This is a genomic window from Streptomyces sp. NPDC050548 (genome assembly GCF_044457385.1).
In the GTDB taxonomy this organism is placed as follows: Bacteria; Actinomycetota; Actinomycetes; order Streptomycetales; family Streptomycetaceae; genus Streptomyces.
The window spans coordinates 78875-133554 of sequence record NZ_JBITGV010000019.1 but is presented as its reverse complement, the minus strand read 5'-3'; the positions used below and the strand labels follow the sequence as shown (position 1 = coordinate 133554).

Below are 54680 nucleotides of genomic sequence, written 5' to 3'. Positions count from 1 at the left end.
CTCCTGGCAGCGCTCCAGCCACGCCACCCACGCCGTCGTACCGGTGACCCAACTGATCCCCAAGCCGTCCGCCCTGAGCTGGGAGGTGGCCGGCGCCCTCTACGTCGTCGGCTGCACCGCGTGGGCCGCCGTGGACGCGGTGGCCCCCAAGCCCGGCGAGACCGTCGCCGTCTCGGCCGCCGCCGGCGGAGTGGGCACCGTCACGGTCCAACTCCTCGTCGCACGCGGCGTGAACGTCCTCGGCATCGCCTCACCCGCCAACGCCGACTGGCTCACCGCCCACGGCGCGACCCCGGTCCCGTACGGCGACGGACTCGCCGAGGCCCTCACCGCGGCGGCACCCGACGGGATCGACGCCTTCATCGACCTGTTCGGACCGGATTACGTCCAACTCGCCGTCGATCTCGGCATCCCCCGGGACCGGGTCGAGACGATCATCTCCTTCCAGAAGGCGCAGGAACTCGGTACCAGGAGCGCGGGCAGCGAAGGCGCCTCCACCCGCGAGGTCCTCACCGAAATGGCCGACCATGTCGCCGCCGGCCGGATCGAGATTCCCATCGCCGCCACCTACCCGCTCGACCGCGTCCGCGACGCGTACGCCGAACTCGAACAGCGCCACACGCGCGGAAAGATCGTCCTCATCTCCTGAACTGGCCCTGAATCGGCGTCACTTGCTGTCGCGGAGCGCCGACGTGGTCTTTCCGGTGCGTTCGCGCAGCAGCACGCGCAGGGTGTTGGGGTGTTCGTAGCCGACCGTCCTGGCGATGGTCTCCAGGGAGAGGTCGGTGGTGCGCAGCAGATGGGAGGCGCGTTCGATCCGCAGGTCCTGGACGAACCGGATGGGTGACGTCCCGACGGTGCGCCGGACGGCACGCTGCAGCGTCCGCTCGCTGACCCCGATGGCCCTGGCCGCCACGGGGATGCCGATGGGCTCGGTCAGATGCTCACGGGCCCAGAGTTCGAAGGCCGCGACCGTGGGGTCGTTCTGGGCAAGGGCGCTGGGAATCGTGTACGCGGCCTGCGAGGGGCGTTCGTCGACCACGAGATGGCGGGCGACCAGGTCGGCGAGCGCGGGGCTGGCCGCGCGGACGATCGTCAGCGCGAGATCGACATGGCCGAAAGCCGCGCCGGCGGTGATGACGCCCTCGCAGCTGATCACCATCCGGCTGTGGTCCAGCTCGACCTCGGGATACCTGTCCCGGAACGTGGGCGACAGCGGCCAGGACGTCGTGGCCCGCAGCCCGTCCAGCACCCCCGCCTCGGCCAGCAGGAAGGTACCCGCGCACGCCGAGGCGATGGTCGTCCCCCTTGCTCGGGTGCGCACGATCAAGTCCCGGACGGGCCGGGACACTTCGCCGCCCACATGGTCGATCAGCGCCGAGGGGTCGCTCTCCCCGAGCGCCGGTAAGACCAGGAGGTCGGCCGTGTCGGCCAGTTCGAGCGGCTCGGGCGCCACGAGGAGTCCCGCCCTGGTCCGCGCCCTCGGGCCGGGGCCGACCAGGGTGACGTCCCAGGTGGGCGACGACTCGTGGAGCTGCCCGCCCAGCGCGTTGGCGTTGCTCAGCACGTCCAGGACGGCCGAGAGCCCCGAGTCGAACACCCCGTCGTAGACGGCGACCGCTACCTTCATGGCGGGAACGCTATCAACCGTGTCGTTTCCGCCACTGATGTGATCACCGACCACCGCCATAGGTTCGAGGTGCGCCGGACATCCGGCGCCCTGGACGTCTGCACAAGGAGTGGTGACATGAAGGTCGGTCTGCTGGTACGCATCGAGGCCAAGCCGGAGCACGCCGACGAGGTGGAGGCCCTGCTGCGCGGTGCCCAGGAGCTTGCCGAACGGGAGCAGGGCACGGTGACATGGTTCGCGTTCCGCGAGAACGCCACCACCTTCGGGGTGTTCGACACCTTCGAGGACGAGCAGGGGCGGCAGGCGCACCTGACCGGCCGGATCGCCGCCGCTCTGGGGGAGATCGCGGAGACGAAGCTCAGCGCGCCGCCGGTCATCGCCCCGGTCGACCTGCTGGGAGCGAAGGTCTCCTGAACCGGACGCCTCAGCGGCGCAGGCCCAGCGCGTCCCGCCCGGCGTAGCGTGCCTGGGTACCCAAGTCCTCCTCGATGCGGATGAGTTGGTTGTACTTGGCGGTGCGGTCGGCGCGGGACAGCGACCCGGTCTTGATCTGGCCGCAGCCGGTCGCGACGGCGAGATCGGCGATGGTGGTGTCCTCGGTCTCGCCGGAGCGGTGGGACATCACCACGGTGTAGCCGGCGCGATGGGCGGTGGCGACGGTGGCCAGGGTCTCGGTGAGGGTGCCGATCTGATTCACCTTCACCAGGATCGAGTTGGCGATCCCGTCCCGGATCCCGGCGCCGAGCAGCGTCTCGTTGGTGCAGAAGACATCGTCACCGGTGAGCTGGCAGCGCTCGCCGAGCCGTGCGGTCAGGTCGCGCCAGCCCTCGTGGTCGTCCTCGGCCATCGGGTCCTCGATCGAGGCGATCGGGTAGCGGTCGACCAACTCGGCGAGGTAGTCGGCGTGTTCGGCCGGGGTGCGGCGGACGCCCTCGCCCGTGTAGTCGTAGACACCGTCGCGGAAGAACTCCGAGGTCGCCGGGTCCATGACGAGGGTGATGTCGGTGCCGGGCTTGTAGCCGGTGCGTTCGATGGCGTGGAGGACGAAGTCGAGGGCCTCGTCGGCGGTGCGGAGATCGGGGGCGAAGCCGCCCTCGTCGCCGACGTTGGCGCTGTGGCCGGCGGCGATCAGGTCGCGGCGCAGGGTGTGGAAGACCTCCGACCCCATGCGGACGGCCTGGGCGAAGGTGGCCGCGCCGATCGGGGCGATCATGAACTCCTGGAAGTCCAGCGGGTTGTCGGCGTGGGCGCCGCCGTTGACGATGTTCATCATCGGTACCGGCAGCAGGCGGGCGTCGACGCCGCCGATGTAGCGGTAGAGCGGGAGCCGGTGGGCGGCCGCGGCGGCCTTGGCGGTGGCCAGGGAGACACCGAGCAGGGCGTTGGCGCCGAGGCGCGACTTGGTGTCGGTGCCGTCGAGTTCGATCATCGTGTGGTCGACGGTCGCCTGGTTCTCGGCGTCGAGTCCGGTCACGGCGTCGGCGATGGTCTCGTTGACGGCGTCGACGGCGCGGCGAACTCCCTTGCCGTGGAAGCGTGTCGGGTCGCCGTCGCGCAGTTCGACCGCTTCCCTGGCTCCGGTGGAGGCGCCCGACGGTACGGCGGCCCGGCCGAGCGATCCGTCCTTGAGCTCCACGTCGACCTCGACGGTCGGGTTGCCCCGGCTGTCGATGATCTCGCGTGCGACGACCCGGCTGATGGCGGTCACGGTGCAACTCCTCACGCAGGGCCCGCGTCCCGGACGTCGGCGGGCGGTAAGTTCCGTCATGAAACAAAGTGAGTCCTGAAAGAGAACCTACTATGGGCGCATGAGGATGCACAACGCCGACGAGACCTGCGGCATCGCCCAGGCCGCCGTGGTCCTGGGGGACTGGTGGAACGTTCTGGTGCTGCGGGAGATCGCCCGCGGCCAGGTCCGTTTCGACGCGCTGGCCGCCGGGATCGGCCTGTCCCGCAACGTCCTGACCGAGCGCCTGGGCCGGCTCGTCGCGAGCGGGGTGCTGCACCGCAGGCTCTACCAACGGCGGCCGGTGCGCTACGAGTACGTGCTCACCGACGCCGGGCTCGCGCTGCTGCCCTTGCTCGTGGCGATGCAGGACTGGGGCGACCGGTGGATGCTCGGAGACGGCACCCACACCGCGACCGCGGCCGAGGACAGCGCCGAACACACCCGCGTGCACGCCCTGCCCGGCACCCGCCTGCCCGACGACCTTCAACTCCCCGGAATCCAGGGCACGGACCTGCCGGTCGTGTCACCGGAAGCCGCTGCGACCGTGCTGTTCACCTACCCGGGCACCGGCATCGACTGGGGCGAGCCGTCGATCCCCGGTGCCGAGGGCTGCACGCTGGAGAACCGCCTCTTCCGTGACGCCTGGCCCGAGTTCCGCCGGGCTGGCGTGGACGTGCGCGGGGTCAGCACCCAACTCCCGCACGAACAGGCCGAGTTCGCCCGCGCCGAGGAGATCCCCTATCCGTTGCTCTCCGACGAGGCGCAGCAACTCGCCGCAGCGCTGCGGCTGCCGACGTTCCGTGCGGCGGGCCGGCTGCGGCACAAACGGCTGCTCCTGATCATCGACACCGAACGGACCGTACGACAGGCGCTGTTCCCGATCACCGACATCCCGCACGCCGTCAAGGAGGGCCTGCGCCTGGCCGCGGACTGCACCAGGTGAGCGCCGCTACGCCAAACCCCCGTTGCTCAGGAGGAGTTGGCCGTTGATCCACTGACCCTCCGGCGAGCAGAGGAAGTCGACGAGGTGGGCAGTGTCCCGTGGAGTGCCGAGACGGTCGAGCGGAGTCTGCCGCAGGATCTCCGCCCGCCCCTCCTCGGTCATCCAACCGGTGTCCACCGGGCCCGGGTTGATGACGTTGGCGGTGATGCCGAGGTGGGCGAACTCGTGCGCGGCGGCCAGCGTGATGCGGTCCAGGGCGCCCTTGCTCGCGCCGTAGGGGAGGTTGTGCACGGTGTGGTCGCTGGTGAGGGCGATGATCCGGCCGGTGCCGGGAGCGGCCGCGAACCGTCGGCCGTACTCGCGGATCAGCAGCCAGGTGGCTCGCGCGTTGATCGCGAAATGCCGGTCGAAGCTCTCGACGGTGGTGTCGAGGAGACCGGAGTCGACCGACTCGCAGTGGCACATCACCAAGGCGGTGACACCGCCCGGCCCGCGTCCGACCTCGTCGAAGACGCGGGCAGGGGCGTCCGGGTCGGACAGGTCCGCCTCGACGGCCATGGTCGTGGCGCCGTGTTCCTTGAGCGCGTCGGCGATGGCCGAGGCCGCGCCGGACTCCACACCCCAGGGCATGCGCTGGTCGTAGGGAGTCCAGTAGGTGAAGGCGATGTCCCAGCCCGAGGCCGCCAGCCGACGCGCGATACCCGCGCCGATACCGACGGTGCGCCCCACTCCGGTGACGAGCGCGAGCGGGCGGCTGGACGGGTGGTCGGTGCTCGTCGTCATGGTCCGAGATCGTTCATGACGGGGACGGCATCGGCAACTGCCTTTCCTCGGAGGCCGGTTGAAGGGTGATGGAACCGGCGGTGATGACGGCTGCCAGGTCCGCGCCCGCCTGGAGGAGTCCCACGGTCCGTACGGCGATCCGGTCGAGGCGTTCGCGCAGGATGCGCCGGGCCTCTCCCCGGCCGTCGAGCCGGTGCAGGGAGCCCATGATCTCCCGCACCGCGGGAACGCCGTGGCCGGTGGCGCGCAGGGCCGTCACGATGCGGGCCGCTCTGATGGCCGACAGGTCGTAGCGCCGGGCTCGCCGCGAGGTCACGCGGTCGGGGGTGACGAGCCCTTCCTGCTCCCAGAAGCGCAGGGTCGAGGGTCGCACCCCGAGGGCTCTGGAGAGTTCGGTGATCGTCATCGCGTCACCGTCCCGCTCCGGATCCGGTGCGTTCGCCTCGTCCTTGATCGCACGCAGGGCCTGCTGGGCGCGCAGGGTCTCCTCGCGTTCCCGCGCGAGCCGGACATGGACCTCGTTGATCACCGAGGCCGCCTCCACGAGCGTCTGCGTCCGCAACTCGGCCAGCATCCGCCGGGCGAGCACCGGGCCCACGGCGCCCGCGAGCCCCCGATAGGCACGCAGAGCCCGCACATGCGAAGGCGTGTAGGAGCGGTAGCCGTTGTCCGACCGGGCGGCCGGCGGGATGACTCCCCACCGCTCCAGATCGCGCACCTGTTGCAGCGAGTACCCCGACTCGCGTGCCACATCGGCGGTCCTGAACGTCCCGCGCCGCGCACCACTTGCCGCCTCGCCCATCGGCCAACCCCGCATAAGCACTTGAAGCTGATGCTTGAACCATGACTACGGAACAGATCATCGCAGCCGTACGCGACTTCCCCGGCGCGCTCGTTCTCGCACCGGAGCCGGGCAGCGACTTCCCCGAACTCGCCTGGGGGGACGCGTTCTTCTACTACGCCCCCGACGGCCGACCGCCGCAGAACACCCAGCCGTACGGCACCGTCGTCACCAAGAACCTCCCGGGCGACACCGCGTCCGACCTCGACCCTCCGGGCCGGTGGCGCGTCGACATCCACGTCGGCCGTACGAGGTTCAGCGAACTCACGGGGGAGGAGCCGCATGATCACGCCGCCGCCGACACGGTGCTGCCGCACCCGGTGTACGGAGCACACGGCTGGGTCTGCGTCGTCGCTCCCGGTCCGAGGACGACGGACACGGTTCTACGGCTGTTGCGTGGCGCGCATGACGACGCCGTCGCCCGGCCGGTGTTCAGTAAAACAAACGGTGCGTTTACTGTCTCCGTTTGGTTCGGTATAGTGAACGCATGGTTCATTCAATCGCGACTTCTCGGGAGGGCGCACAGATCGGCGCCTACCTCGACGACACGTACTTGGAGCAGGTCGACACGACCGTCATCGCGGTCGGCGAGAGGGACGAGACGCCCTGGGTCGCCGTAGAGGACTGTCTGTTTCATCCGCAGGGCGGGGGCCAGCCCGCCGACCGGGGGTGGCTGGAGGGTGTCGAGGTCGTTCCGGTGCGGGACCGTGACTCGGGACTGGTCGTGGCGACTGCGGCGGGCGGCGGGCTGCCGTCGCTTGCCGTGGGGGAGCGGGTGCGGGCCCGGATCGACCTTGAGGCGCGGAAGCTGCATGCCGCGCTGCATACCGCGGGACACCTCGTCGAGGCGGTCGGGCGGACGCAGGGCTGGGAGATGGTCGGGAGTATTCATTTCCCAGGGCAGGCGCGTATTGAGTTCCAGGCGCCGGGCGCGGACGCGCGGCTCGGTGATCCGGACGGGCGGGAGGAGGTGACCGCCGTGCTCCGTGACGGGGTGGCGGCCGCCGTCGCCGACGACCTGCCGGTCTCCGCGCGGTACCTGCCCGACGGGCGGCGCGTGGTGCAGCTCGACACGCTGCACTCCGCGCCGTGCGGGGGCACGCATGTGCGGAGCCTCGGGGACCTCGCCGAGCTGGTGCTGCCCACGCTGAAGGTCAAGAAGGGCCGTATCCGCGTGTCCTACTCCGCGACCCACCGGAGCCCTCGATGACGCCCCCGCCGACCGGCCGCCGGCCGGTGAGCAGTACCGCCGCCGCGGTCGGCGCGAAAATCCGGCTGCGGCGCCAGCAGCGCGGGATGAGCGCCGCGGAGATGGCCCGGCGGGCCGGGCTCAGCAAGGCCACGCTGTCGCAACTGGAGGCCGGTAACGGCAATCCGACGATCGACACCCTGGACGCCATCGCGATCGCCCTGCGCATCCCGATCGCCGACCTCCTCGCGCGGGACGCCGACACCGGGCCGGTGTTCCGGGCGGCCACGGATGTCGAACCGGGCGAGGTCTCAAGGGAGTTGCTGCGCCGGATCAGCAGCGGCAACAGCCTGGAGATCTGGCGGCTGCGCATTCCGCCGGAGACGGAGCTGGCCGGTGTGCCGCACGCCACCGGCACGATCGAGCATCTGCTCATCGCCACCGGGTACGTCACCGCGGGCCCCGTCGACGCCCCGCAGGACCTGGGCCCCGGCGACATGCTCGCCTTCGCCGGAGACGCCCCGCACTTCTACCGCACCGGTGCGGACGAGGTCGACATCACCGTCGTCTTCGCCTCCCCCATCAGCACCTGAGACCGAGGAAGCCTCCGCTCATGAGCGCCATCGCCACCACCCCCTCCAGCCGTGCCTTCATCAGTGACAACATGGCCGGAGCCTCGCCCGAGATAGCCCGGGCCGTCGCCGACGCGGCGGCCGGACAGGTGCTGCCGTACGGCAACGACCCCTACACCGACAGGGCCCGCATCAGGTTCGGTGAGATCTTCGAGCGGGACGTCGACGTGTTCCCGGTCTCCACCGGGTCCGCCGCCAACGGTCTGAGCCTGGCCGCCCTCACCCCGCCGTGGGGCAGTGTGCTCTCGCACCCCGAGAGTCACATCAACACCGACGAGTGCGGGGCGCCGGAGTTCTTCACCAATGGCGCCAAACTCGTCGGGGTCCCCGGCGACGACAGCAAGATCGATCCCGCCGCGCTGGAGACGGCGGTGCGGCGCCGGGCCGGTGACGTGCACAGCGTGCAGCCGTCCGTGGTGAGCATCAGCCAGGCCACCGAGAGCGGCAGCGTGTACACGCTGGAGGAGATCCGCCGGCTGTCGGGCATCGCCAAGGACGCCGGACTGCGCGTCCACATGGACGGCGCGCGCTTCGCCAACGCCCTGGACCAACTCGGCGCCACCGCCGCCGAGATGACGTGGAAGGCAGGCGTCGACGTCCTGTCCTTCGGCGCCACCAAGAACGGCGCGATGACCGCCGACGCCATCGTCTCCTTCGACCCCGCGCTCGCCGGCGAGCTGGCCTTCCGCGCCAAGCGCGCGGGTCAACTCACCTCCAAGATGCGGTTCCAGACGGCCCAGCTCGACGCGTACCTCACCGACGGTCTGTGGCTGCGCAACGCCCGGCACGCCAACGAGATGGCCGCCCGCCTCGGCGACGGCCTCAAGTCCATCGCCGGCGCGGGCCTGTTGGCCACCCCGCAGGCCAACATCGTCTTCTGCCGCCTGCCCCAGGACGTCACGGAAGGACTCCTCGCCGAGGGCTACGCCTTCTACCACGACCGCTGGGAGCCGGGCATCGTCCGGTTCGTCACCGCGTTCTCGCACAGCGCCGACGACATCGACCAGCTCCTCGACGCGGTCCGCCGTCTCAGGCGGTGACGAGTGGTTCGAGCGGTGGTGCGAGTGTCGGCAGGGCGGTGTGCAGGTTCCGGGTGACCTCGGTCAGGTCGGCGATGAACATGCCCGCGAGTTCCGCGGTGAATCCGGTCCGCACCACCAGTCGTAGCACCGCGACGTCCTGGCACGGGGCGGGGAAGCTGTACGCGGGCAGATGCCAGCCGCGGGCGCGCATGCCGTGGGAGACGTCGAACACCGTGAACCCCTGTGTGCCGGGGGTCAACCGGAAGGCGAACGCCGGGAGTTCGGAGCCGTCCGTGATCAACTCGTAGGGGGCGACGGTGCGGATGCGCGCGGCGAGGGCGCGGGCGGTGGTCCGGCTCTGGGCCGCCAGATCCCGCAGCCCCTCGAAGCCGTAGCGGAGGAAGCTGTAGTACTGCGCGACGACATGCGCCCCCGGCCGGGAGAAGTTGAGCGTGAAGCTGGGGGAGCTGCCGCCGAGGTAGTCGACCTCGAACACCAGGTCGTCCGGGAGGGCTTGGGCGTCGCGCCACAACGCCCAGCCCAGGCCGGGGAAGACATGCCCGTACTTGTGTCCCGAGGTGTTGATGGAGGCGACCCGTTCGAGCTGGAAGTCCCACATGAGGCCCGGGTCGAGGAACGGGGCGACCATGGCACCGGACGCGCCGTCGACATGCACGGGGATGTCGGTGCCGGTGGCCGCCTGGTAGCCGTCCAGGGCCATGCAGATGTCCGCGACCGGCTCGTAGGAGCCGTCGAACGTGGAGCCGAGGATCGCCACGACACCGATGGTGTTGTCGTCGCAGTACGCGGTGAGCGCGTCGGCGGTGAGGTGGTAGCGGCCCGGCTCCATCGGGACGTAACGCGGCTCCACCTCGAAGTAGTTGGCGAACTTCTTCCAGCACACCTGGACGTTCGCGCCCATCACCAGGTTCGGCCGCGCGGTGTCCTTGCCCTGGGCGCGCCGGCGTTCCTGCCAGCGGCGCTTGAGCGCCAGTCCGCCGAGCATCGCGGCCTCGCTGGAACCGGTGGTCGAGCAGCCACGGACCTGCTGCGGGTGGGGTGCGTGCCACAGCCGCGCGAGCATCCGTACGCAGCGCTCCTCCATGGCGGTGATCTGCGGGTACTCGGCGCGGTCGGCGAGGTTCTTCTCGGCCGTCTCCGCCATCAACTCCCTTGCCTGCGGCTCCATCCACGTCGTCACGAAGGTGGCGAGATTGAGGCGTGCGTTGCCGTCGAGCATCAGCTCGTCGCGTACGCGGCGGCAGATCAGATCGGGCGAGGACGAGGTCTCGGGCAGTTTGTCGACCGGCGGCAGAAGGTCGGCGGCCGGCTGTCCGGCGCGGCGGGAGACGGTGAGGGTGTCGAACTCGGCTTCGGGCATGACGGCGGTATGCGGGATGGGCATGAGTGTGGGGATGCCTTTCTGGTCCGTGCGGCCCCGTGCACTCCGACGCTAGATCCCTTGCCGGTGGGACGTAGGTGCCGATTACACCGATCCAGTGATCGATTTGCGCACTGATGAACTGGATTTTCCCTTGTACATACTGGATGCCTCCTTTTCCTGACCTCGGGCCCGGTGCCGGCGTACCGCGTCGCGGTTGGCGCAGAGTTGGGAGCAGTAGCGCTGCCGCCCGGTGCGGGAGGTGTCGGCGAAGACCGCGCCGCACTCGGCCACGGCGCAGCGCCTCAGGCGGTGCATTCCGCGTCCCGTGAGATGCAGTGCCGTACCCACCGAGATCAGGGAGAACAGCACATCGCCGAGCGGCTTCCGGTCGTCGCGGTAGTGCAGGTGCCAGCCGCTGCCCGCGTGGTCGGTCATCCGCGGATAGGCGGCGGCCTCCTCCAGCATCCGGTTGACCAGCTCCGCGCGCTCGTGCTCGTCGGCCGCGTCGACGACCTTCTCCCACGACCGCAACGCGTACCGGGCGCGGTCGAGGTCTTCGGCGGTCGTCGCCCGCTCCAGCACCAGACCGGCTTCGCGGCAGCGGTCCGCGAGTTCCTCGGCGTCGGCGGGAGGCCGGTTGACCAGATCCGCGGCCAGGTTCACGGCATCCGCGCCGTAAGGGTTGAGGTGCACAAGACCATTACAGCAGCCTGATCACCATGCGACAACGCGACGACACAGACCCGTCCCGGGTACGGCAACAGTTGACGGCGGACACCCTTGCCAGGCCATCACGACCACAACTGCCCTGAAACCGGAGCGACTTCATGCCCAAGCTGATCCCCGACAGCCGACCGCAGCGGGTGCTCGTCGCCTCGAACCTCGTCTACACGATGGGCAGCGGGCTGTATCTGACGGCCGGAGTCCTGTACTTCACCCAGGCCGTACGGCTGCCTGCGGAGCAGGTGGGTCTCGGCCTCGGCATCGCCGGACTCGTCGCACCGGCCGTCGGCATCGCCGTAGGACATCTCGCCGATGTGCGCGGCGCCCGTGGCGTCTACGTGATCACGCTGCTGGTGCAGGCGCTGGCCACCGCCGGGTTCGTACTGGCCGACGGCTTCTGGTCGTTCGTCCTCGTGATCGGCCTGGCCGCCGCGGCGAAGGCGGCCGGACTCGCCGCCCGAACCCCGCTCATCAGGCACTACGGCGGAGACCGGCCGCAGGAGTTCCGCGCCCGGCTGCGTGCCGTCACCAACGTGGGGATCTCCGTGGGTGCGGTCGGCGCAGGCTGGATCGTCCAGGAGGGCACCCTGAACGCCTATCGGTGCATGGTCGTCGGCAACGCGCTCGCGTTCGTCTGCGCGGCGGCGACCCTGTTCCTGCTGCCGTCCGTCCCGCCCGGACCCGTGATGGACGGCTCCCGATGGAGCGCTCTACGGGACCGTCCCTACCTCTTGTTGACCGTTCTCGACGGCGTGATGGCCATCCAGTTCAAAGTGCTCACCGTGGCCGTCCCGCTCTGGCTGATCGGCGCCACCACCGCACCGCACTGGCTCATCTCGGGCACGATGCTCACCGGCACGGTCATCGTCGTCGCCTTTCAGGTACGGGCCGGGCGTGGCATCGACTCTCCCGCGGCCGGTGGCCGTGCCTACCGCCGGGCGGGCGTGGCCTTCCTCGTCGCCTGCGCGCTGATCTCGCTCTCGGCGGGGACTCCGGCGTGGGCCGCCACTGCGCTGCTCATCACCGCCGTGGTCATCCACACGGTCGGCGAACTGTGGCACGCGGCGGCCGGATTCGAGGTGTCCTTCGCGCTCGCCCCCCGCCACGCCACAGGCCAGTACCTCGGCGTGTTCGGCCTGGGGGCGGGCCTGGCGGAGGCGTTCGGCCCGGGGCTGCTCATCGCGCTGTGCATCACCTGGGGCCGCCCCGGCTGGTACGTCGTAGGCGCACTGTTCCTGCTCACCGGCCTGGCGGCACCTCCCGCCGTCCGCCTGGCGCTACGGCACCAGCACGCCCAACAGGCTCATACCGGGCGCTTGTTGCTCCGGCGCCGGGCGGCGATCGAGTCGGCGACCGGCACCACGATCCAGCAGAGGTAGGCCCAGTGGGTCAGGAACGAGACCGGGATCGACACCAGGAAGCCCGCGGCCACCATGCCGATCCCGCGGATCGTCCGGGAGAACAGGTCGGGCGGGGTGCCGTTGCGGTAGAGCTCGTCGCGGCGGACCTCGTTGACCATCAGTATGAAGAGGAGACAGGCCGCGAACTGCACGACGGCGTAGAAGACGAACCGGGCCTGGAACGCTCCGTGCCCGCCGATCACGTCGGTCGCGAACGGGGTGATCACCAGCATGAGCAGCCAGTACATGGTGAAGGACGTCAACTTGCCGTTCGACGCCGTGACATAGCGGAACACCCGGTGATGGGAGCGCCAGTGCGCGGCGATCACCACGAAGCTGATCATGAACGCGAGATAGCTCTCCCGGTGGCCCGAAGCCGAGTGCCACAGCTCGGAGTCGGTCGTGCCCTCCGGTACCGGCAGCTCCAGCGCCAGCAGCGTGAGCGCGATGGCGACGACCGCGTCCCCGAAGAACGTGAGTCGCTCGGCGGAGACCGCCCGGATCTCCATGTCCTCGTCCTCGGACGGCAGTTGTTGATCAGTCGAGACGTTCATGGCAGCAGAGGATGCCACACGACGGTGACCGTCTCGGACGCGCGCGATACCCCGGGCCGGACCCGGGGGAGTGGTACTGCTGGTCCTACCCGGATGTCTGGCGGCCGGGGCGGAGCCAAGAGGATCATCGAACCGACCGAGTCGCCGTGATCGTGCGGTACAGGACCCAGAACGGACACCGTCATGACCCTGGCCTACCTCGCACAGCCCGAGCAGCAGCAGAAACTGGAATGGCTCGACGGCGGTGAGTTCGCCGTACTGCTGGACGCGGCCGCCACCGGTGGGCAGTTGACCGTGGGACGGTTCTCCGTCGCCAAGGGCGAGGCGCCGCCGTACCACGTGCACACACGTGAGGACGAGGTCTTCATGCTGATCAAGGGCAGTGCGCTGCTGTGGTGCGACGACGAGGAGATGGAGCTGTCGGAGGGCGGAATCGTCTTCCTTCCGCGCAACGTTCCGCACGGCTACCGGATCACCTCCGACACGGCGGATCTCCTCATGATCTGCACACCCGGTGGCATCGAGGGCATGTTCCGGCACGCGGGACGCGACCTGACGACCCCACGTCCGGAGGGTTTCGAGATCTCCCGGGTCCTCATGGCGGAGGCCGCCGACCAGTACGGCCAGATCATCGTCGGCCCGCCGCGCTGACCCGCGGCTCCCCTCACGGCTCTCACCGGATCACAGCTATCACCGGAACCACGAAAGGCACCGCCATGTCCCGGCAACAGCGCCAGGCCCTCGACGAATTGCTGCGGCACGGTCCGCTCGACCTCGGCGGCGATGTCGCCGAACAGCGCGCTGTCTTCAGCGAGTTGATGGCCTCCATCCCGTTGCCGCCCGACGTCTCGACCACGGTGGGCGAACTGGGCGGCGTACCGGTCGTCACCGTCGAGACCCCCGCGAGCGACCCGGCGACCGTGGTCCTCTACCTGCACGGCGGCGCCTACGCGATCGGCTCGGCGGCCGACGCCGTGGGCCTGGCCGCCGAGATCGTCCGGCGCACCGACGCGCGCGCCGTCTGCGTCGACTACCGGCTGGCCCCCGAGCACCCCTTCCCCGCGGCGGTCGACGACGCGCTGGCCGTCTACCGGGCCCTCCTCGACGACGGACTGCCCAGCTCCGCGATCGCCTTCGTCGGCGAGTCCGCCGGCGGTGGTCTCGTCGCCGCGACGCTGGTCGCCGCCAAGGACGCGGGCCTGCCCCGGCCCGCGTCGGCCGCGGTGTTCTCCCCGTGGGCCGACCTGAGCGTGTCCGGCGCGAGCGCGGTGAGCAAGGCGGCCGTCGATCCCTCGGTCACCCCGGAGGGCCTGCGCACGCGGGCCCGCGACTATCTGCGCGACACCGACCCCACCACGCCCTACGCCAGCCCCGTCTTCGCGGACCTGACCGGCCTGCCGCCGCTGCTCATCCAGGTCGGCTCGCACGAGGTCCTGCTGGACGACGCCGTACGGCTGGCCGCGCGCGCCGCCGAGTGCGACGTACGGGTCGATCTGCAGGTCTGGTCCCAAGTACCGCACGTCTTCCAGGGGTTCGCGGCGATGCTCGACGAGGGCGCCGAAGCGCTCGACGCCGCCGCCGCGTTCACGCGGGCCCACTGGACGGACGTCACCGAAGGCGCCGAGGCGCTCGGGGCCGTCGGGTAAAGAATCCGTAGTGCGGAGGCGGAAGGTGCGTGTGCCGTACAGCGTCTAAACGACGATGTCGTGCATGGCAACGACGAACCACTTCGGCATCGCTCTGCGGGGGTGGCGTGAGCGTGTGTCACCCGAGGACAGCGGGCTGGAGCCGGGCGGGGACCGGCGCATCCCCGGACTGCGCCGGGAGGAACTGGCCCGGCTGGCGGGCCTGTCGGTCGACTATGTCGTCCGGCTGGAGCAGGGCCGCGCCCGCAACCCCTCGGCCCAGGTGGTCACCGCGCTGGCCAGGGCGCTGCGCCTCGAACCGTCCGAACGCGACCACCTGTTCCGCTGCGCCCACCTCGCGCCGCCCGCGACCGGGGACGTGTCCAGACACATGCCCGCGCGGGTGCACCGGCTCGTGGGGCAGTTGGCCGACAGCCCCACCGCAGTGTTCGCCGCCGACTGGACCCTCATCGGCTGGAACGACATGTGGTCCGCCGCGATCGGCGATCCCCGCACCTACGGCTGGGACGAACACAACCTCGTCGCCGGGATGTTCCGGCCGGGCGGCGGCGGACATGGCCGGGCGCCGATCGCGGGCTGGCCCGTGCGGTCCTGGGCGGGCGACGAGGTCGAGGAGGAGGATCTCGTCGCCGACCTGCGGGTCACGGCCGCCGCCCATCCCCATGACGCGCGGCTCGTCGCCTTCGTCGACCGTATGCTGCGCGACAGCCCGCGCTTCGCCCGCCTGTGGTCCAACGGCACGGCCCGCACCCACGTCGGAGACCGAAAGACCATAGAGCACCCCCGAGTTGGGGACATCGACCTCGATCTCGACGTGGTGATGGCCGCGGGCACCGACCTCAGGATCGTCACGTACACGGCGGCGGCCGGGACGGGCGACGCGGAGAAACTGGACGATCTGCGCGCGGCCCGCCCGCTGGCGGCTCGGGTCCCGTGAAGGTCGCGGTAGGTCGGTCCTCGTCCGCGCGCGACAGCGCGTCGGTGATCCGACGGGTCGCCGAGTCGGGGTCGCGGTTTGCCATCTTCTACGGTCGTGACGCGGGCGCTCCCGGCCAGGTGCGCAGCAGAGCGTCGAGGGCGTCGAGGATCTCGGTCCAGCTCTCCTGCGCGTCGGGGGCGCTGTGGTCGAAACCGCCGGCGGACTCCAGGCCGACGAAGCCGGTGAAGACGCTGCCCAGCAGTCGCACCGCGTGGGTCTGGTGCGGTTCGGCCAGGTCGTAGCCGCGCAGGATCGCCCGTGTCATCTGTGCGTGCCGGACGCCCGCGCTGGCGGCGGCCGTCTCCGGGTCGAGCCGGAACCGGGCCGCGACGAAACGCCCCGGGTGCTTGAGGGCGTAGTCGCGGTAGGCGTTCGCGAAGGCGGTCAGGGCGTCCTTGCCGGCCCGTCCGGCCACCGCGGCGGAGACCTGGTCGGCCAGTTCCTCCAGGGCGAGGAGGGCGATCCTGGTCTTGAGGTCGTGGGCGTTCCTCACGTGCGAGTACAGGCTCGCGGTCTTGACGCCGAAACGCCGGGCGAGTTCCGCGGGGGTCGCCTGGTCGAAGCCGATCTCGTCGGCCAGGTCCGCGCCCGCCCGGACCAGGCGCTCCGTGGTCAGTCCCACCCGTCCGGTCCCTGCCATGGCCGTCCTCCGCATCGATGCTGTCATCCCCTACTTCGAAGATTATGCATTTGCCTAACTCGATTAGGCAAATTAGCGTGTCTATTATGAAGCCGCTGACCGAGCAAGAGATCCGCACCGCGTTCGTGAACTGCACCAAGGGCGAGGCGAAACGCCTGTCCGTCCCCCGTGACCTGGCCGAACGGTCCTGGGACGACCTGGACTTCCTGGGCTGGCGAGATCCCCAGGCCCCCGACCGGGCCTACGTCGTGACCGAACTGGACGGCCGCCCGGTCGGCGTCCAACTGCGCACCTCCGGCGCCGGCTCCTGGCAACAGCGCCGCAGTATGTGCTCCGTGTGCCTGACCACCCACACCGGGGGCGTCTCCCTGATGGTCGCGCCCAGGTCCGGGAAGGCCGGACAGCAGGGCAATTCGGTCGGCGTCTACATGTGCAGCGACCTCGCCTGCTCCCTCTATGTACGCGGCAAGAAGGACACGGGCGTCGGCGCCCGCCTCCAGGAGTCCCTGACTCTGGAGGAGAAGATCCGACGGACCGTGACGAACCTCGCCATGTTCATCGCGAGAGTGGGGGCGTGACCAGCAACGCCCTCTCGAACGTGGACCGATGCGCGGCGGTGTACGCGTGCTCCCGCTCGGACCACTCGACCCGGGAGACGATCAACTCGGCGTCACCGGGACGGAGTTCGGACTCGCCGAGGCGCCGACGCCACCAACTCGCGTTGCGGGTCTGCCGGTCGAGCATCGCGTCGACCAATGCGCATCGGGCGGAGCCTTCGAGATCGTAGGCGTCCACGAGAATCCGCACCTGGGCCGCCTGTGCGGCGGCGGGGCGGTGGGGACACGGCGTTGTTCGGGCCGGGGTCGTGGTGGCAGACGACGGGGCACGCCCCGGCGAGCGCGCAGTCGCGGGTCGCGTCGTGCAGGGACCGGAGCAGGGCACCGACCGCGGCGACCTGTACGCCGGTCCAGCGCCGGAACTTGGCAGGCACCTGGCCGACCAGATAGCTGAACGTGTCACGTCCGGCCGCGTCGAGGCCGAGGTGACGTGGGGCACCGGCGAATCCACGCCGTTCGAGATGGCCGAGGAGTCGCGCCACGAAGGGCGACGCCTCCGTGACCGGCCGGCGCACCGTGTCGCCGACACGCACCACGCCGGGAGTCACGCGCCCGCCCCGCAGGGGTGCTTCGCCGTCCTGTCCCCGCATCTACGACCGCTCCGTTCATCGTGTCGAGGGCGAGCCGGGGTTCGGGCTCGGGCGCCTCCGACCTGCTCGTCCCCGTTTGTTAGGCTTCCCTGGCCTCCCGCGGGGGAAGTCCGGTGAGAATCCGGCGCTGTCCCGCAACGGTGTGCGTGGCGCCCCCTGGTCGTCGCGTGAGCCCGATCGCCCGTGGGTGGTGCGACCCGTTGACTGCTCGCCGTGGACTGCGAGAGGGGATCCGAGCGGCCGGCACGGTCGTACGGGCTGTCTCCTCGATCGAGGCTCACCAGGCGGCCCCAGGTGAAGGACCGCCGATCGTGCGCCGACCTCCGAGCTTCGGCCCGGCCCGAACACCCCAGCCGCTGCTGATACTTGGGCTGCTGCTCCTGCTCAGCGTCTCCCTCGTGTGCGGTGTCGCACTGGGGGCGGCCGGCATCGGACCCGCGGACGTGTTCCGCTTCCTGTGGGCCGGAGTCACCGGCGGGACCATCCACGCCGACGCCGCCGCCGACTACACGATCGTCTGGGAGATCCGGCTCCCGAGGGTCGTCCTCGCGGCCGTCGTCGGCGCCGGGCTCTCGGCCGTCGGCGTGGCCGTCCAGGCCATGGTCCGCAACGCGCTCGCCGATCCGTTCGTCCTCGGCATCTCCTCCGGCGCGGCGGTCGGCGCCAACGCCGTCATCCTGCTGGGCGCGTTCGCCGGCCTCGGCGTCTGGGCGCTGTCAGCGTCCGCGTTCGCCTCGGCGCTCGCGGCCATGGTCCTGGTGTACGCGGTGGCCCGCTCGCCGCACGGCCTCACCCCGCTGCGGCTGATCCTCACCGGGACCGCGCTGGCCTACGGTTTCGAGGCGGTCACCACAGTGATGGTGTTCGGCGCGGCCCGTGGCGAGGCCGCCCGCTCGGCGATGATGTGGCTGCTGGGCAGCCTGGGCGGCGCGACCTGGGCACAGGTGCCGCTGGCCGCCGTCACCGTGGCGGCCGGCTGGGCGTGGCTGCGATGGCGGGCGGAGTCGCTCAACGCCCTCGCGATGGGCGACGAGACCGCCGCCGCGCTCGGCGTCCAACCGGCCCGACTGCGCCGGGAGTTGTTCCTCGTCACCGCGGCCGTGACAGGAACGGTGGTGGCGGTCAGCGGCGCCATCGGCTTCGTCGGGCTCATGGTGCCGCACCTCGTCCGGATGCTCGTCGGCGCCGATCACCGCAGGGTCCTCGCGGTCGCGCCCCTGGCCGGCGCGGTGCTGCTGGTGTGGGCGGACGTGCTGTCCCGGCTGCTGCTGGCCCCGGCCGAACTCCCGGTCGGTGTCATCACCGCCGTCGTGGGCGTGCCCGCCTTCCTGCTGCTGATGCGGCGCGGCGGCCATGCGTTCGGGGGGCGTTGATGCGGCTCGACATCGAGGGGCTTTCGGTCGACGCGGGCGCGGTGCGGCTGGTCGACGACATCAAGCTCGCCGTGGACTCCGGGGCCTTCGTCGGGCTCGTCGGCCCCAACGGCAGTGGAAAATCAACCCTGTTGAGGTGCGTGTACCGGGCGCTGCGGCCGGCCGGGGGAGTGGTCCGGCTCGACGGTGACGACGTGCACGCCATGGAATCACGGGCCGCCGCCCGGGTGTTGGCCGCGCTGCCGCAGGAGTCGTCGGCCGAGTTCGACTTCACCGTCACCGAGGTGGTCGCCATGGGGCGGCTGCCGCACCGGGACCGGACCGCCGCGTCGGACCGGGAGATCTGCGCCGAGGCCATGGAACGCACCGGTGTCACCCACCTCGCCGACCGCGGCTTCCTCGCCCTGTCCGGCGGCGAGAGGCAGCGCGTCCTCATCGCCCGCGCACTCGCCCAGCGCCCGCGCGTCCTCGTCCTCGACGAACCCACCAACCACCTCGACATCGCCCACCAGTTGGACGTGCTGTCCCTGGTCCGCGGCAGCGGCCTGACCGTACTCGCGGCCCTGCACGACCTCAACCTCGCCGCCGCGCACTGCGACCTGCTGTACGTGATCGCGGACGGCCGGATCGTCGCGTCCGGCGCACCGCACGACGTACTCCGACCCGCCCTGCTCGCCGAGGTGTTCGGAGTCCGTGCGCACCCGGTACGGCACCCGGAGACCGGCGCCGTCCAGCTCCTGTTCGACCTGCTCCCGCCCACCACGTAAGGACAACACCCCCCATGCGCAAGCTGCTTGCCGCCGCACTCTGCCTCGCCGCGACCGCCACCGGCTGCGGTGCGAGTGTCGAGTCGGCCGCGGAGACCCGGTCCACCGAGGCGGTCACCCTCACCAACTGCGGTCAGCAGGTGACGTACAAGACCGTCCCGAAGCGAGTCGTCACCAACGACGTCGGCATCACCGAGCTGATGTTCGCCCTCGGACTGGAGAACCGCATGGCCGGGTTCGCCATGCCCGACGACAAGGGCGATCTGACCGACGTGCCCTGGAAGGACGGCTACCAGAAGGTCAAGTGGCTGTCCAAGGACCAACTCACCAAGGAGAACGTCCTCGACGCCCGCGCCGACCTCGTCTTCGCCGGCTGGAACTACGGCTTCCGCGACGACAGCGGCTTCACCCCCGACGCCCTGAAGAAGCTCGGCATCCCCTCGTACGTCCTCACCGAGTCCTGCCGCAACGGCCGCACCGACACCGCGCGCGGCATCATGCCGCCCCTCGACGCCCTCTACACCGACCTCACCAACCTCGGAAAGCTCTTCGGCGTAGAGAAGCGCGCGGCCACCCTGATCGCCGACTTCAAGAAGCGAATAGCCACCGTCCACAGCAAGGCCCCCGCGAAGAGCCCCACGGTCTTCCTCTACGACAGCGGCCAGGACGCCCCGTTCACCTCGGGCCGCTACGCCGCCCCCGACCAGATCATCAGCGAGGCCGGCGGGGTCAACGTCATGCACGACGTCAACGACTCCTGGACCACGGTCGGTTGGGAGACCGTCGTGAAGCGCGACCCCGATGTCATCGTGATCTGCGACTACGGCGACGTGAGCGCGGAACAGAAGAAGAAGTTCCTCCTCTCCTACGCCCCGCTCCGCGATGTCTCAGCCGTCAAGCACCGACGGATCTTCGTCCTCGACTACGTCGACCTCGTCGAGAGCCCCCGCAACCCGTCGGCCATCGCCCGCCTCGGCGCGTATCTTCGCACCGCCGCTCAGACCGGCGGGACTTCGTCGTAGCGACCCAGGAAGCGGAACGCGCCGCCCCTGGCCCGGTAGAGGAATTCGGTGTTCTCCGGGTCCATCGTGTGGGTGGTGCCCTGGTCGAAACGGATGGGTTTGGCCACCCCGTCGTACGAGAGATGGAAGAGGCCCTCGGCGACCTGCGCGGGCTCGACGGTGGTCGTGGTCCCGAGTGCGTCGAGGGCCCGGGCGATCAGGCCGACGGCGTCGTACGCCTCGGCGGACCAGCGGCCGGGCGCCTCCCCGTAGCGCGCCCGGTAGGCCGCGGTGAACGTCTTCGCGGCCGTGGTCCCGGCCGACTGCGCCTCGGTGTACGGCGCTTCGAAGACCCAGCCCTCGGCCGTCTGCCCGGCCGCGGAGAGGAACTCGCCGCGCATCACGGGCTCGAAGCCGGCCACCGCCCCCGCGAACCGGGCCGCGGCCAGGGCCCGGGCGCAGGCCGCGGCCCGGAGCGGTGACGTGCCGGCGAAGACGACCGCCTGCGGGCGGGTGGCCAGGGCGTGGGCGACGGCAGGGCCGAAGTCGCCGGTGTCGGCGGCCACTTGGTGCGTGGTGACCGTTCCGCCGCTGGGCGGCGTCGCCACCAGGTTCCGGTTGATGTCGACGGCCGTCTCGCCCGCCGCGCGGTCCTGGACGACCGCCGTACGGTGAGTGGGGCGGACCCTGGTCAGGTAGGAGAGGATCGGCAGCGTCTGTGAGCTGTCCGAGGCCCGGGTCACGCACAGGGTGCGCTGACTCGTGGTGGACAGTCCGGCGGTCTCGCCGTCGACCGACACCAGGATCACCGGCATGGACGCGGTGGCGTACAGCGGCGCGGCGGCACGGGCGCCGGTCGTCGTGCTGGGGCCGATGACGGCGCTCACGGACGGCGCGGCGAGCACACGCCGGGCGATCTCGCGCGCTCGTGCGGCGTCACCTCCGTCGTCGTAGGAGGACAGGGCGAGGCGGTAGTCGACGTCGCTGCGGGCGTTGTGGGCGGCGACGGCGAGGAGTGCGCCGCGCTCCTGCGCCTTGCCCAGGGTTCGCTGAGACCCCGTCAGATCGGCGTGCAGGGCGAGGGTGTGCGTGGGGATGTCGTGCCGTGCACCGCCCGCCGCCGGGTGGCCCCGGGTGAGCAGGACGGCCGCGCCGGCTCCCGACGCGGCGAGTACGGCGGCTGCCGAGCTGCCGATCGTCAGCACGCGGCGGCGTGAAATCCCCTGCGCTGTACGCGTGTTGAGCGACTTGGGGGCGATCGGTCCGGCTGTGCGCGGCGGTGGGTCGAGGGCGCGGGCCGAGCGCTCGGCGACCAGTCGTAGTACGGCGGGCGGCAGCCAGTCGGTCGCCGGGGCCGGGCCGGCGTCCGGGTGATCGTCGTGCGTCAGCGCGGAGCGGACCTCGGCCGCCGTCGGACGGAGCGCGGGATCCTTGGCGAGGCAACCGTCGATCACCGACCGCAGCGGCGCCGGGAGTTGAGCGAGGCCGGTGCGGTCGGGGGCCTCGTGGACGGTGCGGTACAGCACCACGGGCGCGTCACCGGTGCCGAACGGCCGTCGCCCGGTCGCCGCGTACGCCAGCACGCAGCCCAGGGCGAACAGGTCACTGGCCGGGCCGACCTCGCCGCCGCGCGTCCGGGCCTGTTCGGGGGAGAGGTAACCCGGGGTGCCGACCACCGCGTCGGGGGCGGTGAGCGCGGTCGCCCCGGCACCCTTGGCGATGCCGAAGTCGATGAGCCGGGGGCCGTCGGGGACGAGCAGGATGTTGCCCGGTTTGACGTCCCGGTGCACCAGGTCCACCGCGTGCAACTCGCCCAGCGCCTGGGCCAGTCGGGCGCCGAGCACGGCGACCGATTCCGGGGGCAGCGGCCCGAGTCCGTCCACCGCCTCGGTCAGCGAAGGGCCGGGGACGAACGCGGTGGCCAGCCACGGCGCACGCGCCTCGGTGTCCGCGGCCGTCACCGCGACCACCCAGCGGCCGGTGAGGCCGGTGGCCAGCCGCACCTCGCGCCGGAAGCGGGCACGGAAGGCAGGGTCGGCCGCGTACTCGGCCCGGATCACCTTCAGCGCGACCGGCGTTCCGTCGGTGGAACGGGCCAGGTACACCACGCCCATCCCGCCCGTACCGAGCCGCGCGAGCAACCGGTGTCCGCCCAGCTCCTCCGGGTCCTCGGCCCGCAGTGCCCGCATCCTGTGGCTCCCGTTGCTGCTCGGTGACGGCTTCTCCAGCCGTCAGGAAGACAGGCCCACCGGGCCGACATAGGCGAAGCGGCCGTCCTTGAGCCGGTAGTGCTGGACCTGCCGGGTGACGAGCTGGTGGTCGGCGTCGAAGGTGTAGGTGGTGACCAGGCCCTTGAACCTGGACTTGGCGAGCGCGCCGGTGACTTGGGCCCGGGTGGGGCGGTGCGGCGCACTCCCGCCGGTTCCGTCGCTCGTGCTCGCTCCGCTCCCCGCGAGGGCCGTGAGCCGGTCGGCCAGCAGGCGGGTGATGTCGTACGCCTCGGCTGCCCAGTCGCCCGGCGCGGTGCCGTAGCGCTTGCGGTAGGCGGTGGCGAACGGTCGTACGGCCGCGGCGGCCGGGTCGATGTACGGAGCCAGGACCTGCCAGCCCTCGCCCGCCGGGCCCGCCGCCGAGACGAAGGCCGGAGTAGCCGACGAAGTGTCCAGGAAGCGGGGGCCGTTGAAGTCCCGTGCGGCCAGGGCGCGGGCGAGCGGGACGGCACGCTCGGGAGTTCCGGTGTAGTAGAAGCCGTCCACGCCGTGGGCCAGCATGTCGGCGACGACGGTCGACACGTCCGGCGCGAGCGCGGGCACGACCCGGGCGTAGAGGGCGATGCCGGCCGCGTGGGTCGAGCTGTGGACGACGTTGACGGACTCCATGCCCGTGATGCCGCCCGCCCGGTCGACCAGCAGCCCCGGGCGCCGGGACCCCTGCGCGGTGAGCGCGGTGACGGTGGCGTACGCCGAATACGCCGCGAGCGGAGCGGCCCGGAAGTAGCTCTTCGGCTTGGCCAGCAGCGCCGACTGGACGGCGGAGACCGAGAGTTCGGAGACGGATATCAGGGGCAGCCCGGCGCTCTCGTACACCGCCACCGCACTCTGCGCCGAGGCGTAGCCGGTGGGGCCGAGCACGGCGAACACATCTCGGTCGGCGGTCAGTTGACGTGCCACCGCCTGCCCCCGGACCGGCTCGCCCCGGTCGTCGAGCACCCGCAGAGTGAGCGTGAACGCCTTGTCCTTGCGGGAGTTGAACTGTTCCACCGCAAGCCGTGCCGCCCGCACCTGTGCCGCCCCCGCCGACTTGAGCGGGCCGCTCAGATCGGCCTGGACACCGATGGTCCAGGCGCGGCCGGTGGCCGAACCCGCCGGTGTCGTACGGTCGTTGTCGCGCAGCGCCGCCCACAGGGCCGCCCCGCCACCGGCCGCGAGCAGCGCCGTGCCGCCCGCGGCGAGGGCAAGTACCCGACGACGGCCCGGACTTGGGGGAGCGGGCTCGTCAGGGACCTCGGTCGCGTCGATACCGGGCAATGCCAGCATCCGGGCCGAGCGGTCGGCGACCATCCGGACCACCGGGTCCGGCAGCCAGCCGATGGAACCGGCCGGCGCGTCCTCCACCAACTCGGCGTCGATCTCGGCGACCTGGGGACGTGCCCCGGGCTCCTTGGCGAGGCAGCGCGCCAGCAGGGAGCGGAGTTCGGCGTCCTCGATCCCGTCCAGATCCGGGGTGTCGTGCACGGTCCGGTACAGCAGCGCGTCCGCCGTACCCGTACCGAACGGCAGCCGTCCGGTCGCCGTGTACGCCAGCACACAGCCCAGCGAGAACACATCGCTCGCCGGACCCACCGGCAGCGCACGGGCCTGCTCGGGGGAGAGGAACCCGGGCGTGCCCACCACCATGCTGTCCGAGGTCAGTTCGGTCTCCTCGGCCGCCGTGGGCCGGGCGATACCGAAGTCGATCAGCCGGGGCCCGTCGAGCGCCAGCAGCACATTGCCCGGCTTGACGTCCCGGTGCACCAGCCCCGCCCGGTGCACGGCGTCCAGGGCACGCGCCAGCACCTTGCCCAGGACCCGCACCACCCGCGCGGGCAACGGCCCGCACTCCGCCACCGCCTCGGCCAGCGAGGGACCCGGCACGAAAGCGGTCGCCAGCCACGGCGCCGGCCCCTCCGTGTCCGCGCCCAGCACGGGCACCACCCACGGGCTGTCCACCCCGCGCGCGGAGTCCGCCTCACGTCTGAACCGGGCCCGGAACTCCGTCTGTTGGGCGAACTCGGGCTGGATGACCTTCACGGCCGCGAGTTCCCCGGCGGTACCGCGCGCCACGTAGACCACGCCCATGCCGCCCGCGCCCAGCCGTCCGAGGAGCCGGTATCCGCCGAGCCGGGACGGATCGGAGGGAAGCAGTCGCTCCATCACGACCCACCGCCCTTCGTGCCCGACGCGGACCCGGTGGGGCGTCCGATCTCCTGCTCCACCCGCAGCAGCATCCTCGGAAGGACCTCCGCCACAAGGGAGTTGAGCTCCTGCTCGCTCCGGCCCCGCCCGCCGCACACGGAGGTACCGGCCACCACCGAGCCCAGGACCGCCTGTTGCCACCAGTACGGATACGGGCCTCCGCGCGTGTCACTGACACACTGCCCGGTCTCCAGCAGCAGATCGTCGCCGCTGGTGTTGCCGCCCTCGCCGCGCGCGAACGACAGCGACTGCAAGCCCGTCAGCCGCTCGCCGGGCCGCTGGGTCTGCTCGGTGCAGTCGAGGTCCTCCTCCAGCATCCGGGCCTGCTCCCACGACGCGTCGAGCGCGGTCCGGTGCACGGTGACCGTGGCCGACAGCCGCACGGATCCCTTCCCGCCGGCCGCGGGCACCTCGAAGTGCCGGGTCAGGGTGGCCAGCGCGTCCCCGGGCAACGGCTCCAGCCGCCACAGACAGTCGTCCCCCAGCACCGCCCACTGCCCGGGCTCACTCTCGTACGGCGTCGCCCGCTCCACTCCGGTCCCGAACAACTCCGGCCCCGAGATGACCCGTTCGATCAGTGCCTGGGCCTGCGCCGCGGTCTTCGGCTCCCGGGCCGGGTCCATCTCGGGAGTGGCGGAAGCGGTGGCGCTCCGGGCGGTCTCGGACGGCACCGGTGGCGACGCGGAACCGCCCGCGCCGCCACCGGTGCACCCCAGCAGCAGACCACCGAAGGCCGCCACCGCCCCGCCGACCCGCAGTGCTCCGGCATACGCCACGACGTCGCCCCCTCCACGGCCTGCCGTACGGCCGACCCCATGCCCCTACCGATGCACGCGGTCGCGGGGACGGTTCCCCGCGCTCCGTTTCTGTTTCCGGCTTCGCACAGGATTCGTACAGACGAGTCGATCGTAGTGCCGATGGCTCCTCAACTCATGCTGTACAGAGGGCAGTTCGGAGTCGAGACGGACTCACCTGACGAGTTCGGTCGGCTCGTCCAGTTGTGTCAGCTTCCGCGGATTGCGCACCACGTAGATCCTGGTGACCCGGCCGTTCTCGACGGCGAGACTGATCGCGGACGGCTCACCGTCGACGTCCATACGGCCCGCGGGTTCGCCGTTGAGCCACAGGGGCGTGGTGTCGAACGCGGCCACCAATGTGTTCGCGCGGGCGAGGATCGGTGCCACCAGCTCGACCCCGTGGATCGGGGCGAGCGCGGCCGGAACGACCCCGCCGCCGTCGGTCACCAGCACCACGTCCGGTGCCATCACCTCCATCAACTCCCGCAGATGGCCGGTGCGCAGGGCGTGCAGGAACCGTTCCACCACGGCCGCCTGTTCCGACCGGCTCACCTTCACCCGTGGCCGCCGGGCCGCCACATGCTCCCGCGCCCGCCGGGCGACCTGCCTTACCGTCGCCGCGGACTTCCCGACGACCTCCGCGATCTCGCCGTACGACAGCTCGAACACCTCGCGCAGCACGAACACCGCCCGCTCGGTGGGCCCGAGGGTCTCCAGCACGGTCAGCATCGCGATCGACACACTCTCCGCCAGCTCGACGTCCTCGGCGACATCAGGACTGGTGAGCAACGGTTCCGGCAGCCACTCGCCCACGTACTCCTCCCGCCGGCGCGACAGGGCGCGCAGCCGGTTGAGCGCCTGCCGGGTGACGATCCGGATCAGGTACGACCGCGGGTCCCGTACCTGTGACCGGTCGACGTCGGCCCATCGCAGCCAGGACTCCTGCAGCACGTCCTCGGCGTCGGCGGCCGAGCCGAGCATCTCGTAGGCGACGGTGAACAGCAGGCCGCGATGGGTGACGAAGGGGTCCTCGGTCATGCCGGCATCTTCCCCGGCCGCGGGGCCAACGGGATCTCGCAGGAGTCGGAGTAGCCCTGCGAGGTGATCCCGTGGGCGGTGTTGCACCGGGCGGCCATGTTCGCGAAGCCGATGTACACGGTGAGTTCGACCAGCGCGGCGGGGCCGAGCCGGTCCAGCAGACGCTGCGACAACTCGTCCGTCACGGTCGACGGTGTGCTCGTCATCGCCTCCGCGTACTCCAGCACGTCCCGCTCCAGCGGCGAGAACACGTCCGCCTGCCGCCAGCGCGGCACCTGGCTCGCCTTCGTCAGGTCCAGGTTCTGGTTCAGCGCGAAGAAGTAGTTGACGTCGAGGCACCAACCGCACCCGACCTGTGCCGCCACGGCCATGTGCGCGAATGTCTTCAGACTCGCGTCCGCCGCGTCCAGCGTGGCCACCTTCGCGGTGAACTCCTGGTTGACTGCCGCGAGTTGGGGGTGGTTCCACAGAACTTCGACGGGCTCGGGCACGGATCCGAGCTGCTTGATCAGGTTCTCGCGCAGCTCGGCGGGAAGCTCGGCCCTCGGAACGCGAAGCGTCATGGTGTCCTCCTGGTACGTGTGCCTGTCCGGGCCAGTACATGTGCCTGCCCGGCGGTTCGGCATGAAGACACCGGCGGACGTGAGGATGTGACATCGGGACGCCGGACGGCCGCACCCTCGCCACCGGCGGGGAGGGTGCGGCCGTCCGGTTTGCACGTAGGCGGAACAGGGCCGGTCCTAGCGGGCCGTCACCCGGAGGTTCCCGTCGCGGCGGCGAGGTCGTCGGCGTCGGCGCGGGCGAGCACGGCGTCCACGACGGCGTACTCGGCCTGGTCCAGTACGTAGAGCACCAGGGCGATCGCGTCCGCGGCATCCTGCTCGGCGTCGTCGGCGCGGCGTTCGGCCTTCTTGAGGTCGCGTTCGGCCTTGTGCTCGGCGCTCGCCGCGCGGCGGTCGGCGAAGTGCTTCTGCACCGAGTCGTGCGCGTCGCTCAGTCGGCCCTGCGCCCGGGCCTTGGCGTCGTCGGTCTTGGCTCCCACGGCGTCGATGGATGCCTTGAGACTGGTCTTCGTCGACTCCAGCTGCGCGCGGTTCTTCGCCCTGGCGGCCGTGGCGGTGTCCTCGACCTTCTTCGTCCGGTCCGCCAACTTGCCGAGCTGGTCCGAAAGCTTGTCCATGATGATTCCTGTCTCGTGAGGTTGATCCGGTGGGTCTCGGACATCGCGCGGCGCGGGCACGCCGACGCCACGCATGCCGTTATGCCGCTCTTTGCCGCAGGTGGAGGGAGAGGACGATGCCCGACGTCCCGTACATCAGGCTGAACAAACCGAACACGGTCGCCAGTGAGACCGCGCCGACGTCCGGCCGCACGAACAGCGCGAACGCCAGCGCGACGGAGACCAGCCCGGTCAGCATGAACATCGCGCGCTCCCCGGCGGACTCGCCCTCCTGCGTGGCCATACCGATCTCGACAGCGCCGGTGACCAGCGCCCACGCGGCGACCCAGAGGGTGAGTGCCAGCGCCGTGATGCCCGGCCACAGAATCGCGGCGGCTCCGCTCACGGCGGACAGCAGGGCCAGCAGCAGCCAGCCGAAGACCGGCCCCGCCCGGTTGCCGCTGAACGCGCGAACGGCGTCGTTGGCCGCGGCGAAGAAGGCGTAGAAGGCGAACAGGTAGACGAATGTGCCCACGGTTATGCCGGGCCACACCAGCGACACCAGTCCGAACGCGACCGCGAGGATGCCGCGCCACAACAGGGCGTTGGGTGAGCTGAGTATGGTGATCACTTCCCTTCTCGGCCGAGGAGGCATGGGCCGGTCGCCCTTTTCCCAGGCCCGACGCTAGGGCTCGGCGGCCCGGGGACCATCCGTCATCCGACTGCACCGCTGTAGCGATCGGGGTGCTTAGGTGCGAGGCGTTCCGGGCGGACGGCGACCCACCCCGGACGGCATGCGCGGCCGATTTCGCTACAAGTTCCGAAATTATTCGTGACGGCTCCGGCACGCCGTCGAAATAGGTACTTCCTAGCGTTAACGCCAGTCGCATAGGCGTCATCGCACCCATTGGGTCTGTCAAGCCGCAAGAGGTGCTTTCTCACGAAAAAACATCACTGTCCTCAGCGATGTCTTGAGACAGGAGCCACCGAGTGTCCAACCCCTCCCGTCGCGGCGTCCTCAGACTGACCGCCGGCACAGCTCTCCTCGGCACCCTCGCCCTGACCGGCTGCGGGCGCGGTACCGAGACCGCCGCCGCGAAGGCGTCCGCGAAGCCGATCGGCAACACCCCGGCCACGGGCACCGTCAATGTCTGGGCGACCCAGGACGACGCCAGCGTGCTCGACAAGGTGATCAAGCCGTTCAAGGCCGCGAACCCGGACGTCACCCTGAAGTTCACACTGATACCGAACTCCGAGTACTACACGAAGCTCCAGGCGGCGATCGCGGCGGGCAAGGGCCCGGACGTGGCCCAGTTCTTCCCCGAGTCGCAGGCGCAGTTCCTCGACCCGGCGATCCTGCGGCCGGTGCCGGACGGACTCGTCGACTCCGGCAGCTTCTTCAAGAGCCTGTGGGACGCCGGTGTGGCCAAGGACGTCGCCTACACGGTGCCCTGGTACGCGTACACGTACGCCCTCGTCTACCGCGCCGACCTCGCCAAGAAGGCGGGCGTCAAGGCGCCGACCACCTGGGCCGAGATGGTGCCCTTCTTCAAGGCTTTGCAGGGCGCCGGAGCCGTGCACGGGCTCGGGGCCGACAACGGCTGGGACATCTTCAACGGCCAGGACGCCGCGATGTACGCCTGGCAGGCAGGCGGCTCCCTGCTCTCCGCCGACGGCAAGTGGACGCTCGACACACCGGCGATGGTCGACGCCATCAAGTACAACGCGTCGTTCTTCACCTCGGGCGTCGCCGACACCGCCACGCCCACCTTCCTCGACTCCCAGCCGTACTTCGTCTCCGGCAGGACCGCCTGCATGATCACCGGCCCCTGGGTCGTCGGCCAGCTCGACACCGCCGCGAAGAAGACCGGCTGGACGGCATCGCACGTCGCCACCGCACCGCTGCCGGCCGGCTCTTCCAGCAGCGCCTCCTTCTCCGGCGGTGGCAGCTGGGGCGTGCTCACGACCGGCGGCAACGCGGACGCCTCGTGGAAGTTCATCCGGTACGTCTCGAAGCCGAGCACCCAGGTCGCGCAGTTCAAGGCGTACAGCTCGCTGCCGGCGGCCGTGTCGGCCTGGGACGACCCGGCCATCAAGGGCCAGCCGCTCCTCGACGCCTTCTTCACACAGCTGACGAAGGCGCGGGCGTTCCCGCAGGTGAGCACCTGGCAGCAGGTCGCGACCCGGCTCGGCAAGGAGATGGAGGCCGTGGCCAAGGGCAAGGAGACCGCGGCCAAGGCCGCCGCGAACATCCAGGCGTACGCCGAGAGCGTCGGCACGAGCACGAAGTGAGCCGTCCATGACCACCACCCTCACCCGTCGGGCGCCGCGCACGACACCGCGCGGCCGGCCCGTCACGGCCCCCGCGCGCGCTCGCAACCGCAGCCTGCGGCGAACGGCTGTCGCCTGGCTGTTCCTCGCCCCGTTCCTCGCTGTGTTCCTGCTCTACACGGCGATCCCGACCGTGGCCGCGCTCGGCTTCAGCCTCACCGACCTGCACGGTGCGGACCTACGGCATCCTTTCGCGGTCAACTTCACCGGCCTGGAGAACTACCTCCGGCTGTTCCAGGACTCCACCTTCCGGCGCGACATCCTCAACACCGCCGTCTTCGTGGCCGTCGGCGTACCGCTCACCATGGGCGTCGGTTTCGCGCTGGCCCTCGCGCTGAACTCCGGCATCCGGCGGCTGCGCGGCCTCTTCCGTACGGTGTTCTTCGCACCGGTCGTCACCAACGTGGTCGCGGCCGCACTGATCTGGCAGTACGCCTTCAACCCGAGCGGCACCGTCAACAAGGTGCTCGGCGCGGTCGGTTTCGCCGGACCGAACTGGCTGGACGACCAGCACCTCGCCATGCCCGTGGTCATCCTGCTCGGCGTCTGGCGCAACTTCGGCACCGCGATGGTCCTCTTCCTCGCCGGACTCCAGTCCATACCGCAGGACGTCTACGAGGCCGCCGCCCTCGACGGGGCAGGAAAATGGCGGCAGTTGAGGCACATCACCCTCCCGTTGCTGCTGCCCACCACCCTCATGGTGTCGGTGCTGCTCACCGTCTTCTATCTCCAGGTCTTCGACGAGCCCTACCTGCTCACCAACGGCGGCCCGCTCGGCTCCACCGAGTCCGTGGCGCTGTACACCTACCACCAGTTCGGGGTCGGCGAGTTCGGGGTGTCCTCGGCCGCCTCCTTCGTGACCCTGGTGCTGGTGGCCCTGGTGAGCATCGTCCAGTTCCGATTGCTGAGGCCCCGCGCATGACCGCCGTCGCCCGAAGTGCCGTACGAGCGCGGCCCGTTGCCCGGCCCCTGCTCTACGCCGCGCTCGTCCTGTGCGCGCTGCTCACGCTGCTCCCGTTCGTCTGGGGGATCAGCGGCTCGCTGCGCAGCCTCGACGAGATCCGCTCCGACCCCGGTTCCCTCCTGCCCCACCACTTCACGCTCGACAACTTCACCCGGCTGTTCAGGACCCAGGGGTTCGGCCGGTTCATGGTCAACAGCATCGTGGTCGCGGCCATGGTGGTGGTCGGCAACATCGTGGCGGCGTCGGCCGCCGGCTACGCGCTCGCGAAACTCGAATTCGCGGGCAGGCGGCTCGCGTTCGGCGCGGTCATGGCCGCGATGATGGTGCCGTTCACGGCGGTGTTCGTCCCGCAGTTCGTCCTCACCGTCGACATGGGCCTGGCGGACACCCTCGCCGGTATCGCGCTGCCCAGCCTGGCGATGCCGATGTCGGTGTTCATCATGCGGCAGTACGCGTCCTCGATCCCCGACGAGCTGCTGGAGGCGGCCCGCATCGACGGGGCCGGTGAGTTCCGCATCTTCTTCCGGATCTTCCTCCCACTGGCCGGTCCGGCGGTCGCGACGATCACGATCATGTCGTTCCTCAACTCGTGGAACTACTTCATCTGGCCGCTCATCGTCGCCCAGAGCACGTCCAGTTACACCCTTCCGGTGGGCCTCGCGGCCACCAGCCAGGCGGCGGCGCACGTCACCGACTACGGCCTGATGCTCGCCGGTGCCGTCGTCGTCATGCTGCCGGTGCTCGTGCTCTTCCTGTGCCTGCAGCGGTACTTCGTGCAGGGCATCGCCGGAACGGGAATGAGGTGACCCCCCTGAAGTCCGCGACGAACGGGATGAACCAGAGCGCCGTCCGCCGCGTCAACACGTCAGTCATCCTGCGGACGTTGGCGGTGTCGGCCGGGCCGATGACCCTGACCGAACTCGCCGAGCGGGCCGGACTCTCCCGCCGTACCAACGAGTTGATCCTGGACTCGCTCATCGAGGCGGGCTGGGTCACCGAACTCGACCGCGTGCCGACCAGCGGCTGCGCCGGCCGCCCCGCCCGCCGGTACGAACTCCGCGCCGAACACGCCCTGTTGGCGGCCGTCCGCATCACCACCCTGGACGTGTCGGCGATGGTGGCCGACGTCCGCGGCCGCATCCTCGGCCGGGCCCAGCGCCCGCTGCGCGCCTACCAGGATCCGCGCTCCACGCTCGACGACGCGGCGGACCTCGTACGGGAGGCACTCGACGACGCGGGCGGCTCGCCGGACCGGCTGCGCGCCGGTGCGGTCGCGGCCGGCGGCGCGATCGACGACGAGGGTGTCGTACGACGCCTGGTGCACACCACGCGCTGGGAGGGCGTGCGGCTGCCCGAGGAGCTGGGGCGGCGCGTCCGGATGCCCTGGTTCGCCGACAACGACACCAACCTCGGTGCGCTGGCGGAGCGTTGGCGGGGTGTGGCCGGTGACCACGACAACGTGGTCTGGGCGGTCCTCGGCAACCGGACCGGTCTCGGCATCCTCATCCGGGGCGCCGTGCACCGGGGCCTGGACGGCGCCGCCGGCGAGATCATCGAAGCGCACTCGATACCGGTCGGGTCGGTCGAGAACCACCCCGTCGCCTGGCTCACCTCACCCGAGGCGGACCGGCGCCGTATCGCCCTGGAGCGCTTCGAGGCGGCCCGCGCCGGAGACGCGGAAGCGCTCGCCGAGGTCGACGAGTTCGTCGAGAACATCACCTCGATCCTCACCACCCTGTCCTGGACGGTCGCGCCCTCGCTGATCGTGCTCGGCGGTGGTCTGGAGGAGGCGGCCGACGTGCTGCTGCCCCGGGTGCGGGAGGCGATGCGCGCCGCCCGTACCCCCGCGATCGAGCTGCGCGCCACCTGCCTGGGCCGCGACGCCGCGCTGATCGGCGCCGTGAAAATGGCGCTCGACCGGATGGACACCGAGCTGTTCGGCCCGCTCGTCCCCGGCGCGTGACTCCCCCCACATCAGACGAGTTTGGAGTTCCCCTGTGACCGACATCCCGCACACCGACGTCCTCATCGTGGGCAGCGGCATCATGGGATCCGTGGTGGCCCGGCTGCTGCGGGACAGTGATCCGGGGCTGGCCATCACGATGGTCGAGGGCGGCAGCGCGATCGGCGGGACGCCCGGGCTGCATCTGCACGACGTCGACGACCCGGTCCTCTGGGCGCGCTACAACGAACAGGTCGTCAGCGGCATCCAGGGCGTGTACACCGGCGCCGAGGTCGTGCGCGAGACAGCGGACAGCCTCACCGGCCTGCCCCCCGGCATGTTCCACGCGCTGGCCTTCGGCGAGGACGCCGAGGCGATGCCCGCGACCGCGCTCGCCTGGAACGCGGGCGGCATGGGCGTCCACTGGACCGCCGCGACCCCGTGGCCCGCCGACGACGAGGTGTTCGACTTCGGCGACCCCGCCGGCTGGACGGCGGACCTCGACACCGCGCGCCGACTCCTCGCCGTCACACCTTCCCCCATCGGCCCCACCGAGATCGGGCACCTGGTCCTCGACGTACTACGAAGGCGCTACGACGACACGGCACCGGACGACCGGCGCCCGCAGCCGATGCCCATGGCCGTCACGGCGACGGCGTCCGGCCCCATGCCGCGCACCGCGCCGGGGACGATCTTCCCGCCCATCGCGTCCGGCGGCGACCCCGAGTTCACCCTGCTGACCGGCACGCTCGCCACCAGGTTGCTCGTGTCGGCGGGCCGGGCCGCCGGTGTCCGGCTGCGCCGTATCAGCGACGGGACGGAGACCGAACTCCACGCGGACACCGTCGTCGTGTGCGCCGACGCGCTGCGCACCCCGCAGCTGCTGTTCGCCTCGGGCATCCGCCCCCCGGCCCTGGGCCGCCGGCTCAACGAGCACGCGTTCATCACCGCCCGGGTGCTGCTCGACCTGGACCGGTTCGGCATCGCCCTCGACGACCTGCCCCTGCCGCGCATCGGCGAGTTCAGCACGGACTCGCTCTGGCTGCCGCGGAACGGGACGGCACAGCCCTTCCACGGGCAGATCATGAACCGGACGTACGTCGGCGACGACGGCCGTCCGCTCGCGCACGCCGTGGGCCTCACCCTGTACACCCCTGTCGAGTCGCGGCCCGGGAACCGCCTCGTCTTCTCTGAGTCGGAGACCGACCTCGCCGGGCTGCCGCGCATCCGCGTCGAGTTCGACTACTCCGACACCGACCGCGCGCTCATCGACCGGGCGTCCGCCGAAGTCCGGTCACTGGCCGAGGAGTTCGGCCCCTTCGACCCCGCCACCGAACTCGCGCTGCTCCCGCCCGGCTCCTCCCTGCACCTGACCGGCACGGTCCGGGCGGGCACCGCCGACGACGGCACCACCGTCTGCGATCCGGACGGCCGGGTGTGGGGCTACGACAACCTGTACCTCGCCGGCAACGGCGTCATCCCCACCCCGATGGCCGCCAACGTCACCCTGACCGGCGCGGTGACCGCCGTACGGGCCGCCCGAGCCGTCGCCAACCGCACCGCGCCACTCGCCGCGCGCTGAAAGGAAGTTCGAGCGTGATCAGCACAGTCAAGGAATACCGCGTGGCGCTGCCGGCCTGGATCGACGACGAGCTGGCCGACCCGCCCGCCGTGATCCCCGACCGCGCCGACCGGATGCGGCTCGTGCACCGCCTCGCCGACCGCAACTGGCGGGAGGGGAACGGCGGTCCGTTCGCGGCCCTCGTCGCCGAGCGTGACACCGGCCGGATCGTCTCCGTGGGCGTGAACGTCGTGCTCGCCTCCGGCGTCTCCAGCACACACGCGGAGGTCGTCGCGCTGGGCCTCGCCCAACGGGCCCTCGGCGGCTGGGACTTGGGCGCCGAGGGACTGCCCGCGCACGAACTCGTCGTCAACTGGCGTCCCTGCGTGCAGTGTTACGGCGCCACGATGTGGTCCGGGGTGCGCGGTCTCGTGGTCGCGGGGGAGGGACCCGAGCTGGAGGAGATCACCACGTTCGACGAGGGTCCCCTCGGCGCCGACTGGGCCGAGCAGTTCGAGGCGCGCGGGATCGACGTCGTAGGAGATGTGCTCCGGGACGAGGCGCTGTCCGTGTTCCGGAACTACCGCGAGGCAGTCGACGCGGCCGACGGGATCGTCGTCTACAACGCCCGCGGAGGCACCGAATGACCGCCACGGCACCGCGTTTCGCCACCGACGTCATCACCTTCTACCACCCTGACTTCTGGGACCTCCCCTCCGCCGACGCCGTGCGCGACTGGGCCCTGGCCCACCCCGAGCGCTTCTGGGCCCGGGTGATGGACGCGCTGACGGCGGCCGGTGTCACGGGCATCGAGCTGACCTTCGCGCCGGGCGACATCGAGTCCGCCCTACGGGCCTTCGGCAGCGCACCCGCCTTCCGCCGCGACCTGGCGGCCCGTGGCCTGTCCGTCGTCAGCGCGTTCATCGCCGACAGCGACGCCCCCGGCTGGCGAGAGGGCGCCGATCTGCCCGCGATCGTCGCCGACGCCGAACGCCGGGCCGCTTTCCTCGTCGACGTCGGGGCGGAACTCCTTGTCGCAGGCCTGCCCATGCGGACTACATTCGGCACACGACCACCCTTCTTCGTCGACGCCGCGTACATGACCCGCATGGCCGACATCGCGCACGCGGTCGGAGAGGCCGTCTCACGTCTCGGCGTGAAGCTCGCCTTCCACACGGAGTCCAACAGCACCCTCTGGTACGAGCGGGACATCGACCTGTTCATGGCCCTGACCGACCCGCGCTACGTCTGGCTCTGCCCCGACTCCTGCCACATCGCCCTCGGCGGCGGCGACCCGGTGGCGGTGGCCCGCCGCCACACCCCGCGCATCGCCCTCGCCCACTGGAAGGACGCGGTCAGGCCCATCGACGTCGAACTCACGATCGACGAAACGGTCTTCACCCAACAGCAGCCCTATATGGCCGAGTTGGGCTCGGGCATCGTCGACTGGCAGGGCTGGGCCGACGCCATGTCCCGCACCCCGGGCGCAGGCACCGTACTCATCGAACTGGACGAGGCACCCGACCCGGTCGCCGCCCTCAGAGCCGGAACGGCCGTGGCGGGCAAGGCGGTTCGCCCGTGATCGACTTCTCCGCCTGCGTCGAGCTGATGTTCCTCGAAGACGAGCGCCCCCTCGACGACCGCGTACGCGCCGCGGCCGACTCCGGGTTCCGCGCCGTGGAGATCTGGGAGTGGTGGGACAAGGACCTGCCCCGCCTCGCCCACGCACTGGAGGCGACCGGCACGCGTCTGATCACCCTGTGCGTCGAGTCGTGGCGGGACAAGTGCGACCTGGGCGACCCGTCGTCGCACGACGAGTTCCTCACCCGCGTACGGGCAGCCGCCGAAGCCGCCCGACAGCTGAACACTCCCGGACTCGTCGTGCTCGCCGGGGACGTCGTCCCGGGAATCGAGCCCGCCGCTCAGCTCCGCAATACGGCCGAGGTGCTCGCGCGGGCGGGAGAGGAAACCGGCGGGAGCGGCCTCGAACTCCTCGTGGAGGTCGTGAATCGCGCCTACGAGGGTCCCCACGCCCTGATCTCCGACTCACGCTCGGCGCTCTCCCTCCTCCGCGCGGTCGACCTCCCCAACGTCCGCTTCCTCTACGACCGTTACCACGCGATCCTCAACGGCGAGCCCCTCGGAGCCGAGATCCAGGACGCCATGCAACTGATCGGCCACGTCCAGGCGGCCGACATCCCGGGCCGCCACGAGTTCGGCACCGGGACCATCGACTGGGCCGCGGAACTCGCCTGGCTCCACAACACCGGTTACGACGGCTACGTGGGCATCGAGGCGACACCGCTCGGCGACAGCGGCCAGGTCTACGCCGCGGCCCGTGCCCTGCTTTGACGGCTACGCCTTCTTCTCCCCGGGCCGGAGCGCGGCGGTGTCGAGGAGGGCCTCGGCGCCGCCGTCCACCACGATGTCGGCGCCGTTGATCCACCCGGCCTCGTCCAGCAGGAAGACGACGATCTCCGCGATGTCCGCCCAGCCCACGCCCACGGTCGAGGACTGGCCACTCGCGCCGGACATCAACAGCAATCAGGCCGTGCCGTCGTGGACCTACGGCCCGATAGCCCCGCACAGCAACGACATGGACCTGCGCCGACGCGAACACGAAGGAGACCGAAGCGACCCTGCGCGCTCACGCGGTTCCTCGGAAGGGACATGGCGGGCAGAACCAGGATGATTTGGTCTAAGCCGGCCGACTCCCGGGCGTGTACCCCATGTGACGGCGGAAGACATCCACGAACGAACTGGTACCGGACCAGCCGCAGCGATGGCCGGTCGCGGTGACGGAGGTGCCCTCGGCGAGGAGCCGCAGCGCCAGCTCCAGCCGTATCTGCGTGCGCCACTGCGGGAAGGACATGCCGAACTCCTGGGCGAACAGCCGGGACAGGGTGCGCCGGCCGACTCCGACCTCGGCGGCGACGGCGGCCAGTTCCCGGTGGGCGCCGGGATCGGCCGCGATCAGCGCGCAGGCCGCCGTGAGCCGGTCGTCGCGGGGTGTGGGCAGATGCAGCGGCGGCTGGGCGACCGGCTCCAACTCGTCCAGCAGCACCGCGCGCAGGCGCGACTGCCGACGGGCCGTGCCCGCGTCGGACGGGTCGAGCGAACTGTAGGAGATCGGGATCTCGCGCAGCAGCGGGCTGACCCTGAGCACCGTCGGCTGCTTCAGCCCGAGCGGGTTGGCGTGCGGGCCGAGCGCGAGCGTGTGGAAGTTCGTGGTGCCGTGGGCGCGGTGTGCGTGCCGCACCCGGGCCGGGACCCAGATCGCCCTGGCGGCCGGAGCGATCCAGGTGCCGGTGTCCGTCTCCACCGCGAGGACGCCCTGGCTCGCGTACACCACCTGATGCCCGCGATGGCGATGCGGCGCGATCGTCGTACCACCGGGCATGACCCGGGTCATGGTGACCGTCGGCTCGGTCTGGCCGTTTTCCGCCATGAACCGGCACCTTATCGAAAGCGGGACGCGCGGGGACCGGCGAAGACTGGGGCCGTCTTCCCCCCCCATGCGACCGAGGGAGCTTCCGATGCGGCATCTGCTCAAGGACAACCGACTGCACCTGCACGACGACGACGGATTCCACCACGGCTTCACCGCACTGTGGCTGCGCGAGGCGTCCGACGATCCGGCCTGGCGCGACCCGAGGACGGGACACAAGCTCGGCGACGGCGACCTGCTGCCCATCGACCTGCTGATCACCGGCACCACCGAGGAGGACGGCGGAGTGGCGGTGGAGTTCAGCGACGGGCACCGCGCGCGATTCGGCTACCCGGAGCTGCGCGGCGCCGCCGAAGACCCGCTGCTGCACGACCTGGCCGGCGCCAAGCACCTCTGGAACGTGTCCACGCTGGACGGCCTTCCCTGGCACGAGCTGGACCGCCTGCAGGCCGACCCGGCCGAACTCCTCGCGGTGCTCGACGACGTCAGCCGTCTCGGCTTCGCCCTCGTCCGCGGAATCCCCTCGGACCTGGACGGCATGCAGGCCCTCATCGATCAGATCGGCTTCACGCGCGTCACCGACAACGGAGCCATCGAGGACATCAAGGCACTGCCCCCGGAGCAGGCCTACGACCTGAGCATGACCCCCCGCGCGCTCGAACCGCACACCGACAACCCGTACCGCATCCCCCAACCCGGCTATGTGCTCCTGCACTGCCTCGCCAATGACGCCGAGGGCGGCGAGTCCGGCATGACCGACGGGTTCCAGATCGCCGAGACGATCCGCCGCGAGCACCCCGACCTGTTCCGGGCGCTGACCTCGGTGCCCGTCAACTGGCGCTACGCGGACGAGCAGGCGGTCCTCGAAGACTCCAGCCCGTTCATCGAGGTGGCGGCGGACGGATCGATCTCACACGTCCGCTTCCACGGCCGCAGCGACCGGATCCCCGCCCTGGACCCGGACCTGATCGACACGTTCTTCGAGGCCAGGCGGCTGTACTCGCGGCTCATCAGCGACGACGCCAACCAGCTTCGGTTCAAGCTCCGGCCGGGGGAGATGTTCATCATCGACGACTTCCGGATGATCCACAGCCGTACCGCCTTCACGCTCGCCACCGGGAGCCGGCACATGCGGCAGGCCTACCTCGACCGCGATGTCGTGGCCAGCCGTCAGAAGACCCTCATGCGCGATCTCACCAGCACACCCTGGCGCCACCGCGCCTGACCCTCCCACAGATCCCCTGTGCGCAAGACGTTTCCGACGTGACAAGGCCAACGTCCAGCGGCGACTGACGGCGCTCACCCTGGGTACTCACCGGCTCATGCGGATGAGTGTGGTGGACGTGGGGTCGAACACGGTTCGGCTCGTGGTGGCGGATGTCGGGGACGGTGTGCCGTTGCCCGTGCACACGGCCAAGTGGAAGTTGCGGCTCTCCGAGCGCGTCGGGCCGCACGGGGAGATCCCCGACGAGGCCGTACGCCAGCTCGTGAAGGCGGTGTCGGCCGCCGAGAAGACAGCCCGGCACTGGGGCGCGGCAGGACCCCTCGCCTTCGCGACGGCGGTCGTCCGCGGCGCGCCCAACCGGCTCGACGTGCTGCGCTCGGTGCACACGGAGACCGGGATACGACTGTCCACGCTGCCGGGGGAGTTGGAGGGCGAGCTGACGTTTCTCGGCGCCCGGCGCTGGATGGGCTGGCGGGCCGGGCCGCTCGCTCTGTTCGACATCGGGGGCGGATCCTTCGAGGCCGCGTTCGGGCGCGGCCGGCTGCCGGACTTCGTGGCGTCCCTCCCGCTCGGCGCGGGCCGGCTGACCCGGGACTTCCTGGCGGGCCAGGAGCGGCCGACGGAGCAGACGGTCAAGGCGATGCGGCGCGAGGTGCGGCACCAACTGCGGGACGTGGCCGCGCGGATCCGCTGGGAAGGGCCACGGACCACGGTGGTGACTTCACGCACCTTTCAGCAGCTGGCCCGACTCTGCGGTGCCGCGCCCGGTCGCCAAGGCCCTTTCGTGGAAAGGAGGTTGGTGCGGTCGGAGCTGCGCGTGGGCCTCGACCGGCTGGCCGCCCTCGCGGCGTCCGAACGGGCCCAGCTCCCCGGCGTCTCGGCACCGCGGGCCGCGCAGAGCCTGGCCGGAGCCGTGGTCGGGCACACGGTGATGAAGCTGACGGGCATCAAGACCGTCACCGTCTGCCCCTGGGGCATCCGTGAGGGAATCCTGCTGCGGTACATCGAGGACGGCGGCTCCTGGTGGACCGAGATGACCCGCCGCAGCGCCGACGCGGAACCGGCGGGAAGGGTCGCGCTGCGCATCGCACCGGGTCCGGCACCGACGACCGCCGACGGCTGACGGCCCGAACTCCGTTCGCCCCCCGGTCACTTGGTACCGGTCCGCGCAACCCCCGCCCGCCGTACGGTTCGGCGACGAACGAAGCGGTTCCGCGCCGATTCCCGGTTGCCCGTCGTACCCTCAACAACGCTGGACGCGGGGCGCGTTGGGCGGTTCCGTTCCGGGCTCGCCGACTGCGTACGGGGCGTCCCGGCGTACCGGTATGCTCTCGACTGTTGTCCGACGGCAACTATATTCGCGGGGACAGCGCGGTGGGGAGGGCAGGGCCATGGTGGTGCCACGGCCACGGGCCGACGACCTGCTGTCGGTGGGTGGCGAAGGGGCCGGCCCGGACATCTGGCCGGCCTGGCAGCCCTCCGTCCTGCTGGTCGAGGACGACGCGGGCGACGCCCTGCTGGTGGAGGAACTGGTCGCCGACAGCGCGCTGAAGATACGTCTGCGCTGGGTACGGTCGATGGCCGAGGCCACCGAGGCGCTCGCGGCCGACCTACCGGACTGTGTCCTGCTCGACCTGCATCTGCCGGACGCCCAGGGGCTGGAGGCGCTCTCCCGGGTACGGGCGGGCGCCGAACGGGCCGCTGTCGTGGTCCTCACCGGTCTCGCCGAGGAGGAGACCGGACTCGCCGCCGTCGCCGCCGGCGCGCAGGACTACCTGGTCAAGGGCCGGGTCGAACCGGGCCTGTTCGGACGCGCGGTGCGCTACGCGATCCAGCGCAAGCAGGCCGAGCGGGCGGCCGTCGCCCTCCAGTCCAGCCGGATGCAGGCCCAGGAGAACGCCCGCCTCGAACGCGGACTGCTGCCCAGGCCCCTGCTGCGCGGCGAGGGCGTGGAAGCCGTGGCCCGCTACCGTCCCGGGCGCGCGCAGGCACTGCTCGGCGGTGACTTCTACGACATCGTGCAGAGCGCCGACGGCACCGTCCACGCGGTGGTCGGTGACGTCTCCGGGCACGGACCCGACGAGGCCGCCCTCGGTGTCGCGCTGCGGATCGCCTGGCGCACGCTGGTGCTCAGCGGTGTCACGGGCGGCGAACAGGTGGCCCGGCTGGAGGAGATCCTCGTCGCCGAGCGCATCCGCGGCGAGGTCTTCGCCACCCTCGTCTGTCTCACCGCCGCACCCGGCGAGCGCACCGCCCGCGTGGTGCGGGCCGGACACCACGGACTGCTGATGCGGGACGGCGGCGGTGTGGAGTGGGTGGAGGTGCCCGGCGGTCCGGCACTGGGCCTGGTTCCCGGCCTCGCGGACTGGCCGGTCGCGGAGCTTTCCGTACCGGCGGGCGCGGCCGTGGTCCTCTTCACCGACGGACTCTTCGAAGGGCATGTCGGCCGGGGCTCGGAGCGCCTGGGCGAGGACGGTCTGCTGCGGCTGGCCCGGGAGCGGGCCGCACTGGCCCCGGCGCCGTTCGTCGACGAACTGATCGCCCGCGCCGAGGCCCTGGCCGAGACCCGGGGCGGCCTGGCGGACGACGTGGCCGTGCTGCACCTGCACTGGACATGAGACAACTGCCCCGGACGTGATTCACCGCGCCGGAAACGAGCAGGTGGGACGAGAGGGTGTCGCAACGAGACGAACGGCGAGGGACATGGCGGGCGGAACAGGGATCGGGCGCCGGCTGACGGTACAGGGATGGTTCTTCCTCGCGCTGTCGCTCATGGTGCTGCTGGTGGTGATCGGCAGCGCGATCGGCGCGAACCTGCTGAGCCGCACGGCCGCCGTCACCGACGATCTGCTCCAGCGGGTACAGCCCGCCCAGACCGAGGCATACCGGCTGCAGGCCGCCCTGGTCAACCAGGAGACCGGCATCCGCGGCTACGCGATCGCCGCCGACCAGCAGTTCCTCGCCCCGTACACCACCGGCAAGCAGGACGAGGCCCGCTCGGCGGCCCGGCTGCGCGAGCAGCTCCGCGACCGGCCCCGACTGCTCGCCGATCTACGGGCGGTGGAGCGCGGCGCGGCCGACTGGCGCCGGACCTACGCCGAACCTCTGGCCGCCGCCGTCACCCCCGGCCGGCCGCACACCGTCGACCAGACCACCGTCGACAGCGGCAAGCACGACTTCGACCGGCTGCGCACCCTCTGGGCGACCCAGAACGCCGATCTCGCGCGGGCCGTGAAGCAGGGCCGGGCCCACCTCGCCCACCAGCGCACGGTGCGCGACACCGTGCTGAGCGGCATGGTCGCCGCCTTCCTGCTCACCGGCGTCGCCCTCGCCGTACTCGTACGACTGCTGGTGACCCGGCCCCTGGAGGCGCTGAGCACGGCGTCGGAACGGGTCGCGGCGGGCGACTTCGCGCACCGCATCACCGGGGACGGGCCCGTCGACCTCACCGCCGTGGCCGGAGCCGTCGAGGGCATGCGCAGACGGATCGTCGCCGAACTCGACGCCTCCCGCGAGAAGGAGGAGGAACTCGGCCGCCAGGCCGACGAGCTGGACGCCCAGGCCGTCGAACTGCGCCGGTCCAACGCCGAGTTGGAGCAGTTCGCGTATGTCGCCTCGCACGATCTGCAGGAGCCGCTGCGCAAGGTCGCCTCGTTCTGCCAGCTGCTGGAGAAGAGGTACGGCGACAAGCTGGACGAACGCGGGCTGCAGTACGTCGACTTCGCCGTCGACGGCGCCAAACGCATGCAGGTGCTCATCAACGACCTGCTCACCTTCTCCCGCGTCGGGCGGCTCGACGACACCCGGGAGAAGGTCGGTCTCGGCCAGGCGCTCGACAGGGCGCTGCGGAACCTCGCGGCGGCCGTCGAGGAGTCGGAGGCCCGGATCGACCGGCCCGAGACCCTGCCCGAGACCGTCGGCGACCCGACACTGCTGACCATGCTCTGGCAGAACCTCGTGGGCAACGCCCTGAAGTTCCGCCACCCGGACCGCGCCCCGCACGTGTCCGTCACCTGCGAGACCGACCCCGAGACTCCCGGCATGTGGCGCCTGTGCGTCACCGACAACGGCATCGGCATCCCCGAGGAGTTCACCGACAAGGTCTTCGTCATCTTCCAGCGGCTGCACAGCCGCGACGCCTACGGCGGCACCGGCATCGGACTCGCCCTGTGCAAGAAGATCGTCGAACACCACGGCGGCCGGATCTGGATCGACAGCACGGTGGGCGAGGGCACCCGCCTCTGCTTCACGCTTCCGTCCGCCGAGGAAGCCACCTCCACGGACACCTCCACCGACGACGAGAAGGCCCTGACATGACCCTCCCCGACGCCACCCCGATCGACGTCCTCCTCGTCGAGGACGACCCGGGCGACGAACTGATGACCCGGGAAGCCTTCGAGGACAACAAGATCGGCAACACCCTCCATGTCGTGCGGGACGGCGAGGAGGCACTCGACTTCCTCTACCGGCGCGGCGCGCACACCGGCGCCCCGCAGCCCGACCTCATCCTGCTCGACCTCAACCTGCCGAAGTACGACGGCCGTCAGGTCCTGGAGAAGATCAAGTCCGACCCGGAACTGGTACACATCCCCGTCGTCGTCCTGACCACCTCGTCGGCCGAGGAGGACATCCTCCGCAGCTACAAACTGCACGCCAACGCCTATGTCACCAAGCCGGTCGACCTGGACCAGTTCATCGCCGCGGTCCGGCAGATCGACGACTTCTTCGTGCAGGTGGTCCGTCTGCCCCATCGCTCCGGATGATCACGGCGCGGCGGGACCGCGTCCGCGCCAGTCCAGGCACACCACCAAGGCGTCGTCGTCGGGGGTCGGCGTGCCGCGGTGGCCGGTCAGTTCGCGCAGTACGGCCCGGGGCACGTCGGCCGCGGGCAGCAGCCTCGTGTGCCGGACCGCCCGCGCCAGCGCCGCGTCCCCGTACGCCTCACCCTTGGGCGACGCCACGGCGTACACCCCGTCGCTGACGAAGAGGATCCGGTCCCCGGGCTCGATCCCGAAGTCCTGCTCGACGTAGTCGGTCTCCTCGAACATGCCGAGCGGCAACTGCTCGTCGAAGACGATCCGTTCCACCACGCCGTCGCGCAGCCGCAGTGTCTGCGGAGACCCCGCGTCCACCACCCGGGCCCGCCCGGTGGTGAGTTCGAAGTCGAACATCAACACGGACATATGGCTACGGCCCCGGTAGTGGGCGTACACCGCCTGGTCCGCGAGGGCCGCCTGGTCGGCGAGGGGGATGCCCGCCCGGCGCGCGTTGCGCAGGGCGTTGACCGTCAGGTTCGTCAGCAGCGAGGCCTCGATGCCTTCGCCCATGCCGTTCGAGACGTAGAGCGTGAGCCGGTCGGCCGTGGCGGACCAGTCGAAGTTGTCGCCGTGGATCGCGTAGGCGGGCTCCAGTTGGGCGCCGAGGTCGAACTCGGGGCGGGAGCACGAGCGGCCGGGCAGCAACTGCCACTGCATTTCCGCCGCCAGCGTGAGCCGGTCCTTGCGCCTGGCCCGCAGATACAGGTCGGTGTCGCGCTCGGCCACCAGCACCTCGTGCCCCAACACCTCGGCCAGCTCGGTCAGTTCGGGAAGGCACGCGCGTACGTGGTCGCCGCCGGGGAGCGTCACCGAGAGCACGCCGAGGCGGTCCCCGCGCACACTGATCGGAAGGTGGACGCACACGCTGCCGTCCCCGAAGTTCCCCTCCACGAAAGGCTCTTGGGCGCCGAAGGCGCGGCCCGCGGGGGTGTTGTGCACGGAGACCGGCGGCAGGGTGTGCGGCAGCTCGGTGACGCGCTGCAGCACGGTCAGGCCGTAGTCGGCCATGAGCAGCTCCACGGAGTCCGCCGCGTACCGCCGGACCAGTTCCCGCCCGACCACGTCGGGCAGTTCGTGGGGAGCCGCCGTACGCAGCGCCCGCTCGACAGTCATGAGTCTGTTCACGTTCGTGGATATGCCAATCTCTCCCTCGGGGAACGGGTAGGGCGTGCCTAGTAGGCTGGTACCCGTCCCTGTGCCTGCGAGAGTGTGATCGTGACCTCCATCCACCCCCGCCCCGAACCCGCCGAGGTCGCGCGGGTCGCCTCCACGGCCGCGGAACTGCTGGAAGTCCTGTGGGGACGCGCCTCGACCGCGCCGGCGTCCGCCTCGCAGCTGCGGGTCCTGTTCATCCTGGAACACCACGAGGGCATCAACCTGCGCACCCTCGCCGACCACCTCGCCTCGACACCGCCGTCGACCAGCCGGCTCTGCGACCGGTTGCAGGCCGCCGGGTTCGTCGACCGCGAGGTGAGCCCCACGGACCGGCGCGAGGTGCGCCTGTACCTCAGCGGTCCGGGGCGGACCTTCCTGTCGGGCCTGCGGACCCGCCGCGAGGAGGCGTTGGGCGCGGTACTGACACAGATGCCGGCCGCCGGGCGCGACGCACTGCTCACCGGTCTGGAGGCGTTCTGCACGGTGGCGTCGGCACAGATCCACGACCACGACGAGCCCGCCGACAGGCGCACCGCATGACCGGGCCGCTCCGCGACGGTGACGCGATCAGCCGCGGGCGAAGGCGAGAAGGTCCTCGTTGAACCGCTCGGCGAACTCGGGCACCAACGCCAGGCCGTGCGGAGCGCCCGGGTAGATCTTGTAGGTCGCGTCCTTGACGAGTTTCGAGGACTTGTCGGCGGAGGCCACGATCGGAACGATCTGGTCGTCGTCGCCGTGCACGATCAATGTGGGGACGTCGATCTTCTTGAGGTCTTCGGTGAGGTCGGTCTCGGAGAACGCCTTGCCACAGTCGTAGGCGCCCTTGATTCCCACGGTCATGCTCCAGAGCCAGAACTCGTCACGAGTCCCTTGAGTGACGGTCGAGTTGTCGCGGTTGGCGCCGAAGAACGGGGCGCTGAGATCCTTGTAGAACTGCGAACGGTCCGTTTCCACGCCTGTGCGGATCTCGTCGAAGACCTCGATCGGCAGGCCTTCGGGATTCGCGTCCGTCCTGAGCATCAGCGGCGGGATCGCGCCGAGCAGAACGGCCTTGGCGACCCGCCCGGACCCGTGCCGGCCGAGGTAGCGGGTGACCTCGCCGCCGCCCGTCGAGTGGCCGACGAGAATCACGTCGCGCAGGTCGAGGGCTTCGACGACCGCGGCCAGGTCGTCGGCGTACGTGTCGAGGTCGTTGCCGCTCCAGGGCTGGTCCGAGCGCCCGCCTCCGCGCCGGTCGTGGGCCACGGCACGGAAGCCGTTGTCCGCCATCAGCTTCAGCTGGGGATCCCACGCGTCGGCCGTCAGGGGCCACCCGTGGGAGAACACGACGGGCTGCCCCGACCCCCAGTCCTTGTAGAAGATCCGTGTGCCGTCCGTACTGGTGGCGACAGGCATGGTGTTTTCCTCCCGAAATGCTCGAACCGCGCGAGTACGTCATACGGGGAATCGACGGAAAGGGTCGGCGGCGAGAGGCGACCGGAATGAACACGTCGACCACAGCACCCTGGGCGAGGTGAGGCACTTCCGCGTGTCGGGAGAATTCCTCGGAACGCCGGTCCGTCCGGAATCGTTGATCAACCGGCCCGACGGCTTCTGCGGGGCGCTGGTGGACCGGGGCTCGCAAGTGATCCGGTTCGACACCCGGGACTCGGGCCGGTCGACACACTCCACCGACGCGCCCGTCCCGGACTTCGCGGCGGCCCTGGCCGGTGACCTCTCGACGGTCGCCTGCACGCTCTCCGACCTGGCGGCCGACACCGTAGGCCTGCTCGACCGCGGGACCGGGAGGCGTTCGTAGAGTGGCGGGTGCGTGCCCTGCGGCTCGCCGCGTCCCCCGGCTTCGCCTTCGACGCGCAGGCAGCGGCCGACCGTGCGGGACGCGTCTTCGACCGTGGCTACGACCCCCTCGGCATTCAGCGGCAGGGCCTCGCGGTGCTGGCGACGGGCGACCGCGCCGGACGCCTTCGCTCCCTGCGGGTGCCGGCACTGGTCGTGCACGCCCACGCCCACGCCACGGCCGCCGCCGTACCGGGCGCCGAACCGCGGATCCTGAGCGGGATGGGCCACCACCGCCCGCAGAAACTCTGGCCCCAACTCGCCGACCGCATCGGCGAGTTCATCCAGCGCCCTCGGCGCCGGAATCTCGTTGGACAACTCGGCGGCCGGGCGCGACCGTTGGCGGAATGCAGCAGGAGAATCTCTGGGACGCCGACACCGCCCGGCGCTACGACACCCCCGGCACCGGCATGTTCGCGCCCGAGACGCTGGGGCCGACCGTGGACCGACTCGCCCGACTCGCCGGAGACGGCGCGGCACTTGAGTTCGCCGTCGGGACCGGCCGGGTCGCCGTGCCGCTCGCCGAACGCGGAGTCCCTGTGACCGGCATCGAGTTGTCACGGCCGATGGTGGAGCGACTGCGGACCAAGGCGGACGAGGCGACGATTTCCGTGACCATCGGAGACATGGCGACCACGGTCGTCCCCGGCGAGTACAGCCTGGTCTATCTCGTCTACAACACCATCTCGAACCTGCTCACCCAGGCCGCGCAGGTCGAGTGCTTCCGCAACGCCGCCCGCCACCTCGCACCGGGCGGCCGGTTCGTGATCGAGCTCTGGGTACCCGAGCTGCGCAAGCTGCCGCCGGGCCAGCACGCCACCGTCTGGCTGACCGACCCCGACTACATCGGTCTGGACACCTACGACGTCCTCAACCAGCACGTCGTGTCACACCACTTCCGGTTCGACGGGGCCGGACAGGCGCGTGTGGACCTCAGCCCGCACCGCTACATCTGGCCGGCCGAACTCGACCTCATGGCCCAGTTGGCGGGCTTCGAACTGGAGACGAGACACGCGGACTGGGACGGATCCGAGTTCACCGCCGAGTCGACCTCTCATGTCTCCGTCTACCGCGTCCCGGTCACGCCCTGAGCCCTCCGACTCCCGGTCGGGCCCTGACCACCCCGACTCACGTCCGGTGCGGGCCGCCACCGGTGACACCCGCGTCCGGGCCGTCCGTCAGCGCGATGCGCGCGGTGACGCGTTTGCCCACCGGTTCGCGCCGGGCCTCGAAGCCGCGCGCGACGGCCCGCACGATCTCCAGGCCGTGCTGGCCCACCCGTTGGGCGTCGGCGGCGCGGGCGACCGGCAGCACCGGATCGGAGTCCCACACCTCCACCTCGACGAGGGCACCGACGATCCGCAGATCCATCAACACCGGGCCGGGCGCGTACTTGCGGGCGTTGGTGACCAGTTCGCTGACCACCAACTGCGTGAGATCCATGGCGCGGGCCGACACCGGCAACCCGTACTCGGCCCGTGCCCGGGTGAGGAACATCGCGGCCAGCTGCCGGGCCTCGGCGATGCACGAGCCGTCCCCGTCCAGTGCCACGGTGGACCGCAGGGTCCGGGGTCGTGCTCTGGCCTGCGGCGCTGTGTCGTCGTCCTCCGAAGAGTCTGGTTCCATCCGGATCGTTTCACCGCCTTCTGCGTGCCCCGCGCATACCCCGTGAGGCACCACCCACTCCGTCGATTTCGATCGGTTCCACCGGACGCGGGCATCAACCGTACGATGCGGGGCAGCACTTCGGATGAACGTCCTGATCCGTAGCGCTCACCCACTCGTGTATGAGGACAGATGGTGGACACCGAACAAGCGGGGCAGCCGGGGCAGTTGTCGGTCAGGACCGACGTCGTCGACGGCACTGTGGTCGTGGCCGCGGCCGGAGAGATCGACCAGCAGACGGCCGGTTCGCTGAGGGAGGCGCTGGAGCTGCCGGACGGGGTCGCACCGCGCATCGTCCTCGACCTGCGCGAGGTCACCTTCATGGACTCCAGCGGCATCAACGTTCTCCTCGCCGTCCACCAGACGCTCGCCCAGGCGGACGGCTGGCTGCGACTGGCCGGGACCGCCCCTTCCGTGCTGCGCATCATCCAGCTCGTCGGCATCGACGCAGTCATCGACTGCTTCCCGACGGTCCAACAGGCCCTCGCACACTGACAGTTGGGGTGGCACCGCGAGCATTCCGCCGGTGGGGCCGAGTAAATCGCTGTCCTGCGGGCGGAGCGCGGTGATAGGCATTCGGCGTGACGAAAACTCTCGAATTCCCGGACCTGCTGCGGCTGATCGACGAACGGTCGACGGCGTTCCGGGCCGCGGTCGCCGCCGCGCCCAGCCTCGACGCACGGGTGCCGACCTGCCCCGAGTGGACACTGCTGGACCTGGTGCACCACCTGGGCGGCGTGCACCGCCGCTGGGCATCCAACGTCACCGCGGGACCCGCCGACGGTCCCACGCCTCCCGCCGCCTCCGAAGCTCCCCGGGAGCGCGAGGCCCTGCTGGCTTGGTCGGCCGAGTCCACGCGCCAACTGCTCGGCGCCCTGCGGGAGTTCGGACCGGACCGCGGCTGCTGGACATGGTGGGGCGACACGCAGTCCCCGCAGACCTCGGGCGCCGTCGCCCGGCACCAGGTCCAGGAGGCCATGGTCCACACCTACGACGCCCAGATCACCGTCGGCGACCCGCAGCCGCTGCCCGAGGAGGCGGCGGTGGACGGTGTCGAGGAGTTCGTGTTCACCTGCAACGCGACGACGAGCGCCTGGCCGCACGACCCCGCCACCGTCGACTACCACGCCACCGAGGGCCGGTCCTGGCGCCTCGAACTCTCCGCCGCCGGCGCGCGGGCCACGCCCATTCCCGCATCCGCGCCGATTCCGGCCGACACCGCTTACGCCTCCGCCCGGGCCACGGCCGGAGAACTGGTTCTCTTCATGTACGGCCGTACCTACGTCGAACCCCTGAAGATCGAGGGCGAGCAACGACTCTTCGACCAGCTCATCGCCTGGGACCCGGACGCCTAGCGGAAGGCCACCCGGCCACCGGACCCGCTCGGCTAGGGTGACCCCGGAGGTGGTCAAGTGGCCGACAGTGCAGGGGAGTTGAGCGAGTCGCCGGAGTCCACGACCGTGGTGGTGATCGGCGCGGGACCGGCCGGTATGACCGTCGCGAACCTGTTGCGGCGGAGCGGCGTCGACTGTGTCGTGCTGGAACGCCGGAGCCGTGAGTACGTGGCTCAGCGGCAGCGAGCCGGCATCGTCGAGACCCGCGCCGTGCGCATGTTCGACTCCTGGGGACTGGCCGACCGCGTGCTGGGCGGTGTCCCGCACGAGGGCATCCTGGAACTCCGGGTCGACGGCGAACCCCATCTCGTCTCGGACTACGACGGCTCCGAAGGACCGACCGCCCGCCTCTGCCCCCAGCAGATGCTGGTCCAGAAACTCACCGCCGAGTACCTCGCGAACGGCGGCGACCTGCGCTTCGAGGCCGCCGACGTCTCCCTGCACGATCTGACCGGCGACCGCCCGACCGTCCGCTACCGCACCGCCGACGGCGAACTCCGCACCCTCGTCTGCGACTTCGTCGCCGGCTGCGACGGCGACCACGGCGTCAGCCGCACCTCCGTCCCCGACGGGGCCCTCACGCCGTACGCCTTCGATCACGGGATCGGCTGGCTGACGGTCCTGGCCGACGCCCCGCCCCCGGCCCACCCGCTGCTGGCCGTCAGCCCGCAGGGCTTCGCCGCGCACTTCCCGCGCGGCCCGTACACCAGCCGCTACTACCTCCAGTGCCCGCCCGACGACCACCCCGACGCCTGGCCCGACGACCGGGTCTGGGACGCCCTGCGCACCCGGCTCGGCGACCCGGCCCTCGTCTCCGGCCCGATCACCGACCGCGAGATCTTCCGGCTCCGCAGCCTGGTCCACGACCCGATGCAGTACGGCCGCCTGTACCTCGTCGGCGACGCGGCGCACATCGTCTCGCCGATGGGCGGCAAGGGCATGAACCTCGCGCTCTACGACGCCGATCTCTTCGCCCGGGCCGTCCGCGACTTCGTCCACGACCACGACGACAGGGGCCTGCGCACCTACTCGGCGCGTTGTCTGCGCCGCGTCTGGAGCGACCAGGAGTTCTCCCACTGGATGACCGGCATGCTCCACGACGCCGGCGACGCCAGCGCCTGCGGCCCTTTCCGACGCGGTCTGGCCCGCGCCCGGCTCGACCGGCTCTTCACGGCCCCCGGCGCGGCCCGCGCCTTCTCCGAACTCATGACAGGACTGGAATTCGGGGAAAGCGCGGGGCCGCCGCGTTGAGGTCAGCTGCGGCGCAGATGCCGTACGAAGAACCGCACCGCGCTGTCCGCCTCGAACCTGGGCAGCTCCTTGTGCGCGCCCGAGTTGACGTGCAGTGACTTCTCCTTCGAGGCGAAGGCGTCGAACAGCGCGAGACCGGACGGACGCGGGATGTGTTCGTCGTCCCACTGGAGGGCGAACTCGATCGGAACGGTGATGCGCCGGGCCGTCTCGGCGAGGGCGTCGTCGTACCAGAAGAGGCCGAACACCGCGGCGGTGATGCGGGGTTCGGCCGCCGTCAGCGGGATGCCGATGGCGGTGCCCATGTTCAGGCCGTAGTAGCCGACGGGTCCTTCGGTGCCGATCTCCGGCAGCTCCTGGAGGGCGTCCAGGGTGGCCAGCCACTCCGGTACGGCGCGCTCCGCGAGGTGGGCGTTGTACCGGACGACGATCTCGCCGACCGGTTCGCCCGCCGCCATCGCCTTCTGCATCGCGGCGATCTCCCGCTCGTCGTGCGCCGTGCGGGGGCGGTCGCCGTGGCCGGGTGCGTCGATGACGGCGACGTGGAAACCGCCGTGGGCCACGAGGAGTTGGGCGCGGCCCGTCATGGCGGGGGACTTCCGGTGGTTGCCGCCGCCGTGTCCCATCAGGACCAGGGGCGCGCGGTCGGCGCCGGACTCCGGTGACCAGAGGGCTCCGGTGATCTCGCCCATGGTGAAGTCGTGCTGGATGACACCGTCGGACGTCGTCTCGGCGGTGAAGTGGAAGTGCGTTGAGTTCATGGGGTGTTGCCTTTCGGGAGTGCCTTGTCGTGTGGCGCTCCCGGCGACCTCTAGATCGCTGGCCCAACCGTGGAGAAGAGGGGGAGCACCCACCTGGTTACTGCGTTCATGGGTCTCACCTCCTCGCGTTCGTTCACGGCCTACGGAAAGTTAGCAGCCCCTTGTCCGCGCGGCCAACGCATTTTGTCGAGCTGCTGCCGCATGCACGTACATCTAATGTTCTTGACATCTTCCGGGACCGGCGACGAAGGTCGAGGCGATCGCTCCCGGACGGGTGGAGGCCCCATGTGCGCACGTGACGCCGCGCCTCGCGGTGCCGTCCCGGGCGCGCGGCTGATCATTCGCCGGCACGTCGACTACTGCCGTACCGCCTCCGCCGTCCGTCCTTCCGTACGCCCCTGACCCACGTCGGCCCCACGGGCCGTCCGTCTCGACGCGTTCTCGGAAGGAACCCCCATGTCCGGCTCCGCTCTGCGGCTCGCCCTCGAAATCGACGGCGACGGATCCCATCCCGTCGCCTGGCGCCGCGCCACCCACTCACCCGACCACCTGCTGAGCCCGCGCCGGGTGGCCCGTGTCGCCGCCGACGCGGAGAACGCCGGGTTCACCCTGCTCACCCTGGAGGACGGCGCGCTTCCGCCCGGTACCGGCTCGGACGTGGTCGGGCGGATCGGCGCGGTGGAGCGGGCCGCGTTCATCGCCGCGTCGACGAGCGTCGTCGGGGTGGCGCCCGTCGTGCCGCTCACCTACGCCGAACCGTTCCATGTCTCCAGCCAGTTGGCGTCCCTGGACCACATCTCGGTCGGGCGTGCCGGGTGGGTGGTGAGCGAGGAGAGGCGGCCAGAGGCCGCTTCCGTCCGGGGGCGCCCGCTCGTCGACGGGGCCGCGGCCCGCGCCCGCGAGTCGCGTGACGGCGTCGAGGTCGTCCGCGCGCTGTGGGACTCCTGGGAGGACGACGCGGTCATCCGCTCCGTCGCCACCAGCCGCTATCTCGACCGCGAGCGGCTGCACTACGTCGACTTCACCGGCGACACCTACACGGTCAAGGGCCCGGCGATCGTGCCGCGCCCACCGCAGGGTCAACTCGTCGTCCTCGGCGACCCCGGCCGTGTGCCCGCCGGGCAGCTCGACGTCGCCCTCGTTGCGGGCCGCGATCTTGCCGAGGTCACCTCGGGCGCGGCCGACGCCGGAACGCCCCTCGTCTTCGCCGAGATCGAGGTGGCCCTCGACACCGCCCACGCCACGGCCGAGGAACGCGTCGCCGACCTCGAACGCCACGCGCCCTGGCCCGACCGGGGACGGCTGCGCCACATCGGCTCGGCCGCCGGACTCGCCCTGTTGCTGGGGGAGTTGAGGGGAGTGGTGGACGGAGTACGCCTCCACCCGCTGGTGCTGGACGAGGACCTCCCCGAACTCTCCCGGCTCGTCCTGCCCCACCTCTTCGAACGACGGCACGCCCTACGGGCCCCTGCCCGCCGCGACCCTGCGCACTCACCTGGGCCTCGACCGGCCCGCGAACCGGTACGCCGCCGCGGCCGTAGAGGAGGAAGCCCGATGACCCGCACCGACCCCCTCGACGTCCCACGCCCGGACGCTCAACTCCACCTCGGCGTCTTCTTCCAGGGCGTCAACCACTGGACCATCTGGTCCGACCCGGCCAGCGGCTCCCAGATCGACCCCGCCAACTTCCGGCGCGTCGCGCAGACCGCCGAACGCGGCCTGTTCGACGCGTTCTTCCTGGGGGAGGGGCTGCGGCTGCGCGAGGTCGACGGACAGATCCACGACCTCGACGTCGCCGGACGGCCCGACGCCATCACCCAACTCGCCGCGCTGGCCGCCGTGACCGACCGGATCGGCCTGGTCAGCACCTCCAACACCACGTTCAACGAACCGGCCGACCTCGCCCGCCGCCTCTCCGGCCTCGACCTGCTCTCCGAGGGCCGCGCCGGCTGGAACGTGGTGACCACCGACAACGCCTGGACCGGCGCCAACTTCCGCCGCGGCGGCTACCTCCACCACGCCGACCGCTACCGACGCGCCGAGGAGTTCCTCACCGTCGCCCGCGCCCTGTGGGACGGCTGGTCGGACGGCGCCGTGTCCGGCTCGGCCGCCGCATCGGCCTGGGCGGCACCCGGCGCCGTACGCCAAGTCCGCCACCGGGGACCGCAGTTCGATGTCGACCTTGCCCCCACCCTGCCGCGCAGCGCCCAGGGGCACCCGGTGATCTTCCAGGCCGGGGACTCCGGCGAGGGCCGCGACTTCGCCGCCCGCAACGCCGACGTCATCTTCTCCGCGCACGGCAACGCCTTCGACGACGCGCTCGCCTTCGCCGGCGGCCCGCAGCCGGCTGCGGGCCGCCCGCCCCCCCCCGGCCCCCCAGCGCCACCACCCCGGCCCCCCCCACAAAAAACGCGCCCCCCCGGAGGGGGCCCCGGCGAA

The 54680-nt window shown here is 71.0% G+C and carries 55 protein-coding genes, 3 pseudogenes and 1 riboswitch (1 of these 59 cut by a window edge); of the genes and pseudogenes, 36 read left to right on the top strand and 22 right to left on the bottom strand.

Going from position 1 to position 54680, the window contains the following annotated elements; all coding sequences use genetic code 11:
• On the top strand, positions 1 to 649 hold the 3' portion of the coding sequence (locus tag ACIBJH_RS39155) for an NADP-dependent oxidoreductase (RefSeq protein WP_399121696.1). Its footprint begins 284 nt before the window's first position; 649 of the gene's 933 nt are visible here — the last part of the coding sequence; its start codon lies off the left edge, out of view; it ends in the stop codon at positions 647 to 649.
• A gap of 18 nt (positions 650 to 667) precedes the next feature.
• Here ACIBJH_RS39155 and ACIBJH_RS39150 read toward each other — a convergent pair whose 3' ends face one another.
• Complete coding sequence (locus ACIBJH_RS39150; RefSeq protein ID WP_399121695.1) at positions 668 to 1630, bottom strand: GlxA family transcriptional regulator; 963 nt, start codon at positions 1628 to 1630, stop codon at positions 668 to 670.
• Positions 1631 to 1747: 117 nt separating this feature from the next.
• Between ACIBJH_RS39150 and ACIBJH_RS39145 the strand changes: the two genes are divergently transcribed.
• On the top strand, positions 1748 to 2044 hold the full coding sequence (locus ACIBJH_RS39145) for a putative quinol monooxygenase (protein ID WP_399121694.1): 297 nt from the start codon (positions 1748 to 1750) through the stop codon (positions 2042 to 2044).
• Between the two features lie 10 nt (positions 2045 to 2054).
• On the opposite strand, the gene eno is transcribed toward ACIBJH_RS39145, so the two are convergent.
• Complete coding sequence (eno, locus tag ACIBJH_RS39140; protein WP_399121693.1) at positions 2055 to 3338, bottom strand: phosphopyruvate hydratase; 1284 nt, start codon at positions 3336 to 3338, stop codon at positions 2055 to 2057.
• A 100-nt stretch (positions 3339 to 3438) separates the two neighbouring features.
• Here eno and ACIBJH_RS39135 point away from each other — a divergent pair, with 100 nt between their 5' ends.
• Positions 3439 to 4302: a winged helix-turn-helix transcriptional regulator gene (locus tag ACIBJH_RS39135; RefSeq protein ID WP_399121692.1), complete on the top strand. Its 864-nt coding sequence runs from the start codon at positions 3439 to 3441 to the stop codon at positions 4300 to 4302.
• 6 nt (positions 4303 to 4308) lie between these two features.
• Here the strand turns inward: ACIBJH_RS39135 and ACIBJH_RS39130 are convergent, their stop codons facing one another.
• Together ACIBJH_RS39130 and ACIBJH_RS39125 are read right to left on the bottom strand one after the other, a co-directional pair.
• Positions 4309 to 5085, bottom strand: coding sequence for an SDR family oxidoreductase (locus ACIBJH_RS39130; RefSeq protein ID WP_399121691.1), 777 nt, complete (start codon positions 5083 to 5085; stop codon positions 4309 to 4311).
• A 13-nt stretch (positions 5086 to 5098) separates the two neighbouring features.
• Entirely contained in the window at positions 5099 to 5887 is a 789-nt protein-coding gene (locus ACIBJH_RS39125; protein WP_399121690.1) for a MerR family transcriptional regulator, read from the bottom strand.
• Between the two features lie 41 nt (positions 5888 to 5928).
• On the opposite strand from ACIBJH_RS39125, the pseudogene ACIBJH_RS39120 reads away from it, so the two are divergent.
• The 4 genes and pseudogenes from ACIBJH_RS39120 to ACIBJH_RS39105 form a co-directional block, all read left to right on the top strand.
• Positions 5929 to 6351: pseudogene (locus tag ACIBJH_RS39120) on the top strand (DUF6194 family protein); the annotation flags it as partial.
• 62 nt (positions 6352 to 6413) lie between these two features.
• Complete coding sequence (locus ACIBJH_RS39115) at positions 6414 to 7136, top strand: metal-dependent hydrolase (RefSeq protein WP_399121689.1); 723 nt, start codon at positions 6414 to 6416, stop codon at positions 7134 to 7136.
• Entirely contained in the window at positions 7133 to 7708 is a 576-nt protein-coding gene (locus ACIBJH_RS39110) for a helix-turn-helix domain-containing protein (protein WP_399121688.1), read from the top strand. The genes ACIBJH_RS39115 and ACIBJH_RS39110 overlap by 4 nt, the downstream gene beginning before the upstream one ends.
• A 20-nt stretch (positions 7709 to 7728) precedes the next feature.
• Complete coding sequence (locus ACIBJH_RS39105) at positions 7729 to 8787, top strand: threonine aldolase family protein (RefSeq protein WP_399121687.1); 1059 nt, start codon at positions 7729 to 7731, stop codon at positions 8785 to 8787.
• Here the strand turns inward: ACIBJH_RS39105 and ACIBJH_RS39100 are convergent.
• Positions 8777 to 10174, bottom strand: coding sequence for a glutamate decarboxylase (locus tag ACIBJH_RS39100; protein WP_399121686.1), 1398 nt, complete (start codon positions 10172 to 10174; stop codon positions 8777 to 8779). The genes ACIBJH_RS39105 and ACIBJH_RS39100 overlap by 11 nt on opposite strands.
• 81 nt (positions 10175 to 10255) lie before the next feature.
• On the bottom strand, positions 10256 to 10846 hold the full coding sequence (locus tag ACIBJH_RS39095) for a CGNR zinc finger domain-containing protein (RefSeq protein WP_399121685.1): 591 nt from the start codon (positions 10844 to 10846) through the stop codon (positions 10256 to 10258).
• A 134-nt stretch (positions 10847 to 10980) separates the two neighbouring features.
• Here ACIBJH_RS39095 and ACIBJH_RS39090 point away from each other — a divergent pair, with 134 nt between their 5' ends.
• Positions 10981 to 12255: an MFS transporter gene (locus tag ACIBJH_RS39090; protein WP_399121684.1), complete on the top strand. Its 1275-nt coding sequence runs from the start codon at positions 10981 to 10983 to the stop codon at positions 12253 to 12255.
• Here ACIBJH_RS39090 and ACIBJH_RS39085 read toward each other — a convergent pair.
• On the bottom strand, positions 12180 to 12830 hold the full coding sequence (locus ACIBJH_RS39085; protein WP_399121683.1) for a TMEM175 family protein: 651 nt from the start codon (positions 12828 to 12830) through the stop codon (positions 12180 to 12182). The two genes, ACIBJH_RS39090 and ACIBJH_RS39085, sit on opposite strands and share 76 nt — an antisense overlap.
• Before the next feature lie 183 nt (positions 12831 to 13013).
• Here ACIBJH_RS39085 and ACIBJH_RS39080 point away from each other — a divergent pair, with 183 nt between their 5' ends.
• The 3 genes from ACIBJH_RS39080 to ACIBJH_RS39070 all read left to right on the top strand — a co-directional run bounded on the left by ACIBJH_RS39080 (position 13014) and on the right by ACIBJH_RS39070 (position 15413).
• Positions 13014 to 13481 (top strand): cupin domain-containing protein, encoded by a 468-nt coding sequence (locus tag ACIBJH_RS39080; protein ID WP_399121682.1) that lies wholly within the window; start codon positions 13014 to 13016, stop codon positions 13479 to 13481.
• A gap of 65 nt (positions 13482 to 13546) precedes the next feature.
• Positions 13547 to 14476, top strand: coding sequence for an alpha/beta hydrolase (locus tag ACIBJH_RS39075; protein ID WP_399121681.1), 930 nt, complete (start codon positions 13547 to 13549; stop codon positions 14474 to 14476).
• A gap of 64 nt (positions 14477 to 14540) precedes the next feature.
• A complete protein-coding gene (locus ACIBJH_RS39070; protein ID WP_399121680.1) occupies positions 14541 to 15413 on the top strand; it encodes a helix-turn-helix transcriptional regulator in 873 nt (290 codons plus the stop codon).
• A gap of 88 nt (positions 15414 to 15501) precedes the next feature.
• Here ACIBJH_RS39070 and ACIBJH_RS39065 read toward each other — a convergent pair whose 3' ends face one another.
• Entirely contained in the window at positions 15502 to 16095 is a 594-nt protein-coding gene (locus ACIBJH_RS39065; protein ID WP_399121679.1) for a TetR/AcrR family transcriptional regulator, read from the bottom strand.
• Positions 16096 to 16181: 86 nt separating this feature from the next.
• Between ACIBJH_RS39065 and ACIBJH_RS39060 the strand changes: the two genes are divergently transcribed.
• Positions 16182 to 16673 (top strand): FBP domain-containing protein, encoded by a 492-nt coding sequence (locus ACIBJH_RS39060; protein ID WP_399121678.1) that lies wholly within the window; start codon positions 16182 to 16184, stop codon positions 16671 to 16673.
• Here ACIBJH_RS39060 and ACIBJH_RS39055 read toward each other — a convergent pair.
• Positions 16651 to 16890 carry a hypothetical protein gene (locus tag ACIBJH_RS39055; RefSeq protein ID WP_399121677.1) on the bottom strand — a complete coding sequence of 80 codons (240 nt, stop codon included), beginning with the start codon at positions 16888 to 16890 and terminating at the stop codon, positions 16651 to 16653. The two genes, ACIBJH_RS39060 and ACIBJH_RS39055, sit on opposite strands and share 23 nt — an antisense overlap.
• A gap of 514 nt (positions 16891 to 17404) precedes the next feature.
• A riboswitch (cobalamin riboswitch) is annotated at positions 17405 to 17485 on the top strand.
• Positions 17486 to 17613: 128 nt separating this feature from the next.
• Between ACIBJH_RS39055 and ACIBJH_RS39050 the strand changes: the two genes are divergently transcribed.
• The 3 genes from ACIBJH_RS39050 to ACIBJH_RS39040 are packed head-to-tail and all read left to right on the top strand — an operon-like array spanning position 17614 to position 20464.
• Positions 17614 to 18675 carry a FecCD family ABC transporter permease gene (locus tag ACIBJH_RS39050; protein ID WP_399121676.1) on the top strand — a complete coding sequence of 354 codons (1062 nt, stop codon included), beginning with the start codon at positions 17614 to 17616 and terminating at the stop codon, positions 18673 to 18675.
• On the top strand, positions 18675 to 19442 hold the full coding sequence (locus ACIBJH_RS39045; RefSeq protein ID WP_399121675.1) for an ABC transporter ATP-binding protein: 768 nt from the start codon (positions 18675 to 18677) through the stop codon (positions 19440 to 19442). Before ACIBJH_RS39050 ends, ACIBJH_RS39045 begins: the two co-directional genes overlap by 1 nt.
• A gap of 14 nt (positions 19443 to 19456) precedes the next feature.
• Positions 19457 to 20464, top strand: a complete 1008-nt coding sequence (locus ACIBJH_RS39040) for an ABC transporter substrate-binding protein (RefSeq protein ID WP_399121674.1) — start codon at positions 19457 to 19459, stop codon at positions 20462 to 20464.
• Here ACIBJH_RS39040 and ACIBJH_RS39035 read toward each other — a convergent pair.
• From ACIBJH_RS39035 to ACIBJH_RS39005, 7 genes are all read right to left on the bottom strand, one after another.
• On the bottom strand, positions 20440 to 22632 hold the full coding sequence (locus ACIBJH_RS39035) for a bifunctional serine/threonine-protein kinase/ABC transporter substrate-binding protein (RefSeq protein ID WP_399121673.1): 2193 nt from the start codon (positions 22630 to 22632) through the stop codon (positions 20440 to 20442). The genes ACIBJH_RS39040 and ACIBJH_RS39035 overlap by 25 nt on opposite strands.
• A 42-nt stretch (positions 22633 to 22674) precedes the next feature.
• Positions 22675 to 24855 carry a bifunctional serine/threonine-protein kinase/ABC transporter substrate-binding protein gene (locus ACIBJH_RS39030; protein WP_399121672.1) on the bottom strand — a complete coding sequence of 727 codons (2181 nt, stop codon included), beginning with the start codon at positions 24853 to 24855 and terminating at the stop codon, positions 22675 to 22677.
• The gene (locus ACIBJH_RS39025) at positions 24855 to 25673 is read right to left on the bottom strand and encodes a hypothetical protein (RefSeq protein WP_399121671.1); all 819 of its coding nucleotides are present in this window, start codon (positions 25671 to 25673) and stop codon (positions 24855 to 24857) included. Before ACIBJH_RS39025 ends, ACIBJH_RS39030 begins: the two co-directional genes overlap by 1 nt.
• A 192-nt stretch (positions 25674 to 25865) precedes the next feature.
• A complete protein-coding gene (locus ACIBJH_RS39020) occupies positions 25866 to 26732 on the bottom strand; it encodes an RNA polymerase sigma-70 factor (RefSeq protein ID WP_399121670.1) in 867 nt (288 codons plus the stop codon).
• Positions 26729 to 27295, bottom strand: a complete 567-nt coding sequence (locus ACIBJH_RS39015) for a carboxymuconolactone decarboxylase family protein (protein ID WP_399121669.1) — start codon at positions 27293 to 27295, stop codon at positions 26729 to 26731. Before ACIBJH_RS39015 ends, ACIBJH_RS39020 begins: the two co-directional genes overlap by 4 nt.
• Before the next feature lie 188 nt (positions 27296 to 27483).
• The gene (locus ACIBJH_RS39010; RefSeq protein ID WP_399121668.1) at positions 27484 to 27912 is read right to left on the bottom strand and encodes a hypothetical protein; all 429 of its coding nucleotides are present in this window, start codon (positions 27910 to 27912) and stop codon (positions 27484 to 27486) included.
• Between the two features lie 79 nt (positions 27913 to 27991).
• The gene (locus ACIBJH_RS39005) at positions 27992 to 28522 is read right to left on the bottom strand and encodes an HdeD family acid-resistance protein (protein ID WP_399121667.1); all 531 of its coding nucleotides are present in this window, start codon (positions 28520 to 28522) and stop codon (positions 27992 to 27994) included.
• Positions 28523 to 28881: 359 nt separating this feature from the next.
• On the opposite strand from ACIBJH_RS39005, the gene ACIBJH_RS39000 reads away from it, so the two are divergent.
• The 8 genes from ACIBJH_RS39000 to ACIBJH_RS38965 are packed head-to-tail and all read left to right on the top strand — an operon-like array spanning position 28882 to position 37041.
• Positions 28882 to 30183, top strand: a complete 1302-nt coding sequence (locus ACIBJH_RS39000; RefSeq protein WP_399121666.1) for an extracellular solute-binding protein — start codon at positions 28882 to 28884, stop codon at positions 30181 to 30183.
• Between the two features lie 7 nt (positions 30184 to 30190).
• A complete protein-coding gene (locus ACIBJH_RS38995; protein ID WP_399121665.1) occupies positions 30191 to 31144 on the top strand; it encodes a carbohydrate ABC transporter permease in 954 nt (317 codons plus the stop codon).
• Positions 31141 to 31992, top strand: coding sequence for a carbohydrate ABC transporter permease (locus tag ACIBJH_RS38990; RefSeq protein ID WP_399121664.1), 852 nt, complete (start codon positions 31141 to 31143; stop codon positions 31990 to 31992). Before ACIBJH_RS38995 ends, ACIBJH_RS38990 begins: the two co-directional genes overlap by 4 nt.
• Before the next feature lie 26 nt (positions 31993 to 32018).
• The gene (locus tag ACIBJH_RS38985; RefSeq protein ID WP_399121742.1) at positions 32019 to 33149 is read left to right on the top strand and encodes an ROK family protein; all 1131 of its coding nucleotides are present in this window, start codon (positions 32019 to 32021) and stop codon (positions 33147 to 33149) included.
• Positions 33150 to 33183: 34 nt separating this feature from the next.
• On the top strand, positions 33184 to 34710 hold the full coding sequence (locus ACIBJH_RS38980) for a GMC oxidoreductase (protein WP_399121663.1): 1527 nt from the start codon (positions 33184 to 33186) through the stop codon (positions 34708 to 34710).
• 14 nt (positions 34711 to 34724) lie between these two features.
• Positions 34725 to 35336: a nucleoside deaminase gene (locus ACIBJH_RS38975; RefSeq protein ID WP_399121662.1), complete on the top strand. Its 612-nt coding sequence runs from the start codon at positions 34725 to 34727 to the stop codon at positions 35334 to 35336.
• Positions 35333 to 36271: a sugar phosphate isomerase/epimerase family protein gene (locus ACIBJH_RS38970; RefSeq protein WP_399121661.1), complete on the top strand. Its 939-nt coding sequence runs from the start codon at positions 35333 to 35335 to the stop codon at positions 36269 to 36271. Before ACIBJH_RS38975 ends, ACIBJH_RS38970 begins: the two co-directional genes overlap by 4 nt.
• On the top strand, positions 36268 to 37041 hold the full coding sequence (locus tag ACIBJH_RS38965; protein ID WP_399121660.1) for a TIM barrel protein: 774 nt from the start codon (positions 36268 to 36270) through the stop codon (positions 37039 to 37041). The genes ACIBJH_RS38970 and ACIBJH_RS38965 overlap by 4 nt, the downstream gene beginning before the upstream one ends.
• A gap of 3 nt (positions 37042 to 37044) precedes the next feature.
• Here the strand turns inward: ACIBJH_RS38965 and ACIBJH_RS38960 are convergent, their stop codons facing one another.
• Together ACIBJH_RS38960 and ACIBJH_RS38955 are read right to left on the bottom strand one after the other, a co-directional pair.
• Positions 37045 to 37224, bottom strand: coding sequence for a hypothetical protein (locus ACIBJH_RS38960; RefSeq protein WP_399121659.1), 180 nt, complete (start codon positions 37222 to 37224; stop codon positions 37045 to 37047).
• 163 nt (positions 37225 to 37387) lie between these two features.
• Positions 37388 to 38137, bottom strand: a complete 750-nt coding sequence (locus ACIBJH_RS38955; protein ID WP_399121658.1) for an AraC family transcriptional regulator — start codon at positions 38135 to 38137, stop codon at positions 37388 to 37390.
• A gap of 88 nt (positions 38138 to 38225) precedes the next feature.
• Here ACIBJH_RS38955 and ACIBJH_RS38950 point away from each other — a divergent pair, with 88 nt between their 5' ends.
• From ACIBJH_RS38950 to ACIBJH_RS38930, 5 genes are all read left to right on the top strand, one after another.
• Positions 38226 to 39362 carry a TauD/TfdA family dioxygenase gene (locus ACIBJH_RS38950; RefSeq protein WP_399121657.1) on the top strand — a complete coding sequence of 379 codons (1137 nt, stop codon included), beginning with the start codon at positions 38226 to 38228 and terminating at the stop codon, positions 39360 to 39362.
• Between the two features lie 97 nt (positions 39363 to 39459).
• A complete protein-coding gene (locus ACIBJH_RS38945; RefSeq protein WP_399121656.1) occupies positions 39460 to 40485 on the top strand; it encodes a Ppx/GppA family phosphatase in 1026 nt (341 codons plus the stop codon).
• Between the two features lie 268 nt (positions 40486 to 40753).
• On the top strand, positions 40754 to 41980 hold the full coding sequence (locus tag ACIBJH_RS38940; RefSeq protein WP_399121655.1) for a PP2C family protein-serine/threonine phosphatase: 1227 nt from the start codon (positions 40754 to 40756) through the stop codon (positions 41978 to 41980).
• Between the two features lie 85 nt (positions 41981 to 42065).
• A complete protein-coding gene (locus ACIBJH_RS38935) occupies positions 42066 to 43679 on the top strand; it encodes an ATP-binding protein (RefSeq protein ID WP_399121654.1) in 1614 nt (537 codons plus the stop codon).
• Entirely contained in the window at positions 43676 to 44125 is a 450-nt protein-coding gene (locus tag ACIBJH_RS38930; protein ID WP_262061622.1) for a response regulator, read from the top strand. The genes ACIBJH_RS38935 and ACIBJH_RS38930 overlap by 4 nt, the downstream gene beginning before the upstream one ends.
• On the opposite strand, the gene ACIBJH_RS38925 is transcribed toward ACIBJH_RS38930, so the two are convergent.
• Positions 44126 to 45292: a PP2C family protein-serine/threonine phosphatase gene (locus tag ACIBJH_RS38925; protein WP_399121653.1), complete on the bottom strand. Its 1167-nt coding sequence runs from the start codon at positions 45290 to 45292 to the stop codon at positions 44126 to 44128.
• A 96-nt stretch (positions 45293 to 45388) separates the two neighbouring features.
• Here ACIBJH_RS38925 and ACIBJH_RS38920 point away from each other — a divergent pair, with 96 nt between their 5' ends.
• Positions 45389 to 45874 carry a MarR family transcriptional regulator gene (locus ACIBJH_RS38920; protein WP_399121652.1) on the top strand — a complete coding sequence of 162 codons (486 nt, stop codon included), beginning with the start codon at positions 45389 to 45391 and terminating at the stop codon, positions 45872 to 45874.
• Between the two features lie 27 nt (positions 45875 to 45901).
• On the opposite strand, the gene ACIBJH_RS38915 is transcribed toward ACIBJH_RS38920, so the two are convergent.
• Complete coding sequence (locus tag ACIBJH_RS38915) at positions 45902 to 46729, bottom strand: alpha/beta fold hydrolase (protein ID WP_399121651.1); 828 nt, start codon at positions 46727 to 46729, stop codon at positions 45902 to 45904.
• Between the two features lie 133 nt (positions 46730 to 46862).
• On the opposite strand from ACIBJH_RS38915, the gene ACIBJH_RS38910 reads away from it, so the two are divergent.
• A complete protein-coding gene (locus ACIBJH_RS38910) occupies positions 46863 to 47132 on the top strand; it encodes a hypothetical protein (RefSeq protein ID WP_399121650.1) in 270 nt (89 codons plus the stop codon).
• A gap of 385 nt (positions 47133 to 47517) precedes the next feature.
• On the top strand, positions 47518 to 48261 hold the full coding sequence (locus ACIBJH_RS38905; RefSeq protein WP_399121649.1) for a class I SAM-dependent DNA methyltransferase: 744 nt from the start codon (positions 47518 to 47520) through the stop codon (positions 48259 to 48261).
• A 37-nt stretch (positions 48262 to 48298) separates the two neighbouring features.
• Here the strand turns inward: ACIBJH_RS38905 and ACIBJH_RS38900 are convergent, their stop codons facing one another.
• Positions 48299 to 48796 carry an ATP-binding protein gene (locus ACIBJH_RS38900; RefSeq protein WP_399121648.1) on the bottom strand — a complete coding sequence of 166 codons (498 nt, stop codon included), beginning with the start codon at positions 48794 to 48796 and terminating at the stop codon, positions 48299 to 48301.
• Between the two features lie 171 nt (positions 48797 to 48967).
• On the opposite strand from ACIBJH_RS38900, the gene ACIBJH_RS38895 reads away from it, so the two are divergent.
• From ACIBJH_RS38895 to ACIBJH_RS38885, 3 genes are all read left to right on the top strand, one after another.
• Positions 48968 to 49330, top strand: a complete 363-nt coding sequence (locus tag ACIBJH_RS38895; protein WP_399121647.1) for an STAS domain-containing protein — start codon at positions 48968 to 48970, stop codon at positions 49328 to 49330.
• 86 nt (positions 49331 to 49416) lie between these two features.
• Positions 49417 to 50190, top strand: a complete 774-nt coding sequence (locus ACIBJH_RS38890) for a maleylpyruvate isomerase family mycothiol-dependent enzyme (RefSeq protein ID WP_399121646.1) — start codon at positions 49417 to 49419, stop codon at positions 50188 to 50190.
• A 57-nt stretch (positions 50191 to 50247) separates the two neighbouring features.
• Positions 50248 to 51480 (top strand): 4-hydroxybenzoate 3-monooxygenase, encoded by a 1233-nt coding sequence (locus ACIBJH_RS38885; protein ID WP_399121645.1) that lies wholly within the window; start codon positions 50248 to 50250, stop codon positions 51478 to 51480.
• A gap of 2 nt (positions 51481 to 51482) precedes the next feature.
• Here the strand turns inward: ACIBJH_RS38885 and ACIBJH_RS38880 are convergent, their stop codons facing one another.
• Complete coding sequence (locus tag ACIBJH_RS38880; RefSeq protein ID WP_399121644.1) at positions 51483 to 52241, bottom strand: alpha/beta hydrolase; 759 nt, start codon at positions 52239 to 52241, stop codon at positions 51483 to 51485.
• A gap of 456 nt (positions 52242 to 52697) precedes the next feature.
• Here ACIBJH_RS38880 and ACIBJH_RS38875 point away from each other — a divergent pair.
• Positions 52698 to 53799: pseudogene (locus tag ACIBJH_RS38875) on the top strand (LLM class flavin-dependent oxidoreductase).
• Positions 53796 to 54576, top strand: a pseudogene (locus ACIBJH_RS38870) (LLM class flavin-dependent oxidoreductase); the annotation flags it as partial. The pseudogenes ACIBJH_RS38875 and ACIBJH_RS38870, both read left to right, overlap by 4 nt.
• Positions 54577 to 54680: the final 104 nt, after the last annotated feature.

Bases quoted from the DNA above. Each gene is read 5' to 3' on its own strand.
- ACIBJH_RS39150 (WP_399121695.1), bottom strand. From the start codon at position 1,630: ATGAAGGTAGCGGTCGCCGTCTACGACGGGGTGTTCGACTCGGGGCTC.
- ACIBJH_RS39145 (WP_399121694.1), top strand. From the start codon at position 1,748: ATGAAGGTCGGTCTGCTGGTACGCATCGAGGCCAAGCCGGAGCACGCC.
- ACIBJH_RS39135 (WP_399121692.1), top strand. From the start codon at position 3,439: ATGAGGATGCACAACGCCGACGAGACCTGCGGCATCGCCCAGGCCGCC.
- ACIBJH_RS39130 (WP_399121691.1), bottom strand. From the start codon at position 5,085: ATGACGACGAGCACCGACCACCCGTCCAGCCGCCCGCTCGCGCTCGTC.
- ACIBJH_RS39125 (WP_399121690.1), bottom strand. From the start codon at position 5,887: ATGGGCGAGGCGGCAAGTGGTGCGCGGCGCGGGACGTTCAGGACCGCC.
- ACIBJH_RS39115 (WP_399121689.1), top strand. From the start codon at position 6,414: ATGGTTCATTCAATCGCGACTTCTCGGGAGGGCGCACAGATCGGCGCC.
- ACIBJH_RS39110 (WP_399121688.1), top strand. From the start codon at position 7,133: ATGACGCCCCCGCCGACCGGCCGCCGGCCGGTGAGCAGTACCGCCGCC.
- ACIBJH_RS39105 (WP_399121687.1), top strand. From the start codon at position 7,729: ATGAGCGCCATCGCCACCACCCCCTCCAGCCGTGCCTTCATCAGTGAC.
- ACIBJH_RS39100 (WP_399121686.1), bottom strand. From the start codon at position 10,174: ATGCCCATCCCGCATACCGCCGTCATGCCCGAAGCCGAGTTCGACACC.
- ACIBJH_RS39090 (WP_399121684.1), top strand. From the start codon at position 10,981: ATGCCCAAGCTGATCCCCGACAGCCGACCGCAGCGGGTGCTCGTCGCC.
- ACIBJH_RS39085 (WP_399121683.1), bottom strand. From the start codon at position 12,830: ATGAACGTCTCGACTGATCAACAACTGCCGTCCGAGGACGAGGACATG.
- ACIBJH_RS39080 (WP_399121682.1), top strand. From the start codon at position 13,014: ATGACCCTGGCCTACCTCGCACAGCCCGAGCAGCAGCAGAAACTGGAA.
- ACIBJH_RS39075 (WP_399121681.1), top strand. From the start codon at position 13,547: ATGTCCCGGCAACAGCGCCAGGCCCTCGACGAATTGCTGCGGCACGGT.
- ACIBJH_RS39070 (WP_399121680.1), top strand. From the start codon at position 14,541: ATGGCAACGACGAACCACTTCGGCATCGCTCTGCGGGGGTGGCGTGAG.
- ACIBJH_RS39065 (WP_399121679.1), bottom strand. From the start codon at position 16,095: ATGGCAGGGACCGGACGGGTGGGACTGACCACGGAGCGCCTGGTCCGG.
- ACIBJH_RS39060 (WP_399121678.1), top strand. From the start codon at position 16,182: ATGAAGCCGCTGACCGAGCAAGAGATCCGCACCGCGTTCGTGAACTGC.
- ACIBJH_RS39045 (WP_399121675.1), top strand. From the start codon at position 18,675: ATGCGGCTCGACATCGAGGGGCTTTCGGTCGACGCGGGCGCGGTGCGG.
- ACIBJH_RS39040 (WP_399121674.1), top strand. From the start codon at position 19,457: ATGCGCAAGCTGCTTGCCGCCGCACTCTGCCTCGCCGCGACCGCCACC.
- ACIBJH_RS39035 (WP_399121673.1), bottom strand. From the start codon at position 22,632: ATGCGGGCACTGCGGGCCGAGGACCCGGAGGAGCTGGGCGGACACCGG.
- ACIBJH_RS39030 (WP_399121672.1), bottom strand. From the start codon at position 24,855: ATGGAGCGACTGCTTCCCTCCGATCCGTCCCGGCTCGGCGGATACCGG.
- ACIBJH_RS39020 (WP_399121670.1), bottom strand. From the start codon at position 26,732: ATGACCGAGGACCCCTTCGTCACCCATCGCGGCCTGCTGTTCACCGTC.
- ACIBJH_RS39015 (WP_399121669.1), bottom strand. From the start codon at position 27,295: ATGACGCTTCGCGTTCCGAGGGCCGAGCTTCCCGCCGAGCTGCGCGAG.
- ACIBJH_RS39010 (WP_399121668.1), bottom strand. From the start codon at position 27,912: ATGGACAAGCTTTCGGACCAGCTCGGCAAGTTGGCGGACCGGACGAAG.
- ACIBJH_RS38995 (WP_399121665.1), top strand. From the start codon at position 30,191: ATGACCACCACCCTCACCCGTCGGGCGCCGCGCACGACACCGCGCGGC.
- ACIBJH_RS38990 (WP_399121664.1), top strand. From the start codon at position 31,141: ATGACCGCCGTCGCCCGAAGTGCCGTACGAGCGCGGCCCGTTGCCCGG.
- ACIBJH_RS38985 (WP_399121742.1), top strand. From the start codon at position 32,019: ATGAACCAGAGCGCCGTCCGCCGCGTCAACACGTCAGTCATCCTGCGG.
- ACIBJH_RS38970 (WP_399121661.1), top strand. From the start codon at position 35,333: ATGACCGCCACGGCACCGCGTTTCGCCACCGACGTCATCACCTTCTAC.
- ACIBJH_RS38960 (WP_399121659.1), bottom strand. From the start codon at position 37,224: ATGTCCGGCGCGAGTGGCCAGTCCTCGACCGTGGGCGTGGGCTGGGCG.
- ACIBJH_RS38955 (WP_399121658.1), bottom strand. From the start codon at position 38,137: ATGGCGGAAAACGGCCAGACCGAGCCGACGGTCACCATGACCCGGGTC.
- ACIBJH_RS38950 (WP_399121657.1), top strand. From the start codon at position 38,226: ATGCGGCATCTGCTCAAGGACAACCGACTGCACCTGCACGACGACGAC.
- ACIBJH_RS38945 (WP_399121656.1), top strand. From the start codon at position 39,460: ATGCGGATGAGTGTGGTGGACGTGGGGTCGAACACGGTTCGGCTCGTG.
- ACIBJH_RS38940 (WP_399121655.1), top strand. From the start codon at position 40,754: ATGGTGGTGCCACGGCCACGGGCCGACGACCTGCTGTCGGTGGGTGGC.
- ACIBJH_RS38935 (WP_399121654.1), top strand. From the start codon at position 42,066: ATGGCGGGCGGAACAGGGATCGGGCGCCGGCTGACGGTACAGGGATGG.
- ACIBJH_RS38930 (WP_262061622.1), top strand. From the start codon at position 43,676: ATGACCCTCCCCGACGCCACCCCGATCGACGTCCTCCTCGTCGAGGAC.
- ACIBJH_RS38925 (WP_399121653.1), bottom strand. From the start codon at position 45,292: ATGACTGTCGAGCGGGCGCTGCGTACGGCGGCTCCCCACGAACTGCCC.
- ACIBJH_RS38915 (WP_399121651.1), bottom strand. From the start codon at position 46,729: ATGCCTGTCGCCACCAGTACGGACGGCACACGGATCTTCTACAAGGAC.
- ACIBJH_RS38905 (WP_399121649.1), top strand. From the start codon at position 47,518: ATGCAGCAGGAGAATCTCTGGGACGCCGACACCGCCCGGCGCTACGAC.
- ACIBJH_RS38900 (WP_399121648.1), bottom strand. From the start codon at position 48,796: ATGGAACCAGACTCTTCGGAGGACGACGACACAGCGCCGCAGGCCAGA.
- ACIBJH_RS38895 (WP_399121647.1), top strand. From the start codon at position 48,968: ATGGTGGACACCGAACAAGCGGGGCAGCCGGGGCAGTTGTCGGTCAGG.
- ACIBJH_RS38880 (WP_399121644.1), bottom strand. From the start codon at position 52,241: ATGAACTCAACGCACTTCCACTTCACCGCCGAGACGACGTCCGACGGT.